The sequence below is a fragment of the Pseudomonas sp. MF6755 genome, from assembly GCF_016405635.1.
Taxonomy (GTDB): Bacteria; Pseudomonadota; Gammaproteobacteria; order Pseudomonadales; family Pseudomonadaceae; genus Aquipseudomonas; species Aquipseudomonas haemolytica.
This window is the reverse complement of record NZ_JAEKDA010000002.1, coordinates 282,746-337,386: the sequence shown is the minus strand read 5'-3', so window position 1 is coordinate 337,386 and position 54,641 is coordinate 282,746. Positions and strand designations below refer to the sequence as shown.

The 54,641-nt window shown below is 59.6% G+C and carries 62 protein-coding genes and 1 tRNA gene (2 of these 63 running past the window's edge); 50 read left to right on the top strand and 13 right to left on the bottom strand.

Features of this window, described 5'->3' with window-relative positions; all coding sequences use genetic code 11:
* The 20 genes from JFT66_RS04015 to JFT66_RS03920 all read left to right on the top strand — a co-directional run.
* A protein-coding gene (locus JFT66_RS04015) for a YceD family protein (protein ID WP_034120803.1) crosses the window boundary here: on the top strand, positions 1–299 show its 3' portion. 232 nt of this gene lie to the left of the window's left edge; only the last 299 of its 531 coding nucleotides appear in the window; the start codon falls outside the window, past its left edge; its stop codon occupies positions 297–299.
* Positions 300–312: 13 nt separating this feature from the next.
* Positions 313–495: a 50S ribosomal protein L32 gene (rpmF, locus tag JFT66_RS04010; protein ID WP_003179396.1), complete on the top strand. Its 183-nt coding sequence runs from the start codon at positions 313–315 to the stop codon at positions 493–495.
* A gap of 4 nt (positions 496–499) precedes the next feature.
* Positions 500–1,510 carry a phosphate acyltransferase PlsX gene (plsX, locus tag JFT66_RS04005; protein ID WP_198858800.1) on the top strand — a complete coding sequence of 337 codons (1,011 nt, stop codon included), beginning with the start codon at positions 500–502 and terminating at the stop codon, positions 1,508–1,510.
* 139 nt (positions 1,511–1,649) lie between these two features.
* Positions 1,650–2,588: an ACP S-malonyltransferase gene (gene fabD, locus JFT66_RS04000; protein ID WP_034120801.1), complete on the top strand. Its 939-nt coding sequence runs from the start codon at positions 1,650–1,652 to the stop codon at positions 2,586–2,588.
* A gap of 24 nt (positions 2,589–2,612) precedes the next feature.
* A complete protein-coding gene (fabG, locus tag JFT66_RS03995) occupies positions 2,613–3,356 on the top strand; it encodes a 3-oxoacyl-ACP reductase FabG (protein WP_034120800.1) in 744 nt (247 codons plus the stop codon).
* 191 nt (positions 3,357–3,547) lie between these two features.
* Positions 3,548–3,784, top strand: coding sequence for an acyl carrier protein (gene acpP, locus JFT66_RS03990; RefSeq protein ID WP_003175607.1), 237 nt, complete (start codon positions 3,548–3,550; stop codon positions 3,782–3,784).
* Positions 3,785–3,912: 128 nt separating this feature from the next.
* Entirely contained in the window at positions 3,913–5,157 is a 1,245-nt protein-coding gene (gene fabF, locus JFT66_RS03985; RefSeq protein ID WP_034120798.1) for a beta-ketoacyl-ACP synthase II, read from the top strand.
* Complete coding sequence (gene pabC / locus JFT66_RS03980; protein WP_198858799.1) at positions 5,157–5,972, top strand: aminodeoxychorismate lyase; 816 nt, start codon at positions 5,157–5,159, stop codon at positions 5,970–5,972. Before fabF ends, pabC begins: the two co-directional genes overlap by 1 nt.
* Before the next feature lies 1 nt (position 5,973).
* The gene (gene mltG, locus JFT66_RS03975; RefSeq protein ID WP_153839951.1) at positions 5,974–7,095 is read left to right on the top strand and encodes an endolytic transglycosylase MltG; all 1,122 of its coding nucleotides are present in this window, start codon (positions 5,974–5,976) and stop codon (positions 7,093–7,095) included.
* A gap of 19 nt (positions 7,096–7,114) precedes the next feature.
* Entirely contained in the window at positions 7,115–7,747 is a 633-nt protein-coding gene (gene tmk / locus JFT66_RS03970; RefSeq protein ID WP_034120793.1) for a dTMP kinase, read from the top strand.
* The gene (locus JFT66_RS03965) at positions 7,740–8,729 is read left to right on the top strand and encodes a DNA polymerase III subunit delta' (protein WP_162525001.1); all 990 of its coding nucleotides are present in this window, start codon (positions 7,740–7,742) and stop codon (positions 8,727–8,729) included. The genes tmk and JFT66_RS03965 overlap by 8 nt, the downstream gene beginning before the upstream one ends.
* 63 nt (positions 8,730–8,792) lie before the next feature.
* Positions 8,793–9,578 carry a TatD family hydrolase gene (locus JFT66_RS03960; RefSeq protein ID WP_198858798.1) on the top strand — a complete coding sequence of 262 codons (786 nt, stop codon included), beginning with the start codon at positions 8,793–8,795 and terminating at the stop codon, positions 9,576–9,578.
* Positions 9,579–10,023: 445 nt separating this feature from the next.
* Positions 10,024–10,692 carry a TetR/AcrR family transcriptional regulator gene (locus JFT66_RS03955; RefSeq protein WP_034120789.1) on the top strand — a complete coding sequence of 223 codons (669 nt, stop codon included), beginning with the start codon at positions 10,024–10,026 and terminating at the stop codon, positions 10,690–10,692.
* Positions 10,693–10,806: 114 nt separating this feature from the next.
* Positions 10,807–11,775: a GTP 3',8-cyclase MoaA gene (locus JFT66_RS03950; RefSeq protein WP_034120788.1), complete on the top strand. Its 969-nt coding sequence runs from the start codon at positions 10,807–10,809 to the stop codon at positions 11,773–11,775.
* An 81-nt stretch (positions 11,776–11,856) separates the two neighbouring features.
* Positions 11,857–12,462, top strand: a complete 606-nt coding sequence (locus tag JFT66_RS03945) for a DUF4823 domain-containing protein (RefSeq protein ID WP_153839948.1) — start codon at positions 11,857–11,859, stop codon at positions 12,460–12,462.
* Positions 12,463–12,478: 16 nt separating this feature from the next.
* Positions 12,479–13,039 (top strand): DUF1285 domain-containing protein, encoded by a 561-nt coding sequence (locus JFT66_RS03940; protein ID WP_034120786.1) that lies wholly within the window; start codon positions 12,479–12,481, stop codon positions 13,037–13,039.
* 70 nt (positions 13,040–13,109) lie between these two features.
* Positions 13,110–13,823, top strand: coding sequence for a GntR family transcriptional regulator (locus JFT66_RS03935; RefSeq protein WP_198858797.1), 714 nt, complete (start codon positions 13,110–13,112; stop codon positions 13,821–13,823).
* Positions 13,820–14,821 carry an ADP-ribosylglycohydrolase family protein gene (locus JFT66_RS03930; RefSeq protein WP_034120784.1) on the top strand — a complete coding sequence of 334 codons (1,002 nt, stop codon included), beginning with the start codon at positions 13,820–13,822 and terminating at the stop codon, positions 14,819–14,821. The genes JFT66_RS03935 and JFT66_RS03930 overlap by 4 nt, the downstream gene beginning before the upstream one ends.
* 109 nt (positions 14,822–14,930) lie before the next feature.
* On the top strand, positions 14,931–16,397 hold the full coding sequence (locus tag JFT66_RS03925) for a purine-cytosine permease family protein (RefSeq protein WP_198858796.1): 1,467 nt from the start codon (positions 14,931–14,933) through the stop codon (positions 16,395–16,397).
* Entirely contained in the window at positions 16,390–17,307 is a 918-nt protein-coding gene (locus tag JFT66_RS03920; protein WP_034120782.1) for a PfkB family carbohydrate kinase, read from the top strand. Before JFT66_RS03925 ends, JFT66_RS03920 begins: the two co-directional genes overlap by 8 nt.
* A gap of 70 nt (positions 17,308–17,377) precedes the next feature.
* Here the strand turns inward: JFT66_RS03920 and JFT66_RS03915 are convergent, their stop codons facing one another.
* The gene (locus JFT66_RS03915) at positions 17,378–17,644 is read right to left on the bottom strand and encodes a hypothetical protein (RefSeq protein WP_034120781.1); all 267 of its coding nucleotides are present in this window, start codon (positions 17,642–17,644) and stop codon (positions 17,378–17,380) included.
* A 51-nt stretch (positions 17,645–17,695) separates the two neighbouring features.
* On the bottom strand, positions 17,696–18,040 hold the full coding sequence (locus JFT66_RS03910) for a hypothetical protein (RefSeq protein WP_034120780.1): 345 nt from the start codon (positions 18,038–18,040) through the stop codon (positions 17,696–17,698).
* Positions 18,041–18,229: 189 nt separating this feature from the next.
* Between JFT66_RS03910 and JFT66_RS03905 the strand changes: the two genes are divergently transcribed.
* The 6 genes from JFT66_RS03905 to JFT66_RS03880 all read left to right on the top strand — a co-directional run bounded on the left by JFT66_RS03905 (position 18,230) and on the right by JFT66_RS03880 (position 24,257).
* Entirely contained in the window at positions 18,230–18,709 is a 480-nt protein-coding gene (locus JFT66_RS03905) for a GNAT family N-acetyltransferase (RefSeq protein WP_034120778.1), read from the top strand.
* 236 nt (positions 18,710–18,945) lie between these two features.
* Positions 18,946–19,767 carry an SDR family oxidoreductase gene (locus tag JFT66_RS03900; RefSeq protein WP_034120776.1) on the top strand — a complete coding sequence of 274 codons (822 nt, stop codon included), beginning with the start codon at positions 18,946–18,948 and terminating at the stop codon, positions 19,765–19,767.
* Positions 19,768–19,799: 32 nt separating this feature from the next.
* Positions 19,800–20,780: a substrate-binding domain-containing protein gene (locus tag JFT66_RS03895; protein WP_034120775.1), complete on the top strand. Its 981-nt coding sequence runs from the start codon at positions 19,800–19,802 to the stop codon at positions 20,778–20,780.
* Complete coding sequence (gene araG, locus JFT66_RS03890) at positions 20,777–22,276, top strand: L-arabinose ABC transporter ATP-binding protein AraG (RefSeq protein ID WP_153839942.1); 1,500 nt, start codon at positions 20,777–20,779, stop codon at positions 22,274–22,276. Before JFT66_RS03895 ends, araG begins: the two co-directional genes overlap by 4 nt.
* A 19-nt stretch (positions 22,277–22,295) precedes the next feature.
* A complete protein-coding gene (gene araH / locus JFT66_RS03885) occupies positions 22,296–23,261 on the top strand; it encodes an L-arabinose ABC transporter permease AraH (protein WP_034120773.1) in 966 nt (321 codons plus the stop codon).
* A 192-nt stretch (positions 23,262–23,453) separates the two neighbouring features.
* Positions 23,454–24,257 carry an IclR family transcriptional regulator gene (locus JFT66_RS03880; protein ID WP_198858795.1) on the top strand — a complete coding sequence of 268 codons (804 nt, stop codon included), beginning with the start codon at positions 23,454–23,456 and terminating at the stop codon, positions 24,255–24,257.
* On the opposite strand, the gene JFT66_RS03875 is transcribed toward JFT66_RS03880, so the two are convergent.
* The gene (locus JFT66_RS03875) at positions 24,258–25,310 is read right to left on the bottom strand and encodes an NAD(P)-dependent alcohol dehydrogenase (protein WP_198858794.1); all 1,053 of its coding nucleotides are present in this window, start codon (positions 25,308–25,310) and stop codon (positions 24,258–24,260) included.
* 182 nt (positions 25,311–25,492) lie between these two features.
* Here JFT66_RS03875 and JFT66_RS03870 point away from each other — a divergent pair, with 182 nt between their 5' ends.
* Entirely contained in the window at positions 25,493–26,386 is an 894-nt protein-coding gene (locus JFT66_RS03870) for an AraC family transcriptional regulator (protein WP_198858793.1), read from the top strand.
* Between the two features lie 168 nt (positions 26,387–26,554).
* On the opposite strand, the gene JFT66_RS03865 is transcribed toward JFT66_RS03870, so the two are convergent.
* Positions 26,555–28,219, bottom strand: a complete 1,665-nt coding sequence (locus JFT66_RS03865; RefSeq protein WP_162525000.1) for an electron transfer flavoprotein-ubiquinone oxidoreductase — start codon at positions 28,217–28,219, stop codon at positions 26,555–26,557.
* Between the two features lie 515 nt (positions 28,220–28,734).
* On the opposite strand from JFT66_RS03865, the gene JFT66_RS03860 reads away from it, so the two are divergent.
* The 14 genes from JFT66_RS03860 (at position 28,735) to JFT66_RS03795 (ending at position 40,330) form a co-directional block, all read left to right on the top strand.
* Complete coding sequence (locus tag JFT66_RS03860; protein ID WP_015885405.1) at positions 28,735–29,484, top strand: electron transfer flavoprotein subunit beta/FixA family protein; 750 nt, start codon at positions 28,735–28,737, stop codon at positions 29,482–29,484.
* Positions 29,485–29,486: 2 nt separating this feature from the next.
* Positions 29,487–30,416 carry an electron transfer flavoprotein subunit alpha/FixB family protein gene (locus JFT66_RS03855; RefSeq protein WP_034120769.1) on the top strand — a complete coding sequence of 310 codons (930 nt, stop codon included), beginning with the start codon at positions 29,487–29,489 and terminating at the stop codon, positions 30,414–30,416.
* 72 nt (positions 30,417–30,488) lie between these two features.
* Positions 30,489–31,304 (top strand): substrate-binding periplasmic protein, encoded by an 816-nt coding sequence (locus JFT66_RS03850; RefSeq protein WP_198858792.1) that lies wholly within the window; start codon positions 30,489–30,491, stop codon positions 31,302–31,304.
* 9 nt (positions 31,305–31,313) lie between these two features.
* Entirely contained in the window at positions 31,314–31,676 is a 363-nt protein-coding gene (locus JFT66_RS03845; RefSeq protein ID WP_034120768.1) for a DUF4398 domain-containing protein, read from the top strand.
* Positions 31,673–32,485: an OmpA family protein gene (locus tag JFT66_RS03840; RefSeq protein ID WP_198858791.1), complete on the top strand. Its 813-nt coding sequence runs from the start codon at positions 31,673–31,675 to the stop codon at positions 32,483–32,485. The genes JFT66_RS03845 and JFT66_RS03840 overlap by 4 nt, the downstream gene beginning before the upstream one ends.
* A gap of 252 nt (positions 32,486–32,737) precedes the next feature.
* Positions 32,738–34,177 carry an aminotransferase-like domain-containing protein gene (locus JFT66_RS03835; protein WP_034120766.1) on the top strand — a complete coding sequence of 480 codons (1,440 nt, stop codon included), beginning with the start codon at positions 32,738–32,740 and terminating at the stop codon, positions 34,175–34,177.
* Between the two features lie 93 nt (positions 34,178–34,270).
* A complete protein-coding gene (locus JFT66_RS03830) occupies positions 34,271–34,759 on the top strand; it encodes a hypothetical protein (protein ID WP_034120765.1) in 489 nt (162 codons plus the stop codon).
* A gap of 163 nt (positions 34,760–34,922) precedes the next feature.
* Positions 34,923–35,177, top strand: a complete 255-nt coding sequence (locus JFT66_RS03825; protein WP_034120764.1) for a YkgJ family cysteine cluster protein — start codon at positions 34,923–34,925, stop codon at positions 35,175–35,177.
* Positions 35,178–35,218: 41 nt separating this feature from the next.
* Positions 35,219–35,824 carry an START domain-containing protein gene (locus JFT66_RS03820; RefSeq protein ID WP_198858790.1) on the top strand — a complete coding sequence of 202 codons (606 nt, stop codon included), beginning with the start codon at positions 35,219–35,221 and terminating at the stop codon, positions 35,822–35,824.
* A gap of 103 nt (positions 35,825–35,927) precedes the next feature.
* Complete coding sequence (locus JFT66_RS03815) at positions 35,928–36,164, top strand: hypothetical protein (RefSeq protein ID WP_124379114.1); 237 nt, start codon at positions 35,928–35,930, stop codon at positions 36,162–36,164.
* A 213-nt stretch (positions 36,165–36,377) separates the two neighbouring features.
* Positions 36,378–36,719 carry a ribonuclease E inhibitor RraB gene (locus tag JFT66_RS03810; RefSeq protein ID WP_003193463.1) on the top strand — a complete coding sequence of 114 codons (342 nt, stop codon included), beginning with the start codon at positions 36,378–36,380 and terminating at the stop codon, positions 36,717–36,719.
* 449 nt (positions 36,720–37,168) lie between these two features.
* Positions 37,169–38,578 carry a circularly permuted type 2 ATP-grasp protein gene (locus JFT66_RS03805; protein ID WP_198858789.1) on the top strand — a complete coding sequence of 470 codons (1,410 nt, stop codon included), beginning with the start codon at positions 37,169–37,171 and terminating at the stop codon, positions 38,576–38,578.
* 4 nt (positions 38,579–38,582) lie between these two features.
* On the top strand, positions 38,583–39,533 hold the full coding sequence (locus JFT66_RS03800) for an alpha-E domain-containing protein (RefSeq protein ID WP_034120758.1): 951 nt from the start codon (positions 38,583–38,585) through the stop codon (positions 39,531–39,533).
* A complete protein-coding gene (locus JFT66_RS03795; protein WP_034120756.1) occupies positions 39,530–40,330 on the top strand; it encodes a transglutaminase family protein in 801 nt (266 codons plus the stop codon). Before JFT66_RS03800 ends, JFT66_RS03795 begins: the two co-directional genes overlap by 4 nt.
* A 42-nt stretch (positions 40,331–40,372) precedes the next feature.
* On the opposite strand, the gene JFT66_RS03790 is transcribed toward JFT66_RS03795, so the two are convergent.
* A complete protein-coding gene (locus JFT66_RS03790; protein WP_198858788.1) occupies positions 40,373–41,179 on the bottom strand; it encodes a c-type cytochrome in 807 nt (268 codons plus the stop codon).
* 22 nt (positions 41,180–41,201) lie between these two features.
* On the opposite strand from JFT66_RS03790, the gene JFT66_RS03785 reads away from it, so the two are divergent.
* The 4 genes from JFT66_RS03785 (at position 41,202) to JFT66_RS03770 (ending at position 46,019) form a co-directional block, all read left to right on the top strand.
* On the top strand, positions 41,202–41,444 hold the full coding sequence (locus tag JFT66_RS03785) for a hypothetical protein (protein ID WP_167524311.1): 243 nt from the start codon (positions 41,202–41,204) through the stop codon (positions 41,442–41,444).
* Positions 41,445–41,831: 387 nt separating this feature from the next.
* The gene (locus JFT66_RS03780; protein ID WP_034120755.1) at positions 41,832–43,037 is read left to right on the top strand and encodes an acetyl-CoA C-acetyltransferase; all 1,206 of its coding nucleotides are present in this window, start codon (positions 41,832–41,834) and stop codon (positions 43,035–43,037) included.
* A 16-nt stretch (positions 43,038–43,053) separates the two neighbouring features.
* Positions 43,054–45,201, top strand: coding sequence for a 3-hydroxyacyl-CoA dehydrogenase NAD-binding domain-containing protein (locus tag JFT66_RS03775; RefSeq protein WP_198858787.1), 2,148 nt, complete (start codon positions 43,054–43,056; stop codon positions 45,199–45,201).
* Between the two features lie 92 nt (positions 45,202–45,293).
* Positions 45,294–46,019, top strand: coding sequence for an amidotransferase (locus JFT66_RS03770; RefSeq protein WP_034120753.1), 726 nt, complete (start codon positions 45,294–45,296; stop codon positions 46,017–46,019).
* Here the strand turns inward: JFT66_RS03770 and JFT66_RS03765 are convergent.
* The 3 genes from JFT66_RS03765 to JFT66_RS03755 form a co-directional block, all read right to left on the bottom strand.
* Entirely contained in the window at positions 46,016–46,987 is a 972-nt protein-coding gene (locus JFT66_RS03765) for a magnesium and cobalt transport protein CorA (RefSeq protein ID WP_034120751.1), read from the bottom strand. The two genes, JFT66_RS03770 and JFT66_RS03765, sit on opposite strands and share 4 nt — an antisense overlap.
* 158 nt (positions 46,988–47,145) lie before the next feature.
* A complete protein-coding gene (locus JFT66_RS03760) occupies positions 47,146–47,889 on the bottom strand; it encodes a 1-acylglycerol-3-phosphate O-acyltransferase (protein WP_153872700.1) in 744 nt (247 codons plus the stop codon).
* Between the two features lie 212 nt (positions 47,890–48,101).
* On the bottom strand, positions 48,102–48,794 hold the full coding sequence (locus tag JFT66_RS03755) for a crotonase/enoyl-CoA hydratase family protein (RefSeq protein WP_034120749.1): 693 nt from the start codon (positions 48,792–48,794) through the stop codon (positions 48,102–48,104).
* 338 nt (positions 48,795–49,132) lie between these two features.
* Between JFT66_RS03755 and JFT66_RS03750 the strand changes: the two genes are divergently transcribed.
* The 5 genes from JFT66_RS03750 to JFT66_RS03730 all read left to right on the top strand — a co-directional run bounded on the left by JFT66_RS03750 (position 49,133) and on the right by JFT66_RS03730 (position 52,250).
* A tRNA-Ser gene (locus JFT66_RS03750) sits at positions 49,133–49,222 on the top strand.
* A gap of 366 nt (positions 49,223–49,588) precedes the next feature.
* Positions 49,589–51,124: a sensor domain-containing diguanylate cyclase gene (locus tag JFT66_RS03745; protein ID WP_198858786.1), complete on the top strand. Its 1,536-nt coding sequence runs from the start codon at positions 49,589–49,591 to the stop codon at positions 51,122–51,124.
* 360 nt (positions 51,125–51,484) lie between these two features.
* Positions 51,485–51,760, top strand: coding sequence for a hypothetical protein (locus tag JFT66_RS03740; protein ID WP_198858785.1), 276 nt, complete (start codon positions 51,485–51,487; stop codon positions 51,758–51,760).
* The gene (locus tag JFT66_RS03735) at positions 51,757–52,002 is read left to right on the top strand and encodes a hypothetical protein (RefSeq protein WP_198858784.1); all 246 of its coding nucleotides are present in this window, start codon (positions 51,757–51,759) and stop codon (positions 52,000–52,002) included. Before JFT66_RS03740 ends, JFT66_RS03735 begins: the two co-directional genes overlap by 4 nt.
* On the top strand, positions 51,999–52,250 hold the full coding sequence (locus tag JFT66_RS03730; RefSeq protein ID WP_153838216.1) for a hypothetical protein: 252 nt from the start codon (positions 51,999–52,001) through the stop codon (positions 52,248–52,250). The genes JFT66_RS03735 and JFT66_RS03730 overlap by 4 nt, the downstream gene beginning before the upstream one ends.
* Here the strand turns inward: JFT66_RS03730 and JFT66_RS03725 are convergent.
* The 5 genes from JFT66_RS03725 to JFT66_RS03705 all read right to left on the bottom strand — a co-directional run.
* Positions 52,234–53,418 (bottom strand): Arm DNA-binding domain-containing protein, encoded by a 1,185-nt coding sequence (locus JFT66_RS03725; RefSeq protein WP_198858783.1) that lies wholly within the window; start codon positions 53,416–53,418, stop codon positions 52,234–52,236. The two genes, JFT66_RS03730 and JFT66_RS03725, sit on opposite strands and share 17 nt — an antisense overlap.
* Before the next feature lie 106 nt (positions 53,419–53,524).
* On the bottom strand, positions 53,525–53,695 hold the full coding sequence (locus JFT66_RS03720) for a hypothetical protein (RefSeq protein WP_198858782.1): 171 nt from the start codon (positions 53,693–53,695) through the stop codon (positions 53,525–53,527).
* Positions 53,688–53,936, bottom strand: coding sequence for a hypothetical protein (locus JFT66_RS03715; protein WP_153838214.1), 249 nt, complete (start codon positions 53,934–53,936; stop codon positions 53,688–53,690). The genes JFT66_RS03720 and JFT66_RS03715 overlap by 8 nt, the downstream gene beginning before the upstream one ends.
* Before the next feature lie 65 nt (positions 53,937–54,001).
* Positions 54,002–54,295: a hypothetical protein gene (locus JFT66_RS03710; RefSeq protein ID WP_198858781.1), complete on the bottom strand. Its 294-nt coding sequence runs from the start codon at positions 54,293–54,295 to the stop codon at positions 54,002–54,004.
* A 15-nt stretch (positions 54,296–54,310) separates the two neighbouring features.
* Positions 54,311–54,641, bottom strand: partial view of a toprim domain-containing protein gene (locus JFT66_RS03705; protein WP_198858780.1) — the 3' end only. It continues 2,468 nt past the right edge of the window; the window shows 331 of its 2,799 coding nt (coding positions 2,469–2,799); its start codon lies off the right edge, out of view; its stop codon occupies positions 54,311–54,313.

The following is a 54,641-nucleotide window of genomic DNA, read 5'->3' as shown; positions in this document are numbered from 1 at the left end:
AGCTGGTCACCCTGCCGATCCATAGCGAATGCAGTTATGCTGTGGTGAAAGAGGGTGCGAATACCCAGTCGTTGCCGAAAGGTTATGACGTGCTGGAACTGGGCGAAGATCCATTGGATCTGCATGCACTGATCGAGGAGGAGCTTCTGCTCGCCTTGCCCATTGTGCCTGCTCATCATCCGGAAGAATGCCAGCAGCCGGAGGGTCTCGATGACGAGGCCGAGCCGAGCGAGGACGAGGTAACGCGGTCCAACCCGTTCAGTGTATTGGCGCAGTTAAAGCGTGACCCAAACGTTTAGGAGTTAATCAATTATGGCTGTTCAGCAGAACAAAAAATCCCGCTCCGCCCGTGACATGCGCCGTTCGCACGACGCTCTCGAGGCTAGCACCCTGTCTGTGGAAAAGACCACTGGTGAAGTTCACCTGCGTCACCACGTATCGCCAGAAGGCGTATACCGTGGCCGTAAAGTGATCGACAAGGGCGCTGACGAGTAATCACTTGTCTGCTCAAGTCATCGCGATTGACGCAATGGGCGGGGACTTCGGTCCCTGCAGCATTGTTCAGGCCTGCATTGCCAGCCTGACTGCAACACCCTCGCTGCACCTGACCCTTGTCGGTCAACCCTCCCTTCTTGAAGAACTGATTGCCAGCCATCCGGCGGTGGATCGCGTGCGCCTGACAATTACGCCGGCGAGCGAAACCATTGGCATGGATGAAAAGCCGGCGGCCGCCCTGCGCGGCAAGCCCGATTCTTCAATGCGGGTGGCCCTCGAGCTGTTGCGTGATGGCAAGGTGCAAGCCTGTGTCAGTGCCGGTAATACGGGGGCGTTGATGGCCTTGTCGCGGCATGTGCTCAAGACCTTGCCGGGTATAGACCGGCCGGCAATGGTTGCGGCGATCCCGACACAGAACGGCTACTGCCAGTTGCTGGACCTGGGCGCCAATGTCGATTGCAGTGCCGAGCACCTGTTGCAATTTGCCGTGATGGGCTCGGTGGCTGCCGAAGCGCTGGGAGTGGCCCGTCCGCGGGTGGCGTTGCTCAATATCGGTACCGAGGACATCAAGGGCAACCAGCAGGTCAAGCTTGCCGCCACCTTGCTGCAAGGTGCACGGGGCTTGAACTACATCGGCTTTGTCGAGGGTGATGGTCTGTACCGCGGCGAGGCCGACGTGGTGGTGTGTGATGGGTTTGTCGGCAACATCCTGCTCAAGTCCAGCGAGGGCTTGGCGACCATGATTGCCACGCGTATCGAGGCCTTGTTCAAGCGCAACCTTGCGTCGCGCGTGGTGGGTGCCTTGGCGCTGCCGTTGATGCGTCGCCTGCAGGCTGATCTGGCTCCGGCGCGGCATAATGGCGCGAGTTTCCTCGGGTTGCAGGGCATTGTGGTGAAAAGCCATGGCTCGGCAGGTGTCGAGGGCTTCCAGAGCGCGATTGCGCGGGCCTTGATCGAGATCCAGGAGAACCTGCCGCAACGCTTGCACGGCCGTCTTGAGGATCTGTTGCCTTAGGCGAATTGGCCCGGGAGTGCTTAAATGTGACCGGCCAGTTCAATTGACCATCCAATCTGTCAGTTTCGTGCGCTCCCACCCTTCATTTTAAGATCGGGGGCGACTATTTCCGACGACCGATCATTTAGGGGCTTGTTACATGTCTACATCCCTCGCATTCGTCTTTCCTGGGCAGGGTTCGCAGTCCCTCGGCATGTTGGCCGAGCTGGGCGCGCAATATCCGCTGATCCTGGAAACCTTCAAGGAAGCTTCCGACGCCCTGGGTTACGACCTGTGGGCCCTGACCCAGCAAGGGCCGGAAGAGCAGCTCAATCAAACCGATAAAACCCAGCCGGCCATCCTGACCGCGTCGATCGCCCTGTGGCGCTTGTGGCTGGCGGAAGGCGGCGCACGCCCGGCATTCGTTGCTGGTCATAGCCTGGGCGAATACAGCGCCCTGGTTGCAGCGGGCAGCCTGACGCTGGGTGAAGCGGTCAAGCTGGTCGAGCGTCGTGGCCAACTGATGCAAGAGGCCGTTCCGGCCGGGCAGGGCGGCATGGCCGCTATCCTGGGCCTGGACGATGCGGTGGTGATCGAGGCCTGCGCCGAAGCGGCACAAGGCGAAGTCGTCAGTGCGGTGAACTTCAACTCACCTGGCCAGGTGGTGATCGCCGGTGCCAAGGCTGCCGTAGAACGTGCCATTGAGGGTTGCAAGGCTCGTGGCGCCAAGCGCGCATTGCCGTTGCCGGTGAGCGTGCCGTCGCACTGTGAGCTGATGCGTCCGGCTGCTGAGCGTTTTGCCGAGTCCATCGCTGCCATCAACTGGCAGGCGCCGCAGATCCCGCTGGTGCAGAACGTCAGTGCGGCAGTTGCACCCGACCTCGAAACACTCAAGCGCGATCTGCTGGAGCAACTCTACAAGCCGGTGCGCTGGGTTGAGTCGGTCCAGACCCTGGCCGCCAATGGCGCCACCGAGCTGCTCGAGTGTGGCCCGGGTAAAGTCCTGGCCGGCCTGAACAAGCGTTGCGCCGACGGTGTGTCGACCGCCAACCTCAATACCCCTGAAGCCTTCGCTGCCGCCCGCGCGGCACTGGCCTGAATCCCGAAATTAGGAGAAGCCTGCATGAGTCTGCAAGGTAAAGTTGCACTGGTTACCGGCGCAAGCCGTGGCATTGGCCAGGCTATCGCTCTGGAGCTGGGCCGTCAGGGCGCCGTTGTGATCGGTACCGCCACGTCCGCCTCGGGCGCCGAGCGTATCGCAGCGACCCTGAAGGAAAACGGCGTGCAAGGCACCGGCCTTGAACTGAACGTGACCAGCGATGAGTCGGTGGCCGCGGTGCTGGCCCAGATCACTGCAGAGTTCGGTGCGCCGGCTATTCTGGTGAACAACGCCGGCATCACCCGTGACAACCTGATGATGCGCATGAAAGACGACGAGTGGTACGACGTGGTCGATACCAACCTGAACAGTCTGTTTCGCCTGTCCAAGGGCGTTTTGCGCGGCATGACCAAGGCGCGTTGGGGCCGAATTATCAATATTGGCTCCGTAGTGGGTGCCATGGGCAACGCAGGCCAAGTAAACTATGCAGCTGCCAAGGCCGGCCTGGAAGGTTTCAGCCGTGCTCTGGCGCGTGAAGTCGGCTCGCGGTCGATTACGGTCAACTCGGTGGCCCCAGGGTTCATCGACACCGATATGACCCGCGAACTGCCGGAAGCGCAGCGTGAAGCCTTGCTGACGCAGATTCCGCTGGGCCGTCTGGGCCAGGCTCAAGAGATCGCGAATGTGGTCACTTTCCTGGCATCCGACGGTGCGGCATACGTGACTGGGGCTACAATCCCGGTGAACGGCGGGATGTACATGAGTTAAATTGTGACGGATCGCTTCAAAAAAATGTCATACGAGCTGTCTAAAATCCGTTATAAAGCTGCAACTTAATTTATAGGCAGGTGGCGGACCGGGTACAGGGTGAAGCTTTCAGTTGAAAAGCTGAAAAGGCTTTCTATACACTTACCCACTGGCCAGCTGCCTGAATTTGTCCATTAGGAGTTAAACAAGGTATGAGCACCATCGAAGAGCGCGTCAAGAAAATCGTCGCCGAGCAACTGGGCGTTAAAGAAGAAGAAGTGGTCAACACTGCTTCCTTCGTAGAAGACCTGGGTGCCGATTCCCTTGACACCGTTGAGCTGGTGATGGCTCTGGAAGAGGAATTCGAGACCGAAATCCCGGACGAAGAAGCTGAAAAAATCACTACTGTTCAAGCTGCTATCGACTACGTTACTAGCCACCAGGCGTAATAGTTTGTAGTCGTCGCTTGCTGTCAGGGAAAAACCGCACTGCTGTAACGGCGTGCGGTTTTTTCTTTAGCCCTGATCAAAAGTGAGCGGTGAAGCAAAGTGTCGTCATCAAGAAAAAGGAGAGTGCTGTGTCGCGTAGACGCGTCGTAGTCACCGGTATGGGTATGTTGTCGCCACTGGGCACGGACGTGCCGAGCAGTTGGCAGGGCATTCTGGCTGGCCACAGTGGTATTGGTCTGATCGAACACACGGACCTTTCTGCCTATTCCACCCGTTTTGGCGGCTCGGTAAAGGGCTTCAATGTCGAGGAATATCTCTCGGTCAAGGAATCCCGCAAGCTCGACCTGTTCATTCAATACGGCCTGGCAGCCGGTTTTCAGGCAGTGCGTAACGCCGGCCTGGAAGTCACCGACGCCAACCGTGAACGCATCGGCGTGGCCATGGGTTCGGGTATTGGCGGTTTGACCAATATCGAAGAAACCAGCCGCACGCTGCACGATTCCGGCCCCCGTCGAATTTCACCGTTCTTCGTGCCGGGCTCGATCATCAATATGATTTCCGGTTTCCTGTCCATCCACTTGGGCGCACAGGGGCCTAACTACGCCATTGCAACGGCATGCACCACGGGCACTCACTGCATCGGCATGGCGGCGCGCAATATCGCCTACGACGAAGCGGACGTGATGATCGCCGGTGGCGCCGAAATGGCCGCCTGCGGCCTGGGCATGGGCGGCTTCGGCGCATCCCGCGCGCTGTCGACGCGCAATGACGAACCGACCCGTGCCAGCCGTCCGTGGGACAAGGGCCGTGACGGCTTCGTACTGGCCGACGGTGCCGGTGCGCTGGTGCTGGAAGAGTTGGAGCACGCGAAGGCGCGTGGCGCCACCATCTACGCCGAATTGATTGGCTTTGGCATGAGCGGCGACGCGTACCACATGACTTCGCCACCGTCCGACGGTGCCGGTGCTGCGCGCTGCATCACCAATGCCCTGCGCGATGCGAAGGTCAATCCCGACCAGGTGCAGTACATCAACGCCCATGGTACTTCGACCCCGACCGGCGACCTGGCGGAAGCCGAGGCCATCAAGTCGGTGTTCGGCGAGCACGCCTACAAGCTGGCGGTCAGTTCCACCAAGTCCATGACCGGCCACCTGTTGGGCGCGGCGGGCGCAGTGGAGGCGATCTTCAGTGTGATGGCCATCAAGGACCAGGTCGCTCCGCCGACCATCAACCTGGATGAACCGGACGAAGGTTGTGACCTGAACTTCGTGCCTCACGAAGCGCAACCGATGCCGATCGATGTGGTGATTTCCAACTCGTTCGGTTTCGGTGGCACCAACGGTTCCCTGGTGTTCCGCCGGTTCGCCGAGTGATGCACAGCTGGGTCGACGGTCAGCCAGCGGACAGCGTGCCCCTGAAAGATCGCGGCCTGGCGTATGGCGATGGTGTGTTCGAGACCATTGCCGTCAAGGCCGGGCAGCCGCTGCTGCTCGAGCGTCACCTGCAACGCCTGGATGAGGGTTGCAGGCGTTTGGCATTGATGACGGATCACGGATTGATTCGCAGCGAAGTGCTAGCCTATGCCGCCGCCCTTGGCGACGGTGTCCTCAAATTGATCCTTACCCGTGGCGACAGCTTGCGCGGTTATGGCCTTAACCCTGGCGCCCCGGTGCGCCGTATCTTGCAGGGCAGTGCGCCCGCTACTTATCCCCCTGCCCATGGAACCGATGGTATCCGCCTGTTTCCGTGTGCCACCCGCTTGGCCGAACAGCCGCTGTTGGCCGGCCTCAAGCACCTCAACCGTCTTGAGCAGGTGATCGCGCGCGCCGAGTGGCAAGATGCCGAGCATGCCGAAGGCTTGATGCTGGATATGTCTGGCCGGGTTGTCGAAGGCGTATTCAGCAACCTGTTCCTGGTGCGCAATGGCTTGTTACTAACTGCTGATCTGAGCCGGTGCGGCGTTGCCGGCGTGATGCGCGCCGAGCTACTGGCCCAGGCGCAAGCGCTGGGCGTCCCGCTGGCCGTGGCTGACATCAGTGTCGAGCAGTTGCGACAGGCCGATGAAGTCTTCGTCTGCAACAGCGTATATGGCATTTGGCCGGTGCGTGGATGCGCTGCGATGAGCTGGTCGGTTGGGCCACTCACCCGTAAACTGCAGGGCATTGTTCGCGCGCTATTGGATATTTGAGTTGATACGAAAACTGGTGTTACTGCTGCAGATCAGCCTGGTCTCGGCGGCTTTGCTCGTGGGCTTTTCGGCCTGGAAACTCGACTCTGCCCTCAAGCAGCCCTTGAAGCTGTCCCAGGAGCAGTTGCTCGACGTCCCGGCTGGCGCTACGCCGACGGGTACCTTCAATCGTCTGGAAGCTGACGGTGTGCTCGACGATGCATTTTGGCTGCGCCTGTACTGGCGCTTCAACCTCGAAGGCCAGCCACTGCACAGCGGTGAATACCGCATGACCCAAGGCCTTACCGCCGAAGGCTTGATCGGCCTGTGGCAGCGTGGCGAAGTGGTGCAGTACAGCCTGACCCTGGTGGAAGGCTGGAACTTCCGTCAGGTGCGTACGGCTCTGGCCAAGCATGAAAAAATCGTACAGACGCTCCCTGGGCTGACTGACAGCGAAGTGATGGACAAGCTCGACCATCCGGGTGTGTTCCCTGAAGGCCGTTTCTTCCCTGACACCTATCGCTTTGTACGCGGCATGACCGACGTCGAATTCCTGAAGAAAGCCTATAACCGCCTGGACGATGTGCTCGCCCAAGAGTGGAGCAAGCGTGCCGCCGATGCGCCGTATACCGACCCTTATCAAGCGCTGATCATGGCGTCCCTGGTAGAAAAGGAGACGGGTGTGCCGCAGGAGCGTGGGCAGATTGCCGGTGTGTTTGTACGTCGCATGAAAATCGGCATGTTGCTGCAGACCGATCCAACCGTGATCTACGGGCTGGGTGAGCGCTACAACGGCAAGTTGACCCGCGCCCACCTCAAGGAAGCCAACCCTTACAACACCTACATGATCGCCGGCCTACCGCCGACACCCATCGCGATGGTTGGCCGCGAGGCCATCCACGCGGCGCTGAACCCGGTGCCGGGCAGCAGCCTGTATTTCGTCGCCCGTGGTGATGGCAGCCACATTTTCTCGGATAACCTGGATGCGCATAATGCCGCCGTGCGTGAGTTTCAGCTCAAGCGGCGTGCCGACTACCGTTCCAGCCCGGCGCCGGTGGTGAAACCGCTGGAAGATGTTGCCCCTCCTGCCGATGCTCCGACCCAGCCCGCGCCGGACACCACCGCGCCGCAAAGCCCGCAATGACTCTGACTAAGGACTGCCTGTGACTGGCTTGTTTATTACCCTGGAAGGCCCGGAAGGCGCCGGCAAAAGCACCAACCGCGACTACCTGGCCGAGCGCCTGCGCGCCGAGGGCATAGAAGTGGTGCTGACCCGGGAACCGGGCGGTACGCCGCTGGCCGAGCGTATTCGCGAAGTCCTGTTGGCCCCGGGTGATGAGCAGATGAACCCGGACACTGAGTTGCTGCTGGTGTTTGCCGCCCGTGCCCAGCACCTGGCCGAAGTGATTCGCCCGGCGCTGGCACGTGGTGCGGTGGTGATTTGCGATCGCTTCACCGATTCCACCTACGCCTACCAGGGCGGTGGCCGGGGTTTGTCCCTGGAGCGTATCGCCACCCTGGAAACCTTCGTGCAGGGTGATGTGCGCCCCGACCTGACCCTGCTGTTCGACCTGCCGGTGGAAGTGGGCATGGCTCGCGCCAGTGCTCGTGGTCGCCTGGATCGCTTCGAACTCGAAGGCCAGGCGTTTTTCGATGCTGTGCGCAGCGCTTTCCTGCAGCGTGCCAAGGCTGAGCCTGCACGTTATTACCTGCTGGACGCCGCCCAGCCGCTGGCCCAGGTGCAACGGGCCATCGATGCGCTGTTGCCGACACTCCTGGAGCGCACCCGTGGCTGAGTCCTACCCGTGGCAGGACAGTCTGTGGCAGCAATTGGCCGGCCGTGCCCAGCACGCCCATGCCTATTTGCTGCACGGGCCGGTGGGCATTGGTAAGCGCCACCTCGCCGAGCGCCTGATGGCCAGCCTGTTGTGTCAGCGTCCGGTCAACCTGGAGGCCTGCGGCGAATGTAAGTCCTGCCTGCTGCTCAGGGCCGGCAGTCACCCGGATAATTATGTGCTGGAGCCCGAGGAGGCGGACAAGGCGATCAAGGTCGACCAGGTGCGTGATCTCGTCAGCTTCGTGGTACAGACCGCGCAGATGGGCGGGCGCAAAGTGGTGCTGATCGAGCCGGTGGAGGCGATGAACATCAACGCCGCGAACGCCTTGCTCAAAAGCCTCGAAGAACCGTCCGGCGATACCGTGCTGTTGCTGGTGAGCCATCAGTCCAGCCGCTTGTTGCCAACTATTCGCAGCCGGTGCGTGCAGCAGGCTTGCCCGTTGCCGAGCGAAGCCATGAGCCTGCAATGGCTGGCACAGGCGTTGCCGGAGTGCACCGCAGAAGAACGGGTCGAGTTGCTGACCCTGGCGGCCGGTTCGCCCTTGGCGGCGGTGAAGCTGCAAGCCCAGGGCGTGCGTGAGCAGCGGGCATTGGTCGTGGATGGCGTGAAGAAGCTGCTCAAGCAGGAGTTGTCCGCCACGCAATTGGCCGAAAGCGCCTGGAAGGATATTCCCCTGTTGCTGTTGTTCGACTGGTTCTGCGACTGGTCCAGCCTGATCCTGCGCTACCAATTAACCCAGGATGAACAGGGCCTGGGCCTGGCGGATATGCGCAAGGTCGTGCAGTACCTCGCGCAGAAAAGTGCTCAGGACAAAGTACTTAACATCCAGGACTGGATTCTTGCCCAGCGCCAGAAGGTACTCGGCAAAGCCAACCTCAACCGCGTGCTGTTGCTCGAGGCGCTGCTGGTGCAGTGGGTCGGCCTGCTCGGGCGGCGTTAATTTCCGTGGCCAACGGGTGTATCGTTGGCCAGACTCTTTTCGTGACTTAAGTCCTGAATTCCTATGCTCGTAGATTCCCATTGCCACCTTGATCGCCTCGACCTTGCCCAGCACGGCGGTTCCCTCGACGCCGCCCTTGAGGCGGCCCGCCAACGCGGGGTCGGTCACTTCCTGTGCATTGGTGTCAGCGCAGAGAACGCCGCCGACGTCAAAGCCTTGGCTGATCGCTACCCCGACGTGGATTGCTCGGTCGGTATCCATCCGCTGGACCTCAAGCCTGGCGAAGCCCCGGCCCTCGACTGGCTATTGGGTGAACTCAACCATCCACGGGTGGTAGCCATTGGTGAAACCGGACTGGACTACCACTACGAGCCCGAAGCGGCCGAGTTGCAGCAGGCTTCGTTCCGTCTGCACCTGCAGGCCGCCCAGCAGACTGGCAAGCCGGTGATCGTCCACACCCGGGGTGCCCGCGCCGATACCTTGACGCTGCTGCGTGAAGCCGCGCTGCCGCAGGCCGGTGTGTTGCATTGCTTTACCGAAGATTGGGACATGGCCAAGGCGGCCCTGGACCTGGGGTTCTATATATCCCTGTCGGGTATCGTCACCTTCCGTAATGCCGATGCGCTGCGCGACGTGGCCCGCCAGGTGCCGGCCGACCGTCTGCTGGTAGAAACCGACTCGCCGTACCTGGCGCCCATCCCCCATCGCGGCAAGCCCAACCTGCCGGAATATGTGCGTGACGTGGCCGACTACCTGGCAATTCTGCGCGGCGAGTCGTACGAGCGCTTCGCCGAGCAGACCACCGAGAACTTCAAGCGCCTGTTTCCGTTGGCCCACGTAGCTGGGTAACACAGCTAAATTTCAGGCAAAAAAAACCCGGGTTCTGGGGGGGGAATCCGGGCTAAGACCATTAGGAGTAAAACAAGGGTACGCAGTCCGTCGGTACCCAGGTCGACGCTTCACTTGGGGGAGATGTCGCGCCAACAGTTGAAGTATTGATCAGTATCCCATTCAGTCCAGTCGTGATTGATCGTTTTTTAAACAGATTTGGAATACGTGCGCTTCGCTTGAGTTCTCATTGCGCTGATGGGCAGGGTCAGGTGTTGCGTATTATTTCTGACTGATATCGCTGAAATCGTTGGCGCACTGAAAGTTAAGTGCCTGGCGGGTTCACATAGACGTTGCCCAACGACCGTTCAGTCGGGATAATCCCTCGCATCGGGTAAATCGTATCGCCACGTATCGGTGGCCCTGCGCAACCCTCCCTATTCCGACCTTTGCAGACCTCTTCCTCATGCACAAAGAACCCCGTAAGGTCCGTGAGTTTCGCCGCCGTGAGCAGGAAATTCTCGACACTGCACTCAAGTTATTCCTCGATCAGGGCGAAGACAGCGTCACCGTCGAGATGATTGCGGATGCCGTGGGTATCGGCAAAGGCACGATCTACAAGCACTTCAAATCCAAGGCCGAGATCTACCTGCGCCTGATGCTCGACTACGAGCGCGACTTGAACGAGCTGCTGCACTCGGCCGATGTCGACAAAGACAAGGAAGCCCTGTCCCGCGCTTACTTCGAGTTCCGCATGCGGGACCCGCAGCGCTACCGCCTGTTCGACCGCCTGGAAGAGAAGGTGGTCAAAGGCCACCAAGTGCCGGAAATGGTCGAGGAACTGCACAAGATCCGTGCCTCGAACTTCGAACGCCTGACCCTGCTGATCAAGGGCCGCATCAGTGAAGGCAAGCTTGAAGACGTGCCGCCATACTTCCACTACTGCGCCGCCTGGGCCTTGGTGCATGGCGCCGTGGCGCTGTACCACTCGCCGTTCTGGAGCAATGTGCTGGAAGACCAGGAAGGCTTCTTCCAGTTCCTGATGGACATCGGCGTACGCATGGGCAACAAGCGCAAGCACAGTGCTGAGCCCGCCGCCGTTGAAACCGCGCCTGTGCAAACGCCTACTCCGTAATGATTTGCTGCCAGGCGTAGTACCCCAGGAATATACTCAGGCAAGGATCTTGCTAAAAGCTGATTTATAAGTCAGCTTTTAGTGCGCCCGAATTATCCTCTGCCGGAGTGATCCATGATCGTTGATCGTCAAGGCAGGCGTTTTCGCAATTTGCGGATCAGCCTGACCTCAGCCTGTAATTACGCGTGTACTTACTGCGTGCCCAATGGCAAGCGGCTGGTGGCTGCCCAGGACGAACTCTCGGCCGAGGCCATGGCCCGGGGCGTGGCTTACCTGATCGAAGCAGCCGGTATCGAGCGTTTGCGCATCACCGGCGGTGAACCGCTGGTCAGTCCCAAGTTGGAAGCCTTCATGGGCGCGGTCGGGCAGATGGGCCTCAGCGACATCAGCCTGACCACCAATGGTCAACTGCTGGCGCGCAAACTGCCGTTGCTGGTGGCGGCCGGCATTCGGCGCATCAATGTCTCCCTCGATACCCTGGATGCCGATGCCTTTCGCAGCATCGCCCGTGGCGGCGACCTGGCCACCGTGCTCGATGGCATGGACCAGGCCAGCGCCGCCGGGATCAAGATCAAGGTCAACATGGTGCCGTTGCGCGGCCAGAACCTGGACCAGGTGATGCCGCTGCTCGACTACTGCCTGGAGCGTGGCTACGAGCTGCGCTTTATCGAGCTGATGCGCATGGGCCACCTGGCGAAAGACTCCAACGCGTTCCTGCAACAGTTCGTCAGCCTGCAACAACTGCTCAGCCTGATCGGCGAACAGCATGAATACCTGCAAGCCAATGCGCCGGTCGATGCCACGGCAGTGCGCTACGAAGTGCCGGGCAAGGGTTTCTTCGGCGTGATCGCCAACGAAAGCGTGCCGTTCTGCCGCACCTGTTCGCGGCTGCGGTTGTCCTCCACGGGTTGGCTGCATGGGTGCTTGTCCTCAAGCAATCGCCACTACGTCGGCGATTTGCTGGACCAGCCGCGTCATCAGGCATTGCCGGCCCTGCAGGGCTTGCTGATGAAGGCCCTGGGTGACAAGCAGGAAGTGGCATTTTCCGGCGGCGCGACGGTCATGAAGATCATCGGCGGCTAAGTGTTGCCCTTCAAGATGGCGCAGAACCTGCATCTCACGCCCATTCGCCGGTTTTCCGTCACCGGCTTCTGGAGGATTAGGATGCGTAGTCTGGTTTTGCTGCTGGCGTCGTTGGCCCTGGGTGGGTGCATGACCGTCAGCGATATGGCCGAAGGCACTCGCTATCAGATGAGCGACGCCGGGTTGCTCGACCACAGCGATACTCGGCGTACCGCCTCGGTGCGCATACAACCGGACTCCTTTGTGTTTATCGCCCAGGGCGCCTTTGTGCCGCCGGGCAGCGCGTACCCACGGCCTAACGTAGTGGCCGAGGAAGCGTTCAACGGCTTCGTCGAGTATTTCCCCATGGTCCGTCGCGCGCGCCAACCGGAAGGTCTCGAGCAGGCCATGGCCGAAGCTCGCGAGGCGGGTGCTCACTACCTGCTGTATTGCCGCTTTGCGGCAGCCGATGACCGTATCGGCAACGCCGACGAGTGGACCGATCAGCAAGCCCTGGACCGCCTGGGTCTGGACAGCGGCGTGATACAGGTCATGTTGATCGAGACCAGCACCCAGTATTTGATTGATACTGCGCGTATTCGCAGTCGTGGCGGTTTACTGACGTTCCACGACACATCGCCACAAGATCTGATTGCCCGCCCTCTGGCGCAATACGCCCGGGGCTTGCTGGGCATGAGCAATCAGTAGACCCGAGGAGAACCCCATGACCGATTCCGCCAAGGCCAATGATCTATTGGCCCAACTGCCCAAGGGCAAGGGGCCGGCGCCGGTGCATCTATGGAACCCGGATTTCTGCGGCAATATCGACATGCGCATTGCCCGCGACGGCACCTGGTTCTACCAGGGCACGCCTATCGGGCGAAAGCCGATGGTCAAGTTGTTCTCCAACATCATTCGCCGCGATGGTGATGAATATTTTCTGGTTACACCGGTGGAAAAAGTCGGGATAACCGTCGATGACGCGCCTTTTGTCGCCGTTACGCTAGACGTGCAAGGGCAGGGCGAAAGCCAGGTATTGCGTTTCACCACCAACGTCGACGAGCAGGTCGAGGCCGGTCTTGAGCATCCGCTGCGGGTGGTGATCGACCCCGTCACTCACGAGCCTGCGCCTTATCTGCGGGTACGCACCAACCTTGAAGCCCTCGTGCATCGCAACGCGTTCTACCAATTGGTGGAGCTGGCCGTGAGCCGTCCGATCAACGGTCAGAGCTGGCTTGGCGTATGGAGTTGCGGGGAGTTTTTCCCCATCGGCCTGGAGCCCTGAGGCCGATTCTGTCTTCACCCTGAAATAATTCCCTTGCTGTAAACCACGACTTTCGGGTATCAATTTGTACATGATTAGACATGTTCGATTTGATAAGAAAAAACGCGTCGTCGACGAGCTCATCCGCCGTATCGAAGGTGGGGTGATGGTCGATGGTTTCCTGTTGCCGGGCGAGCACCAATTAGCCGAGGAATTTGCGGTCAGCCGTGGCACGCTGCGCGAAGCGCTGGCTGAGCTTAAACGCCGCAACTACATCGCCACCCAGAGCGGCGTCGGCTCCATCGTCACCTTTGACGGCATGGTGCTCGACCAACGCAGCGGTTGGGCCCAGGCCCTGGCAGATACGGGCGCCCAGGTGAGCACCGACATCCTGCGTTTCGAAGCTGTGGCCCGCCCGGACCTGTCCAGCCGCTTCGGCACTGACCAATTCATTGCCCTCGACCGCCGCCGGCTCACGGCTGACGGTACCGCCGTCTCCCTGGAGCGCTCGTTGATGCCTGCTTCTGGCGGCCTGGAAAGCCTGCCCCGCACTGGCCTGATCGACAATTCCCTGACCATCACCCTGGCTGCCTACGGCTATGTGGGCGCCGAGGGTGACCAATGGATGGGTGCCGAGCCCCTGAGCGATAAAGACGCCGAATTACTCGGACGCCCCTCCGGCGCTGTCTTTCTCAAGGCGTCGCGCACCACCTATGACCGCCGCGAGCGTTTCATGGAGCATGTCGAAAGCGTGCTCGACCCGCTGCATTTTCGTCTGCACCTGCAGTTTGGAGCTTCAAAATGACCCGGGAAAATCGCGCACTCGGTGCCTTCTACGGCCTTGCCCTGGGCGACGCCTTGGGTATGCCTACTCAGTCCTTGAGCCGAGAGCAGGTGCAAAAACGCTTCGGCGCTATCACCACCCTGGAAGACGCTGGCGCCGACCAACCGATTGCCCCGAACATGCCAGCCGGTTCCATCACCGATGACACCGAGCAGGCCATCCTGGTCGGGCAGTTGCTGGTGGAAGGCCAAGGCGGCATCGAACCCACTGTGCTTGCCCAGCGCCTGATCGAGTGGGAAGCGGTGATGCGCGCCAAGGGCTCCCAGGACTTGCTCGGGCCTTCCACTAAACGGGCCATCGACATGATCCTCGCCGGTCACACGCCCGAAGAATCCGGGCGCTACGGCACCACCAATGGCGCCGCCATGCGCATCACCCCGGTGGGCATCGCCGCCGATGTCAGCGACACGGCGCGGTTTATCCAGGCAGTGATCCAGGCCTGCCAGGTCACCCATAACACCAGCCTGGGCATCTCCAGTGCCGCGGCCGTGGCAGCGGTGGTCTCGGCGGGCATCAACGGCGTGGACCTGGGCGAAGCCCTGAACATCGGCACGCAGGTCGCCCAGCAGGCCGAAAGCCATGGGCACTGGATTGCCGGTGGGCGCATTTCTACCCGCATCAGTTGGGCTCGCACCCTGAGCGTCGGCAGCGGCGACAAAACGCTGTTTGCTGACCTGCTCTACGAATTGATCGGCACTTCGGTCGCCTCCCAGGAATCGGTGGTGGTGTCGTTTGCCCTGGCGCAGCAAGTCGCGTCGGGCGACCTGGATGCCTTCGAGGCCTTATGCCTGGCCGCCAGCCTGGGAGGCGACACCGACACCATCGCTGCGATCCTCGGTGCCATGCTGGGGGCGTGCCTGGGGATGCAGTGCTGGCCTGAGGCGTTGATCAAGCAGGTCAAGCAGGTCAATGGCCTGGACTTGCAGCCGCTGGTCCACGGGTTGCTTACGTTGCGCTAAGCACTGCAGAGCCAGCTCCGACAATAAAAAATGCCGAGTCAGGAAGACGGGCAAAAGAGCTGACTCGCTGCCACAACCACAACAATACAGGCACCAGGAGCACCTTTTCATGAGCAGCACCTCTTCCGGCCAAAGCGCCGGGCAACTGGAAACACGCGGCATCGAACCGGTCCCGGAAGGCGAGTGCAACGGCCATCCGCTGCAACTGTTCTGGGTGTGGTTCGCCGCTAATATCAGCATCCTTGGTTTGCCGCTCGGCGCGACGTTGGTAGCGTTTCGGGGCTTGGCCATCTGGCAGGCGATCATCGTCGCAATCCTCGGCGCCGCCGGTTCCTTTGCGGTGGTGGGCATCATCTCCATTGCCGGCCGCCGTGGTCGCGCACCCAGCCTGACCTTGTCCCGCGCCATCTTCGGCGTGCGCGGCAATATCGGCCCCACGCTGGTGTCGCTGATGTCGCGCCTGGGCTGGGAAACCGTCAACACCACCACCGCGGCCTTTGTGTTGCTGTCGTTGTGTTCGATCCTGTTCGGCTCTGCGGTGGAGGCAAAAAGCGCGCCGCTGCTCACCCTGATTTTCATCGCCATCTTCGTGTTGCTGACCCTGGCCGTATCCGGCCTCGGCCATGCCACCTTGCTGGTGATCCAGAAGTGGGCCACCTACGTGTTCGGTGGCCTGAACATTCTGGTGGGCGGCTTCCTTTGCGCCACCATCGACTGGAACGCGGTGTTCAACGCCACACCCGCGCCGTTAAGCGCGATGATCATTGGCGTGGGCACCATGGCCGCGGGCACCGGTATCGGTTGGGCCAACGCCGGTGCCGACATGTCGCGCTACCAGCACCGCAGCGTCAAGGCCGCGCGCCTGGTGGCCTCCGCTGCGTTTGGCGCGGGCATTCCGCTGGTGCTGCTGATCACCCTCGGCGGCCTGCTGTCGGTGGGTAACAATGACCTGGCGTCGGCCACTGACCCGATCATCGCGATCCGCGACATGCTACCGACCTGGATGGCCGTGCCTTACCTGATCACCGCGTTCGGCGGGCTGCTGCTGTCGAACAACCTGTCGGTGTATTCGGCCGGTCTCACCACCCTGACCCTGGGCTTGAAGGTAAAGCGCGTACATGCGGTGATCGTCGATATCGTAGCGATCTTTGCCGGCTCGATTTACTTCATGCTGATCGCCGACAGCTTTTATGGCCCGTTCATCACCTTCATTTCGCTGCTGGCGGTGCCGATCACGGCGTGGGTCGGAATCTTCGTGGTCGACCTGATTCACCGTCATTACTACAGCCCCAAGGACCTGCTGGACGTCAGCCCGAGCAGCGCCTATTGGTATCGCGGCGGTGTGGAATGGCGGGCGTCTGGCGCCTGGGCGCTGGCTATTGTGCTGGGTTTGAGCTTCACCACCATCGGCACCACCGCTGAAAACATCTGGTTCGCCGGGCCGTTGTCCGATTCCTGGCTGGGCCATAACGGCCTGGGTTGGATTGTCACTTTCCTGGTGGCCGGCGGAATGTATGCAGTACTGGGCGGCGCATCTGACCGTCGTCCGGCCTTGGTAGAGAGTCCCAATGTCTAGATTGCTGCACACCGGCCAGGTCATCGTCGACCTGGTCATGGCCCTCGACACCCTGCCGGCAACCGGCGGCGACGTGCTGGCCAAATCCGCCAGTTTCGAAGCCGGTGGCGGCTTTAACGTGATGGCCGCCGCACGGCGCAATGGCTTGCCGGTGATTTACCTGGGCCGCCACGGCCACGGGCGCTTCGGCGACCTGGCGCGCGCGGCGATGCAGGCCGAGGGCATTGAGATGGCCTTGGCGGCCAGCGGCGACAAAGACACCGGCTTGTGCGTGTCTCTGACCGAGGCCAGTACTGAGCGCACCTTCATTTCCCATATCGGCGCCGAGGGTGAACTGAGTGCTGAAGACTTGGCCCGGGTCGTACCGCATGCCGACGACTACGTATACGTCAGTGGTTACAGCTTGCTGCTTGAAGGCAAGGCCCGGCCGCTGATCGACTGGTTGCTGGCGTTGCCGCGGGAGATCGTGGTGGTGTTCGATCCGGGACCGCTGGTCAAGGCCCCGGATTCGGCCTTGATGCGTGCGTTATTGCCGCGTATCGACATCTGGACCAGTAATGGTCCTGAAGCCCTGGCGTTCACGGGGGCCAGAGATATCGCTGGCGCGTTGCCGCAATTGACGCGCCATTTGCCTGTAAAGACGCTGTTAGTGGTGCGCGATGGGCCGAATGGCTGCTGGGTAGGGCATGCGGACGAGATCGAACAGGTGAGGGGGTTCAAGGTGCAGGCGGTGGATAGCAATGGCGCAGGGGATGCACATGCAGGGGTGTTTATTGCTGGGTTGGCGAAGGGCTTGAAGCCGGTTGACGCAGCACGTCGAGCGAATGCGGCAGCGGCACTGGCGGTAACGCGTTGGGGGCCGGCAACTGCCCCAGGTACGGCTGAGGTCGACGCTTTAGTCTCTGAATAAAACGAGGTTCAAAAATGTGGGAGAGTTAGCGCGAATCATCGCGCCGCCCCTCCCACATTTTGCGTCAACTTTATTGACGGGTTTCTTCTTCCTGCTTGCGCGCCTCATCCACACCGGACGCGGTCAGCTTGATCGGCAGGTTCAACGAGTATTCACCGGCGTCGTCGGTGGTCACATGCCCATCCTTGATCAGCCCGCGGTCTTGCAGGAACGCCAAGACACTGGCGACTTCTTTTTCACCGCGGTAATTGTCCAGCACCTCCTTGCCCAGGCCTTGCGGGTGAGCGTGCAGCAGGCGGGTGAGGACTTCTTTTTCAAGGTTTCTATCGACGTTCATGCGTACCTCTTCACTGGGAAATGATCGGGTGTTGGTCGTGCTATGGGTGTATCAAGGCGCGGGTTGTTTCGGTGCGCCTGGGACGTTCGAGTCGTCACCTTTATTGATGTTGGGTTGGTTGATAGCTGGGCCCATTTTGCCGTTGCCGACGGCAGCAGGTGCCTGGCGTTGTGTGTCATTGCCCTGGGTGCGAGGGTCAGCGCCCGGTTGAATAATTGCACCGCCATTGGTGTCTTGGCCGGTACCCATCGAGTCCAGGGATTCCTGGGTGGCCGGATTTGGCGAGCTATCGACTGGATCAGTCTTGCCGGTCGACGAGGTGGCAGCAAATGCACTCAGCGACGCGGCAGACAACAGGCCGGTGAGGGCGAGGGCAGCAAATTTGGAATTTTTCATGAGGGTGTCTCCATATGATTAATGTCCTTACCCTGTATTGGTCCGCGCGCATTTGCCGATCGTGCCTTGATGGCGACGAACGGTGCTGCGCTGGCTGTAAGTTTTTGTGTGCCAGTTGCGGGAATTGCGCTGCAATCGGTCATCAAACCGCCTTAGTATGTGGGCTTTGAATTTGCCCAAGGCTCGCCCATGACCATCGAGATTCGCCCCGCCGTGCCCAGCGATGCTGCGCAGATCCTGACCTTTATCACCGAGCTGGCCGAGTACGAGAAAGCCCGGCATGAGGTGATTGCCAGCGTGGTGGATATCGAACGCAGCCTGTTCAGCGAAGGCGCCACGGCCCATGGCCTGATGTGTCTGCGTGACGGGCTGCCGATTGGTTTTGCGGTGTTCTTTTTCAGCTATTCCACCTGGCTGGGCAGCAATTGCCTGTACCTGGAAGACCTCTACATCAACCCGGAACAACGCGGCGGCGGGGCAGGCAAAAAGCTGTTGCGCCACTTGGCCAAGATCGCCTGTGACAACGGTTGCGGGCGGTTTGAATGGAGCGTGCTGGATTGGAATGAGCCGGCGATTGCCTTCTATAAATCCATCGGCGCCCAGCCGCAGGAAGAGTGGGTGCGTTATCGCATGGAAGGCGAAGCGTTGCGCGACTTCGCCGTAGGCTGACGCTCCCTTCTTTAAATACCGAAGATCGAATGTGGGAGCGGGCTTGCTCGCGAATGCGGTGTATCAGTCAACCGATGTGTGGCTGACACACCGCATTCGCGAGCAAGCCCGCTCCCACATTTTTTTGAATTTATTCCAATATATGGGATGTAAATTTATATATTGAGATATTTCAAATGATGGGTTTATAGTCGCCTGCATCAGCACTCACTACCAAAAATAAAACAGGTGAAGCGATGCAGTCACAACCGTTGGCCTTACCCGCCGTGCCCGAGCCGACTTACGGCGAGCGACTGAAGAACAAGGTGGTGATCATTACCGGCGCCGCCCAAGGTATTGGCGAGGCGATCGTCGCCTGTTTCCAGGCCCAGCAGGCCCGGTTGATCATTGCCGATATCCAGGGCGAAAAAGTCGAGAAGGTCGCCGCCCATTGGCGCGAACGCGGCGCCCAGATCTATGCGCAACCCGTCGATATCACCTCCAAGGATCAATGGCAGGCGCTGGTCAACCTGGCCATCGAGCGCTTTGGCCGCGTGGATGTGTTAGTCAACTGCGCGGGCGTCAATGTGTTCCGTGACCCCCTGGAGATGACCGACGACGACTGGCGTCGCTGCTTCGCCATCGACCTCGACGGCGCCTGGTACGGCTGCCGCTCGGTGTTGCCGCACATGATCGAGCAGGGCATCGGCAACATCATTAATATTGCCTCCACCCATTCCAGCCACATCATTCCCGGCTGCTTTCCATACCCCGTCGCCAAGCATGGCCTGCTCGGCCTCACCCGTGCCCTGGGCATCGAATACGCGCCCAAGGGCATTCGCGTGAACGCCATCGCTCCCGGCTACATCGAAACCCAACTCAACGTCGATTACTGGAACGGCTTCCCTGACCCCCACGCCGAACGCCAGCGCGCGTTCGACCTGCACCCGCCCAAACGCATCGGCCAGCCCATTGAGGTGGCGATGACGGCGCTGTTCCTGGCGACCGACGAGGCGCCCTTTATCAATGCCACCTGCCTGATGATCGATGGCGGACGTTCTGTGATGTACCACGACTAAATCGTTTTCCAATAACAAGAAGGAGGTGGTTCATGCTTAAGAAGACACTCGGCACCCTGGCGTTTGCGATGGCGTTCAGCGGCTTCGTATCGGCGCAAGAGGTGAAGATCGGCTTTTTGGTCAAGCAGGCCGAAGAGCCCTGGTTCCAGACCGAATGGGCGTTTGCTGAAAAAGCCGGCAAGGACCAGGGCTTCACGGTGATCAAGATCGCCGTGCCCGACGGTGAGAAAACCCTGTCGGCCATCGACACGCTGGCGGCCAACGGCGCCAAGGGTTTTGTGATCTGCCCGCCGGACGTGTCCCTGGGGCCGGCGATCATGGCCAAGGCCAAGCTCAATGATTTGAAAGTGCTGGCAGTGGACGACCGCTTCGTCGACGCCAAGGGCAAGCCCATGGAAGACGTGCCCTACGTCGGCCTGGATGCCTACAAGATCGGCCAGAAACAGGGCGAAGCCATGGCCGCCGAAGCGAAAAAACGCAACTGGGACTGGAAAGAAACCTACGCCGTCATCAACACCTTCGATGAGTTGGAAACCGGCAAGAAACGCACCGACGGTTCGGTCGAAGGGCTCAAGGCCGCAGGCCTGCCGGCTGACCATATCCTGTTCAGCGCGCAGAAAACCCTCGACGTACCCGGCAGCATGGACTCCACCAACTCGGCATTGGTGAAACTGCCCGGCAGTGCGAAAAACCTGATCATCGGTGGCATGAACGACAGCACGGTGCTCGGCGGTGTGCGCGCGACTGAAAGCGCCGGCTTCAAGGCGGCCAATGTGATCGGCGTTGGCATCAACGGTACTGACGCCATCGAAGAACTCAAGAAGTCCGATACCGGTTTCTACGGCTCGATGCTGCTGAGCCCTGACGCCTCGGGCTACAAAACTGCCACTGCGATGTTCGAGTGGGTGACTAAAGGCACCGAGCCGGCCAAGTTCACCGCGTTGGATAACGTCACCCTGATCACCCGCGCCAACTTCAAGGAAGAGTTGAGCAAAATCGGTCTGTGGAAATGACCGCCGCGGCCCTGCGTTTCAACGGCATTGGCAAGGAGTTTCCCGGGGTCAAGGCGCTGGCGCAGATCAGCTTCGAAGCGCGGCCGCACTCGGTGCACGCGCTGATGGGCGAGAACGGCGCGGGCAAGTCGACCTTGCTGAAAATCCTCGGCGGCGCCTACTTGCCGAGCAGCGGTACGGTGCAGATCGGCGATCAGACCATGGCCTTCAAAAACGCTGCCGACAGCATCGCCAGCGGGGTCGCGGTGATCCATCAGGAACTGCATCTGGTGCCGGAAATGAGCGTGGCGGAAAACCTCTTCCTTGGGCATCTGCCGACGCGCTTTGGGGTGGTCAATCGTGGTCTGCTACGCCAGCAGGCGCTGGCCTGTCTCAAGGGCCTGGCCGATGAGATCGATCCCGACGAGAAGCTCGGACGCTTGTCCCTGGGCCAGCGCCAACTGGTGGAAATCGCCAAGGCGCTGTCCCGTGGCGCCAACGTGATCGCCTTCGATGAACCCACCAGCAGTCTGTCGGCACGGGAAATCGATCGCCTGATGGCGATCATCACGCGCCTGCGCGATGAAGGCAAAGTGGTGCTCTACGTCTCCCACCGCATGGAAGAGGTATTTCGTATCTGCGATGCGGTGACGGTGTTCAAGGACGGCCGCTACGTGCGCACTTTCGATGACATGAGCGCGCTGACCCACGACCAGTTGGTGACTTGCATGGTCGGTCGCGATATTCAGGACATCTACGACTACCGCCCACGCGAACACGGCGAGGTGGCGCTCAAGGTCGATGGCCTGCTCGGCCCGGGCCTGCGTGAACCGGTCAGCCTGCACGTGCACAAGGGCGAGATTCTTGGCCTGTTTGGCTTGGTCGGCGCCGGGCGTACGGAGTTGTTTCGCCTGCTCAGCGGATTGGAGCGGGCCACGGCGGGCCAGTTGCAATTGTGCGGGCAAGCGCTGCACTTGCGTTCGCCCCGCGACGCCATTGGCGCCGGTGTGCTGCTGTGCCCGGAGGACCGTAAGAAGGAAGGCATTATCCCGCTGTCCAGCGTGGCCGAAAACATCAACATCAGCGCCCGCGGCGCCCATGCCACCTTCGGCTGGCTACTGCGCGATGACTGGGAGAAGGGCAACGCCGACCGGCAAATCAAGGCCATGAAAGTCAAGACGCCGAATGCCGAGCAGAAAATCATGTACCTCTCCGGCGGCAATCAGCAGAAGGCCATTCTTGGCCGCTGGCTGTCGATGCCGATGAAGGTCTTGCTGCTGGACGAGCCCACGCGTGGTATCGACATCGGCGCCAAATCGGAGATCTACCAGATCATCCATAACCTGGCAGCCGGCGGTATTGCGGTAATCGTGGTGTCCAGCGACCTGATGGAAGTGATGGGCATTTCCGACCGCATCCTGGTGATGAGCGAAGGCGCCTTGACCGGTGAATTGCCCCGCGCGCAAGCGGATGAAGCGCGGCTACTGCAACTGGCGCTCCCGCGTTCGCGGGCTTGAAGAATAAGAGGGGTTGGGTATGTCTGAGGTAAAAACTGCAAAGGGCTTCTGGCCGGGTTTCAACCAGCGCAAATTTCTTGATGACTGGGTGATGCTATTGGCGGCGTTGGGCATTTTTGTGCTCAGCGCGGTGTTTATCGACAACTTCCTTTCGCCGCTGAACATGCGTGGACTGGGCCTGGCGATTTCCACCGTGGGCATCGCCGCGTGCACCATGTTGTTCTGTCTGGCGTCGGGGCATTTCGATTTGTCGGTGGGCTCGGTGATCGCCTGCGCCGGCGTGGTGGCGGGGATTGTGATCCGTGATACCGACAGCGTGGTACTCGGCGTATCGGCGGCCTTGGCGATGGGCCTGGTGGTGGGGCTGATCAACGGCATCGTGATTGCCAAGCTGCGCATCAATGCGTTGATTGCCACGTTGGCGACCATGCAGATCGTGCGCGGCCTGGCGTACATCTTCTCCAACGGCAAGGCGGTAGGGGTGATGGACGAAGGTTTCTTCGTGTTCGGCAACGGCCAACTGATGGGCGTGCCGGTGCCGATCATCATCACCGTGCTGTGTTTTGTGTTCTTTGGCTGGCTGCTCAATTACACCACCTATGGGCGCAACACCATGGCCATCGGCGGTAACCAGGAGGCCGCGTTACTCGCTGGGGTCAACGTTGACCGCACCAAGATCATCATCTTTGCCGTGCACGGTTTGATCGGCGCGCTGGCCGGGGTGATCCTTGCCTCGCGCATGACCTCGGGCCAGCCGATGATCGGCCAGGGTTTCGAGCTGACGGTGATCTCCGCCTGTGTGCTGGGCGGTGTGTCGTTGAGCGGCGGCATTGGCATGATCCGCCATGTGATTGCCGGGGTGCTGATCCTGGCGATCATCGAGAATGCGATGAACCTGAAGAACATCGACACGTTTTACCAGTATGTGATTCGTGGTTCGATCCTGTTGCTGGCTGTCATCATCGACCGCATGAAGCAACGCTGAGTTATGCAAAGTTATGCCATGTGAAGGCTAAATGTGGGAGGGGGCTTGCTCCCGATAGCTGAGTGTCAGTCACTGCATCTGTAACTGACCCACCGCTATCGGGAGCAAGCCCCCTCCCACATTGGATCTCCTGTGTCCAGGAGAGCGGCATTTGCCATAATGGCCCCGCTTTTTTTACTTATAGGCCGAGATATGCAGGAAAACGCCCACACCCCCGTCAAAGACGCCGCCCCCACTGGCACCCAGACCCTGTTACGCGGCCTGGGCGTGGTGCAAGCGGTGGCGGCTGGTGCGCGGGATTTGAAAGAGATCGCCCGGCGCATCGGCACCACCCGCAGCACGACGCACCGCCTGGCCAGTTGCCTGGTGGAAGAGCGTTACCTGCGTGTGGTGCCGCAAGTCGGTTACCTGCTGGGGCCGAAGCTGATCGAGTTGGGGTTTCAGGCCCGCGAAGAGCTGCCGTTGGTGAACCTGGCGGTGCCGTACCTGGACGAGCTGTCCGCCCTCACTGGCGACACTATCCACCTGGCGATCCGTGAGTACGACGACGTGCTTTACCTGCACAAGAACCCCGGCCGCAATGGCCCGGAAATGCGCTCGCGGGTCGGCCATCGCATGCCGTTGGCGCGCACCGGCATCGGCAAGGCGTTGTTGTTGGATGATTCGCCGCAGGAGTGGCAGCGTTTGTACCAAGTCAGCTTGCCGGCGGCCGGCAAAAGCCTGCAATGGCCGCAGCACCCGGAGCAATCCTGGCCGCAGTTCGAGCAGCGCATGCGTGAATACGTAGAGGGCGGTTACGCGTTCGACCTGGAAGACAACGAACCGTCGATCCGCTGCGTGGCGGCCCCGGTGCGCGATGCCAGCGGGCGCATTGTCGCCGGCATCAGCGTCGCCAGTACCGTGCCCTACATGCCGCTGGAGAAAATGGCCGAGCTGATCCCTGTGATCAAACAGGTCGCAGCCCGGCTGTCAGCGGAGTTGGGCGCGAAAGCCTGATCAGGCTTTCAGGCTCGCCATGTCGATGACAAAGCGGTACTTCACGTCACCGGCAATCATGCGGGCGTAAGCCTCGTTGATCTGGCGAATGTCGAGCATTTCGATGTCGCAGGTGATGTTGTGCTCGGCGCAGAAATCCAGGACTTCCTGGGTTTCGGCAATGCCGCCGATCAGCGAACCGGCCAACACTTTACGGCCCAGCACCAGCTTGGCGGCATTCACCGGCGGGTCCACCGGCTCGATCAAACCGACCAGGATATGCACGCCGTCAAAGCGCAGCACGTCGAGGTAGGGGTTCAGGTCGTGTTGCACCGGGATGGTGTCCAGCAGGAAGTCGAAGTGCCCGGCAGCGGCTTTCATCTGCTCGGCATCAGTGGACACAATCACATGGTCGGCACCCTGGCGGCGGCCTTCTTCAGCCTTGCTCGCGGAGCGAGTGAACAGCGTGACTTCGGCGCCCATGGCCTTGGCGAACTTGATGCCCATGTGGCCGAGGCCGCCCATGCCGAGAATCCCGACTTTATCGCCGGCTTTTACGCCGTAGTGCTTGAGCGGCGAGTAGGTGGTGATGCCTGCGCACAGGATCGGCGCGGCGCTGGCCAGGTCGAGCCTGGCCGGAATTTTCACCACGAAGTGCTCGCTGACCACGATGCTGTCGGAGTAGCCGCCCATGGTGTTGCTGCCATCCACGCGGTCCGGGGTAGCGTAGGTCATGGTCGGGCCTTCGAGGCAGTATTGCTCGAGGTCTGACGTGCAGGCTTCGCAGTGGCGGCACGAATCAACCATACAGCCGACGCCGACCAGGTCGCCGACTTGATGCGCGGTGACGTTGGCGCCTACGGCGGTGACCTTGCCGACAATCTCATGGCCTGGCATCAGCGGGTAAACGGCGATGCCCCACTCGTTGCGCGCCTGGTGGATGTCGGAGTGGCACACGCCGCAGTAGAGGATCTCGATGGCTACGTCATCGGCGCGCGGGCTGCGGCGTTCAAACGACATAGGGGCGAGGGGAGTGGTGGCCGACTGGGCGGCATAACCGATGGCGGTGTACATGGTGAAAACCTCGCAAAAGCAGTGACAGATGAGGCGGGCCATTCTCCGCGCCACCCCCTGATGCGGCCATGGCGATTGCTCCGAGTCTCATGCCTATTCGTCCGGGAGTGCCATGGGTTTGGATGCATCGGCGGCCAGACCTGCGATGATGCTCTCATCCCTTATTCGCGAAGTTTTTTGCCATGCTGTTGACCCGCCATGTTGATGCCAACGCCACGCTGGTTTCCCTGATCGAGGGGCTGACGTCCCGCGATGGTTTCTCCCCGACCCACCTGCCGGGCGTACAAGTGCTGCGCGCCAGTTGTGACGTAGCGCGTGGCCCGCAGATCTACGAGCCGAGCCTGATGTTCGTGGCTCAAGGCAGCAAGGTCGCCTACCTGGGCCCGCGTACGCTGGAGTATGGCGCCGGCCATTACCTGATCCAGGCGATGCCGGTGCCGTTCGAGTGCGAGACGTTCGCCATGGCGCCCAGTGCACCGCTGCTGGGCGTGACCGTGGGCATTGATCGTGTGGTGCTGGGTGAATTGGTGATGGCCATGGGCATGCAGGCCGGGCCGCCGCCGACCGCGCAAACCCTGGAGTCGATGAGTTCGGTGGTCTTGGATGACGCCATGCGCGGCTGCGTCGAACGGCTGCTGCAGTGCCTGCACGATCCATTGGAAAGCCGGATTATGGGCCCGGCGCGGGTGCGCGAATTATTGTTCACCGCCTTGCGCGGCCCGCAGGCCGATGTGCTGCGTGCGTTGGTGGAACAGCAAGGGCAGTTCTCGCGAATCGCCACGTCGTTGAATCACCTGCATGCCCATTACGCCGAGCCGCTGAATATCGAGACGTTGGCCGGTTATGCGCATATGAGTGCCTCGACCTTTCATGAACACTTCAAGCGTTGCACGCTGTTGTCGCCGGTGCAGTACTTGAAGCGTTTACGCTTGCTCAAGGCTCAGCAGTTGCTGCTGGTGGAGGGCATGGGCGTGGCGCAGGCGGCGCATAGCGTGGGGTATCAGAGTACGTCGCAGTTCAGTCGGGAATACAAACGCTATTTCCTGCGTAACCCGGGCGAAGAGCGGGTTGCCTAGTCATTTCAAGCAAAAGCACAATCCAAATGTGGGAGGGGGCTTGCTCCCGATTGCGGTGTATCAGCTACAGATTTGCTGACTGATCCACTGCAATCGGGAGCAAGCCCCCTCCCACATTTGATTTGTGTCGCCCATAAAAAAGGCTCCCAATTGGGAGCCTCCGTTGGTTTACATATTCGGGTAAGTCGGCCCGCCCGCACCTTCCGGTGTCACCCAGGTAATGTTCTGCGAAGGGTCCTTGATGTCACAGGTCTTGCAGTGCACACAGTTCTGGGCGTTGATCTGGAAGCGCTTCTCGCCGTCTTCCTTGGTGATCACTTCATAGACGCCAGCCGGGCAGTAGCGCTGCGCCGGTTCATCGTAGAGTGGCAGATTGGTGCCGATCGGGATGCTCGGGTCCTTGAGCTTCAAGTGGCACGGTTGTTCTTCTTCGTGGTTGGTACCGGAGATGAACACCGAACTTAGCTTGTCGAAGCTCAGCTTGCCGTCGGGTTTGGGGTAGTCGATCTTCTTGCAGTCTTTGGCCAGCTTGAGGCAGGCGTAGTCCGGCTTGGTGTCGTGCAGGGTGAACGGCATCTTGCCGCCCAGGATGTTCTGGTCGAACCAGTTGAAGCCTGCACCGATGATCGGGCCGAACTTATGCATCGCCGGGCCGAAGTTGCGGCTGGCGAACAGCTCTTCGTAGAGCCAGCTGGCTTTGAAGCTGTCGACGTAGTTGGTCAGCTCATCGCCGCCTTCGGAGTCGGCCAGCAGGCGCTCGGCCACCGCATCGGCGGCCAGCATGCCGGACTTCATTGCCGTGTGGCTGCCTTTGATCTTGGCCACGTTCATGGTGCCCAGGTCGCAGCCGATCAATGCGCCGCCCTTGAACACCATCTTTGGCAGCGAGTTGATACCGCCTTTGGCCAGGGCACGGGCGCCGTAGCTGACGCGCTTGCCGCCTTCCAGGTACTGGGCCAGCACCGGGTGGTGCTTGAGGCGCTGGAACTCATCGAACGGCGACAGGAAGGTGTTGCTGTAGGACAGGTCGACGATCAGGCCGACCACCACCTGGTTGTTTTCCAGGTGATAGAGGAACGAACCACCGGTGTTCTCGTTGCTCATGATGTCCAGCGGCCAGCCGGCGGTGTGTACCACCAGGCCTGGTTGATGCTTGGCCGGGTCGATCTCCCAGATTTCCTTCAGGCCGATGCCGTAGTGCTGGGCGTCGGCGTCGCTGTCCAGGTTGAAGCGCTGGATCAGTTGCTTGCCGATGTGGCCCCTGCAACCTTCGGCGAACAGCGTGTACTTGCCACGCAGTTCCATGCCCGGGGTGTACACGCCTTCTTTGGGCTTGCCTTCGCGGTCGACGCCGAGGTCACCGGTGATGATCCCGCGTACCACGCCGTTCTCGTCGAACAGGGCTTCCTGGGCGGCAAAGCCTGGGTAGACTTCCACGCCCAGGTTCTCGGCCTGCTGGGCCAGCCAGCGGCACAGGTTGCCCAGGGAAATGATGTAGTTGCCTTCGTTGTGCATGGTCTTGGGCACAAAGAAGTCGGGAACCTTGGTGGAGGTATCGCTGCTGCGCAGTACATAGATGTCATCGCGCACCACCGGAGTGTTGAGCGGGGCGCCGAGTTCTTTCCAGTCCGGGAACAGTTCGTTCAGGGCACGGGGTTCAAACACGGCACCGGAGAGGATATGCGCGCCAACTTCGGAGCCTTTCTCGACCACGCAGACGCTGATTTCCTTACCGGCTTCGGCGGCCTTCTGCTTCAGTCGGCAGGCGGCAGACAGGCCAGCCGGGCCAGCGCCGACGATGACCACGTCGAATTCCATGTATTCGCGTTCCACAGGCTATCTCCTACTCAAGGCTCAACAGGCTTTTTTTTCTAATGGGTGGAGGTTCGGTGTGGTTCTGCTCAACGGCAGCACCCACCTGTCTCTCTAGGTGGCGCATTATATATAGACCACTGGCAGCGTCCAATACAAACGTTTGTTTGAATTGCCCGCAGCCTAGGTAAATCAAAGCAACGGGGCTTATGACTGACCATTTTGCCGTATTGACCAGAATAGGCGTTCCGGTCAAGATACGGTCGGTTTTGCGCTTCCCGTAGGCAGACTGCAGGTTTCAAGAGCACGTCCAAAGACAGGCCCAAGCTAAAAAGGTGACGCGCACCCAGACGAAGGGGCGCAGTTTACACGCCGCGATAAAGAATGACCTCTCAGTCACCACTGACGAACGGTCGTCACTTCCCGTGTGCAAGGCCACTGCCGAGGTCTTTGGAGGTGCCCTTGTGTGCCGATGAGCATCAACCGCCAGGTTCGCCTAGGCGACTTTCTTTTCACCGGAGAGTAACGAGGAATCCATGAAGGTTCTTGTAGCTGTCAAACGCGTTGTCGATTACAACGTGAAAGTTCGCGTCAAGGCGGACAATTCCGGCGTCGACCTTGCTAACGTCAAGATGTCGATGAACCCTTTCTGCGAAATCGCTGTGGAAGAAGCCGTACGCCTGAAAGAGAAAGGCGTCGCGACTGAAATCGTCGTGGTCTCCATCGGTCCGACTACTGCCCAAGAGCAGTTGCGTACCGCCCTGGCATTGGGCGCCGACCGCGCCATCCTGGTCGAGTCCGCTGAGGAGCTGACTTCCCTGGCCGTTGCCAAGTTGCTCAAAGCCGTTGTTGACAAGGAACAGCCTCAGCTGGTGATCCTTGGCAAACAAGCCATCGACAGCGACAACAACCAGACTGGCCAGATGCTGGCTGCACTGACCGGTTATGGCCAGGGCACCTTCGCTTCGAAAGTCGAAGTGAACGGCGACAGCGTAGCGGTGACCCGTGAAATCGACGGCGGCGCACAGACGGTTTCCCTGAAACTGCCTGCCATCGTCACCACCGACCTGCGTTTGAACGAGCCGCGCTATGCGTCCCTGCCAAACATCATGAAAGCCAAGAAGAAGCCTCTTGAAGTGCTGACTCCGGACGCTTTGGGCGTTTCCACCGCCTCCACCAACAAGACCGTCAAAGTCGAAGCGCCGGCTGCACGCAGCGCGGGCATCAAGGTCAAGTCGGTGGCTGAACTGGTCGAGAAACTGAAAAACGAAGCGAAGGTAATCTAAAAATGACTATCTTGGTAATCGCTGAACACGACAACAAGGTACTGGCCCCGGCCACCCTGAACACCGTAGCCGCAGCCGCTAAAATCGGTGGCGACATTCACGTATTGGTCGCTGGCCAAGGCGCTGGCGCCGTGGCTGAAGCCGCTGCGAAAATCGCGGGCGTGAGCAAAGTCCTGAACGCCGACAATGCCGCCTACGCGCATCAGTTGCCAGAAAACGTTGCCCCGCTGGTTGCAGAGCTGGGCGCTGGCTACAGCCACATCCTGGCTGCCGCGACGTCCAACGGCAAAAACATCCTGCCACGTGTTGCCGCGCAGCTGGACGTTGACCAGATCTCCGAGATCATCTCGGTTGAAAGCGCAGACACCTTCAAGCGCCCGATCTATGCCGGTAACGCCATCGCCACCGTGCAATCCAACGCATCGGTCAAGGTCATCACTGTACGCGCCACCGGTTTCGACCCGGTTGCCGCCGAAGGTGGTTCGGCTGCCGTTGAAGCCGTCTCCGCTGCCCACGACGCTGGCACTTCCAGCTTTGTCGGTGAAGAGCTGGCCAAGTCGGATCGCCCTGAGCTGACCGCTGCCAAGATCGTCGTTTCCGGCGGCCGCGGCATGCAGAACGGTGACAACTTCAAGCACCTGTATGCCCTGGCCGACAAGCTGGGCGCTGCGGTCGGCGCTTCCCGCGCAGCCGTCGACGCAGGCTTCGTACCCAACGATATGCAGGTCGGCCAGACCGGCAAGATCGTTGCGCCACAGCTGTACATCGCGGTCGGTATTTCCGGCGCGATCCAGCACTTGGCCGGTATGAAAGACTCCAAGGTGATCGTCGCGATCAACAAGGACGAAGAAGCGCCGATCTTCCAGGTCGCCGATTACGGCCTGGTGGCGGACTTGTTCGAAGCCGTACCAGAGCTGGAGAAGCTGGTCTAATCCAGCTGCTTCACTTATAAAGAGCCCGGTCTTATGACCGGGTTTTTTTTTACTTATCAGGAGAACCTTGCCATGGCGTTGCGCCCCTGGACTTTACTGCTGGGCCTCACGCTGCTGCCGAGCCTGGCGTCCGCCGCCGGCAAGTGCGAGCGCCTGGTGATCACCGGCAGCCCGGACGCACCGCCCTTGCTGTGGCGCGACCCTCAGGACCCCACACACTTGATCGGTGCAACTGCCGACGTGCTGCAACAAGTGGGCAAGGACCTCGGGCTGAAAATCGACCTGCTCTACGGCGGCAAACGCTCCCTGGCCCTGGATGAGGCACGCAGCGGGCGTATGGACATCCTCGCCGACGCGCCGCTGAACCTCGGTGAGCTGGACAACTTCGACTACATCCATCCGGCGTTGATGCAGACCGATTACCTGGTCTGGACGCGCAAGGATTCGCCGCTGGCCTACACCACGGCGGCTGACCTGCACGGCCACAAGGGCGCGGTATCGGAGCGTGCCCGCCTGAGCGCTGAATTCGAAACCTTCGCCGGCCAGCAGCTCAACCTGCAACGCCTGCCGAACCTGACGCCAGCGTTCCAGAAGCTGTTGCTGGGGGAAGTGGACTATGTGCTGGCCGGGCGCTATTCCGGCATGGCCATGGCCCAGACCTTGGGCATGAGTAACGACTTGGTCGCCCATGAAGTGCCTGTCGATCAGCCTGGCCTGTACCTGGCGATTTCCCATAATTCGGCGTGCAATGATCCGTGGCTGCGCGGACAGCTGACCAAAAAGATGACAGAATTGCCCGCGTCCGGTGTCGCGCAAGCCGCGCTGCAGCGCAATCTGGAGCGCTGGAAAGCGCAATTGCAGCAACCCGTCGGCACCCCAACAAAGTAGGGATTTTCAGTGATTTTTCGACCTCTTTTCGCGGCCCTCGCCGTTGTCGCTCTGGCGGGATGTGCAGCCGATCCTGCGCCGAACGAACAAATGCGCCTGACCCAGCAAGCCTTGGAGCAAGCCACCGCGGTTGGCGTCAACACCGACGAATCGCCCGAACTGAAACTGGCCGAAGACAAATTCGCCAGGGCCCAGTCCAACATGGCCGACCAATCCTACAAGCACGCACGTATGCGGGCCGAACAGGCCGAGCTGGATGCGCGTCTCGCTGAAGCCAAAGTGCTGACCGCCAAAAGCCAGGAGCAATTGAACGTGCTCAATACCCGCATCACCCGCCTGCGCAAGCAACTGCAGCTGGGAGACGCGCAATGAGCCCGATGATCCGTGGTTTGGGCTGTGTGTTGCTGCTGGGCACTGCGGTACTGGGCGGGTGCGCCAGCCAACCCACCAGCGAGCAGGCGTTGCAACAGGCCGGCGATGACTTCCAGAAGGTTAAGGAAGACGCCAACGTGCTGCGCTTCGCGCCCAAGGATGTGATCCGCGCCGGAGAATCCCTGGCCCGTGCCGATCGCCTGTCCAGCTACTGGGGCAGCGGCGCCGACGTGGTGCATTACGCCTACCTGAGCCAACGCTACAGCGCCATCGCCCGCGAACACACCGAGCAGGGCCTCAATGCCGAACGCGGCACCCAGCTCGAGTTGGAGCGCCAGCGCCTGCAACTGGCCTTGCGCGAAAACAAGCTGGCCAGCGTGCAGCAACAGGGCAAATGGGTTGAAGCACAAATCGCGAGCCTCACCACCCAGACCGACCGTGGCCTGGTGATGACCCTGGGAGATGTGCTGTTCGACACCGGCGAAGCCGAACTGCAAAACTCGGCCAACCGTACCGTGCTGAAGATCGTGCAGTTCCTGCAACTGAACCCCAAGCGTCGAGTGCGCATCGAGGGCTACACCGACAACACCGGGGGCGAGCCGGAGAACCTGAAACTGTCCCGCGACCGTGCCCAATCGGTGGCAGACCTGCTGATGGACCTCGGTATCGACGACAAGCGTATCGAGGTCGAGGGTTATGGCGACCAATACCCGGTAGAAGCCAACGCCTCCGAGCGCGGCCGCGCGCAGAACCGCCGGGTGGAAATTGTGTTCTCTGACGAGAAGGGCCAACTGGGCGCTGCTCGCTGAGCGCCAGGCTCCGATTTAATGTGGGAGGGGGCATGCTCCCGATAGCGGTAGTTCAGTTGCAACATCTTTGACTGATACACCGTCATCGGGAGCAAGCCCTCTCCCACATTTTGTTAGGCGTACTCCCTTTACAGTTTTCGCTGTCACTCCCGCCCGCGCTCGACTATTGTGGCAACTGTCCCCGTACACTTCTAAACTGTGCCGGTATGTTTCACACAAAAATAAAATGCCCGTGTAATCGAGTGCTGCGTCATGACCAATCTGTTGCTTTACCAACGTATTGCCCAGCAACTGGCTGAGGACATCCGGCGCGGTGTCTACCAACCGGGGGAACGCGTGCCGTCGGTGCGCAAGATGAGTTCCCAGCTCAATGTGAGCCATGCCACGGTGCTGCAGGCCTACGCCAACCTGGAAGACCAGGGGCTGATCCGGGCGCGGCCGCAGTCGGGCTACTACGTACACCAGACCCCAGCACTCACGGCGCCGACGCCAGACATCGCACGGGTCGAGCGCCCAGGGTTGGTCACCCGCAGCAGTATCATCCAGCAGGTATTGGTCGAGTCGCGCCGAGAGGGGGTGTTCCCCTTGGGCGCTGCGGTGCCGAGTGTCGACTACCTTCCGGTGCGGGCGCTGCACCAGCAGTTGGCCAAGGTCACACGGTTCCAGAGCCCGCGGGCATTCAGCTACATGTTCAGCCCCGGTTTCGAACCGCTGCGCCGCCAGGTGGCGATCCGCATGCGCGATGCCGGTGTGGTGGTGGATCCTTCCGAGGTGGTGATCACCCACGGCTGCGTCGATGCGTTGCAGATGTCCTTACGCGTGCTGACACGGCCTGGCGACCTGATCGCCGCCGAATCCCCGACGTACTACGGTTTGCTGCAACTGGCGGATTTGCTCGGCCTCAAGGTCATCGAGATCCCCAGCGACCCGGCCACGGGCATGAGCCTGGAAGCCTTGCAACTGGCCGCCAACCAATGGTCGATCAAGGCGCTGGTGCTGACCACGCGCCTGAGCAACCCCTTGGGCGGTACCATGCCCGAGGAGCGGCAGAAGCAGTTGCTGCGCCTGGCGTCGGATTTCGATATCCAGATCGTCGAGGACGATATCTATGGCGAGTTGATGTTCGAACTGGGCCGCACCAAGGCCCTGAAAGCCTATGACCGTCTTGATCGGGTCATCTATTGCTCGAGTTTTTCCAAGACCTTGTCCCCGGGCGTGCGCATCGGCTGGATGATTGCCGGCAAGTACCAGCAGGAAATCCAGCGCCTGCAAATGTTCAGCACCCACTCCGCCTGCAGTGTCACGCAGATGGGTGTCGCGGCCTACCTGGAGAACGGTGGCTACGACCGCCACCTGCGCTACATCCGTCAGGAATACCGCAAGAACCTCAGCGCTTTCCAACTGGCGGTGCAGCAATATTTTCCTGAAGGCACCCAGATGACCCGCCCGACCGGCGGCTTTATCCTGTGGGTCAGTTTGCCGGGGCGGGTCAATACCCAGGAACTGCACGTGCGCGCCTTGCAGCAGGGCATCAGCATTGCACCGGGGCTGATCTTCAGTAATACAGAACAGTTCAACCACTGTATTCGCCTCAATTGCGGTACCCCGTGGAACCGCGAGGCAGAGCGTGCGTTGATGACCCTGGGCATGCTTGCCAACCAGTTGTGCCAGGAGACCGCGGCGGGCTTTTGAGGCGTGCAAAGGGGACAACACTGATCTGTACCCTTGTCATGCCGCCCACAACAAGCGAGCATATGGCCTTCTGCCGTTAATGCTGTTGGCGATATGACTTCTATTTTCCGCGTTACTTTGGTGATTGGCCTGTTAAGCCTGTGCAATGTTGGCACTGTGCTGGCAGCACCGCCGGTGGCTGACAGCAAGCCCACTGTCAGTGCCGAGCAAAAGCCCTCTGCGAAGAAACCAACTCCTGCGAAAAAGGCCCCCACCCAGAAAAAAGCCGCATCGACCAAAAAGCGTGCACCCGTGGCGAGCAAGTCCAAGTCGGCCCATGAAATCGCCCAGACCAAACTGCCACCGGCACAGTTGGACCTGTCCCTACCCTCGGACATGGTCAGGTTGCTGCAGCCGATCGGCACCATGCCCAAACCCAAGAGCGTGCCCTTGCTGCCGCCGATGTTTGGCGAAAAGCCCACCGACGACAGTGCGTTCCAGATCAACGGCCGCTTGCTCAGCAATGAGATGAAGCTGCAACTGCGTAACGATGAGCGCCGTGATGTAGAAGGTGCCGCGCTGGATTTCGAATTCAAGCAATAAAACTGTGCAGCCACAGGTGACCCAATACGCCGACCATCTGTCGCAGACTGGTCAGTCACGTTTGTTTTGTGCGAAAAACCCCTGTTGGACCATTTTAAAACGGCTGTTTAAGGGCGTACTCTAGCCCGGCCATCCCTATTGAGTCGTCGAGGACCTGCTGTGCATGAAATGCCGTGAAGGCTGTGGCGCATGCTGCATCGCCCCCTCCATCAGTTCACCGTTGCCAGGAATGCCCCAGGGCAAACCGGCAGGCGTTCGCTGCCTGCACCTGTCGGTCGAACAACTGTGCCAGTTGTTCGGTCAACCGGAACGGCCAGCGGTGTGCAGTGATTTCAAGGCGGATCTGGAGGTCTGTGGCAACGACCAGGCCGACGCGATCCGGCTGATCGGCTGGTGGGAACAGATGACGGCGGCTTGATGGGCTTTACTATTGGAACTTCAACAATAAGGAATACAACAATGGGTTCGCTGAAACGAATGGCTGTGCTGTGCGGTTTTACTGTGTTGTTTGCTGCCACTGCCCAGGCTGAGAATTGGCAAGTCGCCAAGGATGAAGACGGTATCAAGGTGTCCCTGAGCGAAATTGCCGGCTCCAAGTACAAGGCGTATCGCGGTGTGACTGTAATCAAGGCGCCGGTCGCCAAGGTCCAGGCGCTGCAGGAAGACGTGGCTGGCGCTTGCGCGTGGATCCACGAATGCAAATCCCAGAAACTCGTCGACAAGAAAGGCGACGAGGCCTGGACCTATACCCAGTTCAAGGCGCCGTTCCCTGTGACGGATCGTGACTCGTATATCCATGTCACGACCACCAAGGATGCCGATGGCACCGTCACCCGCAAGTTGCAGGGTGTACCGACCTACAAGCCGGAAGAAAAAGGCTACGTGCGAGTCGCCCAGGTTGATGGCTTCTGGAAACTGGTGCCCAAAGGCGCCAACGAGACTGAAGTCACCTACCAGGTGCACACCGAGCCAGGTGGCAGCGTGCCGTCGTGGCTGGCCAACAAGTTCGTGGTGGACGCGCCGTTCAACACCTTGAAAGCCTTGAAAGAACACGCTGAAAAATAACTGCAACTGATCAGGTGTCTCTGGCCTTGAGTGGAACGTTTGGCGAGCCCTCAAGGTCCAGATAGAGGTAAGCCCACCTACGGGTTTTATCGAGGAGGCACCGATGCCGAAGTGGAATGTTTCTTTCATCAACGACCGTGGCGAGCCGGTAGTCGAGCAATTCGACTGCGAGCATGAGCCGACGCTGGAAGAAGCCGCACAGATGGTGCGCGTGCGTGTGTCGCCGGTGTTGGAAAAGCTGGACCTTAACGATCTCGCCGACCGTGTTCCCGATCCCACGGTCAAGAGCCTGCATGATCAAAATGGTATCAAGGACCTCAAGGTCGAACCCGCGGCCTGAACATTTTCTATAGACCCTTCAAGCGCCTCTGGTGGAGGTGATAGCTTCGCGCTACTCTGCAACGGAGATCAGCGAATGAATCGCTAAGGTCTGGTCTTGTCAGCTACATGCTTGTTTTCCAGCGGTGTTGTTACTGCCGTAGTCCCCGCGCCAGTAGGGCGCGGGCTTCGGGAAGCACGGAAAGTCTATCCATCGGTTTGAGGAGGACGTTTCATGAGCACAGCCTATCAAGAAGACATCAGCACCAACGTTCTGCGCCGCATGAAAGAAGGCGGCTTCGACTTCTCACGTTTTCACCCCATCGAGTTCTACGCCATTTTCCCGGATGAGGAACGGGCGCGCAGGGCTGCGGGTCGATTTCGTGGGGAATCCCTGAATGCCCAGGTCAGCGCGCGCGACGATGGCGCCTGGTACTTGGAACTGAGCAAAATCATGTTCGCAACCTACGACGGCATAGGAGACTTCGAGCAGGACTTTGAGGCGGTGGTCGAGCCCCTGGGCGGGATCATTGAAGGATGGGGCGTCAAGCAGGAGGTGCGTGGGTTACCCATGTAGTTGGTTTTTTATGAGCAGCGCAGCGTATCGGCTGACCTTTGGGTCGGCCGATTTTGTTTGGGGGCTGTCGGAACATGCACTGGTTTTGTTACGCGCAAAAAAAAGCCACCCGAATAGGGTGGCGTAAAGGGAAGCTCGAGGGAGCAGATCAGTACACGAAGTAACACAGTACCGCTTGCACAAAGGGTTTTGCTGTAGGACATGTCCTGTTCAGCTGATGGAAGCGATTATCTACAGTGCCGACCGGGCAGTGAAATCAACTCTGGCTATGCTGTTGATAGTCAAATACCGCCTTGTAATGACGCGTGCGGCGTGACACCGGGCGTTCCTGCGCACCAGGACGGTGCGACAGGAATTTTCCTGTTATCCAACCCATTGATTACTAAGTGTTTATGCCGCTGGCACGGGCCTTGCGAAGGTTCTGGCGTCCGGGTGACAAGGAGTACGGCATGATCCGCACTTATTACGATGAAATGTACGATGGGGCAGGGCAGGTCCGCCCCCATTACCGCGAGTTTGCCCGCTGGTTGGCCGACACTCCCACCGAACTGCTGGCTCAGCGCCGGCGCGAAGCCGACTTGCTGTTTCACCGGGCGGGGATCACTTTCACCCTCTACGGGGACGAGTTAGGCACTGAGCGCCTGATTCCCTTTGACACCATCCCCCGCAGCATTCCGGCCAGTGAATGGCGAATTGTCGAGCGTGGCTGCATCCAGAGGGTCAAGGCGCTGAACATGTTTCTCACCGACCTGTACCACGAACAACGCATCATCAAGGCCGGCATCATCCCCGCCGAACAGGTATTGGCCAACGAGCAGTACCAGTTGGCAATGCAGGGGCTGAACCTGCACCGCGATCTGTATTCCCACATCTCCGGGGTCGACCTCGTACGCGATGGCGACGGCACCTACTACGTGCTGGAAGACAACCTGCGCACGCCCAGCGGCGTCAGCTACATGCTTGAAGACCGCAAGATGATGATGCGCCTGTTCCCTGAGCTGTTCGCCGCGCAGCGCATTGCGCCCATCGATCATTACCCCAACCTGCTGCTCGATACCCTGAAAAGCTCCAGCCCCCTGGATAACCCCAGTGTGGTGGTGCTGACACCGGGGCGTTTCAACAGCGCGTTCTTCGAACATGCCTTCCTTGCCCGGGAAATGGGCGTGGAGTTGGTGGAAGGCGCGGATTTGTTCGTGCGCGATGACCGCGTATTCATGCGCACCACTGATGGCCCCAAGGCAGTGGACGTGATTTACCGCCGCCTTGATGACGCGTTCCTCGACCCGCTGGCTTTCAACCCGGACTCCATGCTCGGTGTGCCCGGCCTGCTTGCTGCCTATCGCTGCGGCAATGTGGTGCTGGCCAATGCCATTGGCACCGGAGTCGCCGATGACAAATCGGTCTACCCGTTCGTTCCTGAGATGATTCGCTTCTATCTGGACGAGGAACCGATCCTGCAGAACGTTCCGACCTTTCAATGCCGCAAGCCTGACGAGTTGTCCCACGTACTGGCGAACCTGCCCGACTTGGTGGTCAAGGAAACCCAAGGCTCCGGCGGCTACGGCATGCTGGTAGGCCCTGCGTCCACCACCGCTGAAATCGAAGCCTTCCGTGCGCGCATCAAGGCCAAGCCCCACGCCTATATCGCGCAGCCGACCCTGTGTTTATCCACTTGCCCCACCTTTGTCGAAAACGGCATTGCCCCGCGGCATATCGACCTGCGTCCGTTCGTGCTTTCTGGCAAGGAAACCCGTGTGGTGCCTGGCGGCCTGACCCGCGTGGCCCTGCGCGAGGGTTCGCTGGTGGTCAACTCGTCCCAGGGCGGCGGCACCAAAGACACCTGGGTGGTCGAGGAATGATGCCATGTTGAGTAGAACTGCCTCGGATTTGTACTGGATGTCGCGCTACCTGGAACGTGCCGAAAACCTCGCACGCATGCTCGATGTCAGCTATTCGCTGTCGCTGATGCCCCAGGATGGGCGCGGCGATGGCCTGCACGAATTGGCTATGCCGTTGCTGATCACCGGTACCCTGGAGGATTACCACGAGCGCCACGGCCAGTTGGATGCCGAACGCCTGCTGCACTTTTTTGCGCTGGATGCGGCCAACCCAGCCAGCATCTACAGCTGCCTGGGCGCTGCGCGGGCCAGCGCCCATGCGGTGCGTGGTCGAATTACCGCCGACATGTGGGAAAACATCAACGCCACTTGGCTGGATATTCGCGATATCGCCCAGCAGGGGTTGAGCCGCTACGGTATGAGCCGGTTTTGTGAATGGGTCAAGGAGCGTTCCCACCTGTTTCGAGGCGCCACCTACGGCACCATCATGCGTAATGATGCCTTCCGTTTTATCCGCCTGGGCATCTTTATCGAGCGCGCCGATAACACCCTGCGCTTGCTGGATGCGCGCTACGAAATGGCTGGTGACCAGGCAGCGGCGGTCAGCGATGGCACGGCTCACGCGTACTACCAATGGAGTGCGTTGCTGCGCGCGTTGTCGTCGTTCGAGGCGTACACCGAGATCTATCGTGATGCCCCGGGTGCTCGGCAAGTGGCTGAACTGCTGCTGTTACGCGCCGATGTCCCGCGCTCGCTGCGGGCTTGCACTGAAGAGATCGACCAGATCCTCGCCAGCCTGCCCGGTCTTAATGGCCGCCCGGCCCAGCGCCTGGCCGCCGAGATGGACGCGCGCTTGCGCTTTACCGCGATCGACGAAATCCTCGAGGAAGGCCTGCACGCCTGGCTGACCGACTTTATTCCTTTGGTTCGCCAGTTGGGCGATGCCATCTACAGTTCCTACCTGGAGGCGGCATGAGACTCTCCATCAGCCACGAAACCACCTACCACTATGAGGACCAGGTGCGCGCCAGCATCCAGTACCTGCGCCTTACACCCCATGACAGCGAGCGCCAGCATGTGCTGAGCTGGCAACTCGACCTGCCGCGTCCGGTGCGAGCGCAGGTGGACCCATTCGGCAACATCCTGCATGTGTTGACCCTGGACGAACCCCACGATGCCATCATCATCGGCGCCCGGGGTCAGGTGGAGATCGACGAATTACGCGAGGCCGAGCACGAAAGCCAGTCTGCCTTTCCGTTCCTTCGCTGTACGCGCCTGACCGAGCCCGACGATGCCCTGCGCCAGTTTGCCGGGCAGCACTGCCACCAGCGCCGTGACCGTACGGCGCTGATCGACCTGATGCAGGCGTTGCACCATAAGATGGTCTACACGCCGGGGGCGACCGAAGTCGACACCTGCGCCGCCCAGGCCTTCGCTGGTGCTGCGGGCGTGTGCCAGGACCACACGCATGCGTTCCTGGCTTGCGCGCGCAGCCTGGGCATTCCTGCGCGGTATGTATCGGGGTATCTGTACACCGAAGACAGCACGCACCTGGCCAGCCATGCCTGGGCCGAAGCCTGGCTGGATGATGCCTGGTACAGTTTTGACGTGACCAACCAACTGGCCCGGCCGGAGCGGCACTTGAAACTGGCCGTGGGCCTGGACTACCTCGACGCCTGCCCGGTGCGCGGCATGCGCCGTGGGGGCGGGCATGAGCAGATGCATGCCAAGGTGTTCGTCGCACCGACGGTGGTTTCAGTGCAGCAGCAATAACCTCCAGGTCCACACAGATCAAATGTGGGAACTGCGCCAGGGTTAAGGTTGTTGTTTGCGCCCCGCCATATGCTGCAAATACCCCAGCAGCAAATCCAACTCGTTGTCCGGCAACACATTGGCCGCAAACGCCGGCATCTTCGCTTGCGGCCAGTGCCGCAGGCTTTGCGGGTCGCGGATGTAGCGCTTGAGGAAATCGCCGCCGAAATATTCGGTGGGGTTGTAGGGAATGTTCAGGTCCGGCCCCATCTGGGCATCGCCGGCGCCATTGAGGCGGTGGCAAGCCAGGCAGTTCTTCTGGAACAACGCAAAGCCCAGGTTGACCGGATCATCCGCCGCCAACTTCGGGTCCGGCAACAACGCGGGGAAACGTTCGGCGACTGTCTGCAATTGCTTGATTCTGGAGACTTGGAACGGCCACTGCTCCGGGCTGATATGCCCGGCTTGCGGGTGGGTCCACACCAGGTAGAACGGCCCGGCACTGGGTTTGCCTTGCGCCAGCGCCGGCCAGGGATGGGCCGGGTCTTCCACCGCCAGCCAGGCGCGGGCGCCGGTTTTTGCCAACAATGGCGCGGCGGTAAGTTCGGCGGCGAAGCCGTCAAGGGCGACGGCTTGCAGGTGATTCGCAGGCTTCAGACCCGGCAGGAGCGCCGCCAGGGGCACCGCGCGATAGGTCATGCTGCGTTTGTAGGACACGTCATCGACGATCTGCACGGTCTGCGCCTGCGGGTGCTTGAGCAGGTCGGCGGTCTGCCAGGTCTTGCTGGCGTGGTCCAATTCGATGGTCAGTTGTGCAGCGGCTGCAGGAAGGCTCAACAGCAGGGCAAATAAGGCGAGGATCGATTTCAAGGCAGTGGCCCGGTACGAAGTAATGATGGCGCCCAAGATAGCGGAAATCGGCGCGCAAAAAGACAGCCCCTGCAACAGGAGCGCTAAGCGCAATGTCCCGGCAGGTGCTGCCAAAAGCTGCAAACCCGATGCTGTGAATGCACAGAATGTGGTTGTGGAGTGGCTACCCAATAACTTTGGTCAAGTTGGGCAAGATCAGAATCAGTGTGGTGGCGAACAGAATAAGTCCCGCCTGACGTACTTTCGAATGTTTGAACATGGCTGACTGCCTAATTTGTTGTTATTCCTGAGCGTCAAATGCGTGCCGGTTTTATTTCAGTATCGCGAGGTGACGTTGCACTTTTCTTACAGCTGCTCCAGCAAAACCCGGCAGCAGCGTCTTACAGATTTAACCTTAGAGCGCCCGCTCTTCTTGGCTTAGATCCATTTCATATCAGCTAATCACGATTTGCGCTAAAAAAGGCATGAGGCTCATTGCCATCTTGGCGCGAGCCCTAAGGCTAGACAGCTAAAACGATTAATCAGGCATTTCTCATCGTTACCTACCGTTCGTCCGAGCGAGGGGGTCAAAAGCAATGAGCGCATCCGTCATTGAAACCGTGTCAATCGGGCCTAAGGTAGGGGCACACACCCACAGCGGTTCGAGGATGTCATGACCCAAGCTTTGATCTTTGATGCGATACGCACGCCCCGAGGCAAAGGCAAGGCCGACGGTGCCCTGCACAGCGTCAAGCCGGTAAACCTGGTAGCCGGCTTGCTCACGGCGCTGGCGCAACGCAGCGACCTCGATACCCGCCAAGTCGATGACATTGTTCTGGGCTGCGTCACCCCGGTGGGCGACCAAGGCGCCGATATCGCCAAGACGGCCGCGCTGGTAGCGGACTGGGATATCAGCGTCGCCGGCGTGCAGGTCAATCGCTTCTGCGCCTCGGGCCTGGAAGCGGTCAACCTGGGGGCGATGAAAGTGCGTTCCGGCTTCGAAGACCTGGTGGTGGTCGGCGGTGTCGAATCCATGTCCCGCGTGCCCATGGGCAGCGATGGCGGTGCCTGGGTGCTCGACCCGCACACCAATATGCACAGCCACTTCACGCCCCAAGGTATTGGCGCCGACCTCATCGCCACCCTGGAAGGCTTCACTCGCCAGGATGTGGACACCTTTGCCCTACAGTCCCAAAAGAAAGCCGCCAGGGCACGGGCAGACGGCTCCTTCAACAAGTCGCTGATCGCGGTGCAGGACCAGAACGGCATCGTGCTGCTGGACCATGACGAGTTTATCCGTGGCGACTCCACGCTCGACGGCTTGGGCAAGCTCAAGCCCAGCTTCGAAATGATGGGTCAGATGGGTTTCGACGCCACCGCACTGCGGGTCTACAGCCATGTGGAACGCATCCAGCATGTGCACACGCCAGGCAATAGCTCCGGCATTGTCGACGGCGCCGCGTTGATGTTGATCGGCTCTGAGGCCAAAGGCCGCGAACTGGGCCTGCAACCGCGAGCGCGCATTGTCGCCACGGCAGTCACCAGCACCGACCCGACCATCATGCTCACCGGCCCCGCGCCCGCCACCCGCAAGGCACTGGCCAAGGCCGGCCTGCGGGTTGAAGACATCGACCTGTTCGAAGTCAACGAAGCGTTTGCCTCGGTGGTGCTCAAGTTCATCAAGGACATGGGCATCGACGCCGCTCGGGTCAACGTCAATGGCGGTTCCATCGCCATGGGCCACCCGTTGGGCGCCACCGGTTGCGCGATCCTCGGCACCTTGCTCGACGAGCTGGAGGTGCGCCAGCAACGCTACGGCCTGGCCACCCTCTGTGTGGGCGGCGGCATGGGCATCGCCACCATTATCGAACGCCTCTGAGCCTAAGGAATTTGTCATGACCGATGCCATCCGTTACGAAAAAGGCCAGGACCAGATCGTGGTGCTGACCCTCGACATGCCCGGCCAGAGCGCCAACACCATGAACGCCGCCTACCGCGAGGCCATGGCGGCCACCGTCACGCGCCTGGAAGCGGAAAAGGACGAGATTGCCGGGGTAATTCTCACCTCGGCAAAGAAGACCTTTTTTGCCGGTGGCGACCTCAATGAATTGATCAAGGTCGACAAGGCCCACGCCAAGGATTTCTACCACAGCGTGCTGGAGTTGAAGGCGCAGCTGCGGCGCCTGGAAACCCTCGGCAAACCGGTGGTGGCCGCGATCAACGGTGCCGCCTTGGGCGGCGGCTGGGAGATTTGCCTGGCCTGCCATCATCGGGTTGCGCTGGACGACAAAGCCGTTCAGCTCGGCCTGCCGGAAGTCACCCTAGGCCTGTTGCCGGGCGGCGGCGGAGTGGTGCGCATGGTGCGCATGCTGGGCCTGGAAAAAGCCCTGCCGTATTTGCTCGAAGGCAAAAAAGTTCGGCCCGCCCAGGCACTGCAAGCAGGCTTGATTGATGAGTTGGCGACTGATCGCGATGAGCTGCTGGCCAAGTCCCGCGCCTGGATTCTCGCTAATCCTGAGGCCAGGCAACGGTGGGACAGCAAGGCATACCAGATCCCAGGTGGTACGCCGTCGAACCCGAAAGTCGCGCAGATGCTCGCCATTGCCCCGTCGATGTTGCGCAGCAAAACCAATGGCTGTTTCCCGGCGCCGGAGAAAATTCTCTGTGCCGCCGTGGAAGGTGCCCAAGTGGACTTCGACACCGCGCACCTGATCGAAACCCGCTACTTCACCGAACTGGTGACCGGGCAAGTGGCGAAAAACATGATCAGCACCTTCTGGTTCCAGCTCAACGAAATCAACGCCGGCAGTTCGCGGCCGCAGGGGCTGGCGCCCTACGTCACGCGCAAGGTCGGTGTACTGGGCGCCGGGATGATGGGCGCTGGCATCGCATATGTCAGTGCCTGTGCGGGTATCGACGTGGTACTCAAGGACATCAATCTCGCCGCAGCCGAAAAAGGCAAGGTACACTCGGCCGCGTTGCTGGACAAGAAAGTCAGCCGTGGGCAATTGACCGCAGAGCAGCGGGAAACCACCCTGGCGCGCATTCATCCGACGCAGGATGACGCCGACTTGGCTGGCTGCGACCTGATCATCGAGGCTGTATTCGAAGACCGCGAACTCAAGGCCAAGGTCTCGGCTGCCGCGCAAAGCGTGGTCGGTGCCGACGCAGTGATCGCCTCCAACACCTCCACCTTGCCTATCAGCGGGCTGGCCACGGCGGTGCCCGATGAAACCAAGTTTATCGGCCTGCACTTCTTCAGCCCCGTGGACAAGATGCCTCTGGTGGAAATCATCAAGGGCGCCCACACCAGCGACGAAACCCTGGCCCGAGGTTTCGACTTCGTACTGCAAATCAAGAAAACCCCGATTGTGGTCAATGACAGTCGCGGCTTCTTTACCTCACGGGTGTTCGGCACTTTCACCAACGAAGGCATCGCCATGCTCGGCGAAGGTGTGGCTGCGCCAATGATCGAGACCGAAGCGCGCAAGGCCGGCATGCCGGTGGGGCCGCTGGCGGTGTCTGATGAAGTGTCCCTCAGCCTGATGAGCCATATCCGACAGCAAACCGCCAAGGATCTGCAGGCCGAAGGCAAAGCCATGCCGAGCCACCCAGCGACGGCGGTGATCGATCTGCTGGTGAACGAATACAAACGCACAGGCAAGGCGGCAGGCGGCGGTTTTTACGATTACCCCGCCGGTGGCCAGAAGCACCTGTGGCCCGAGCTGAAAACCCGCTTCGAACAGCCTGGCAAGCAGATTTCACCCCAGGATGTGCGCGACCGTTTACTGTTTATCCAGGCCATCGAAACCGTGCGCTGTGTGGAGGAGGGCGTGTTGATGTCCACGGCTGACGCCAACGTCGGTTCGATCTTCGGCATCGGCTTTGCCGCGTGGAGTGGCGGCGCGTTGCAGTTTATCAACCAGTACGGGTTGAACGACTTTATCGCCCGTGCCCGCTACCTGGCTGAACAGTACGGTGCGCGTTTCTCGCCGCCTGAGTTGTTGCTGGAGAAAGCGGCACAGGGCGAAGTATTCAGCTGATCAAAATGTGGGAAGGAAGCTTGCCTTGAGGGTGTATTTCAAGGCAGGCTCTGGGGTGTGCATTATTCCCATCGCCGTGTCAGGTATTTTTTATGTCGCTACGCGTCTGCATCCTGGAAACCGATATTCTGCGTCCCGCTTTGATCGATGAGTACCAAGGCTACGGGCAGATGTTCAAGCGCCTGTTCTCCAAGCAACCGATTGCCGCAGAGTTTGTCGTCTACAACGTGGTGCAGGGCGAATACCCGCCGGATGACGAAGTATTTGACGCGTACCTGATCACCGGCAGCAAGGCCGACTCCTTCGGTACTGACCCTTGGATCCAGACCCTCAAGACCTACCTGCTCAAGCGTTATGAGCGCGGCGACAAACTGCTGGGCGTGTGCTTCGGTCACCAGTTGCTTGCTCTGTTGCTTGGCGGCAAGGCTGAGCGCGCCAACCAGGGCTGGGGCATGGGCACCCACGATTACAAGCTGGATGCCAAGGCACCGTGGATGAGCCCCGAGGTGCCGGAACTGAGGCTATTGATCAGCCACCAGGACCAGGTCACCACGTTGCCGCAGAACGCAACGGTCATCGCCTCCAGCGAATTTTGCCCGTTTGCCGCGTACCACATTGGCGACCAGGTGCTGTGCTTCCAGGGCCATCCGGAATTTATCCACGACTATTCCCGCGAGTTGCTGGAGATTCTTCAGACAACCTTGGGTGAGAAGGTCTATACCAACGGCGTTGCCAGCCTGGAGCGCGACCACCACGGCGTGACCGTGGCGGAATGGATGATGCGCTTTGTCGCGCACAAGCCTGAGGCTAAAGCTTAAAGCCAGCCCGAACGCTTGAAGCTGGCCCACAAACCGGTACAACCAAACGCAATAAACCCGAGCACCGCAAAATAGCCGTAGTGCCATTGCAGCTCGGGCATGTTCTGGAAGTTCATCCCATAAATCCCCGCCACCGCCGTGGGGAATGCCAGGATCGCCGCCCACGCGGCGAACTTGCGCTGCACCACGCTCTGGCGCGAGGCCTCCAGTAACACACCGATCTCGATGGTCTGGCTGGCGATATCGCGCAGGGTGGTGAGGTCTTCCATCTGCCGGGTGACGTGGATCTGCACGTCACGGAAATACGGGCGCATGTTCTTGTCGATAAACGGGAAGCTCAGCTTCTGCAACTCCTGGCTGATCTCCACCATTGGCGCCACATAGCGCTTGAGCCGCAGTACGTCGCGGCGAAGGCCGTGGAGGTTCTGGATATCGCCCTCGCTCAGCGAACTGCACAGCACGTTACGCTCCAACTCATCGATCTCGGCGTGAATCGCCTCGCTGACCGGCTGGTAGTTCTCCGTGACAAAATCCAGCAGCGCATAGAGGACGAAATCTTCCCCATGCTCCAACAACAGCGGGCGCGCCTCACAACGCTGGCGCACGAAGCCGTAGGACGCCGAGTGACCGTTGCGTGCAGTGATGATGTAGCCGTTACCGGCGAAGATATGGGTTTCGATAAACTCCAGCTTGCCGTGCTCGCGCACCGGTGAGTAGGTGACGATAAACAGCGCATCGCCGAAGGTTTCCAGCTTCGGGCGGCTGTGTTTTTCCATGGCGTCTTCGATCGCCAGTTCATGCAGGTTGAACTGGCGTTGCAGGTTGTTCAACTCTTGGGCGCTGGGCTCTTCCAGGCCGATCCACACAAAGTGATCGGGTTTGGCAGCCCAGGCTGCGCCTTCATCGAGGGTGATATCCGTGACTTTCTTTCCGGCGCTGTAAACGGCGGCCGCAACAACTCTACCCATGGTGCAGATCACTTCTTATTAAGAGGACAGATATTGGGCAGCTTAGCCTGAACGGCGTTCCGTTGTTGCTGGCAGACATTGCCCATTCCCCTGTAGGAGCGAGCTGGCTCGCGAAGATCGACAACGATTACGCAGCGCTATCAGGTGACCCGTGTTGCTTATACGGTTTTCGCGAGCAAGCTCGCTCCTGCAAGTTCGCGGTCCATCTGTGCGATGCACTCATCCATCTGCGTCTGACAAGTCAGCATCAACTCAGGGATGTCATCCACTGTCAGGCCAGTGGTAGGAATCGGCGGCAACGAACGTATCAGCACATCCCCACTGTCCCAGCGATTGAGCTTCATCTGCGTCACGTAATTGCTGACACACACCTGCACGATAGGCACACCGGCCGCGATCGCCATGTGGAACGCGCCTTTCTTGAACGGCAACAGACCTTTGCCCAGGTTACGCGTGCCTTCCGGGAACACCCAGATCGAAGTGTCTTCATGCTGCAACGTATGGGTGGTGGTGAGCATGGCACGCCGCGCCTTGTGCGCATTGCCACGGTCAATCAGTACATTGCCCGCCAGCCAGAACAACTGGCCGAACAGGGGCACCCATTTAAGGCTTTTCTTGGCGATACATACCGTGCGGTGCGGCACCACATTGCCAAACACAAACAGGTCGTAGTTGGACTGATGGTTGGCGATCACCACGCAGGTACCGGGCTTGTTGCGCAGCGAGTCGACATCCGTCTTCACGTTCAGGCGCAAAATCCACATGGCCGGCAACGCATAGAGGCGGGCGCAGAGGCGACTGTTGTCCGGGTTGAACGGACGGCACACACCGATAAGCACGCCCAATACCCCGGCGACCATAAAGTGCAGGCTCATCAACAACATACGTAACAGAAACAGCATCGACACGGCCTATTGGGACAAAAGGTGGCGCAGTGTACGGATGTGCACTGTATTCGGCAATTGCCCCTACATACGTAGGAGATAGGCGATGTTTAAGCGCATGTTTCCACATATGCCGATAAAGGCTGTCTAGAGCGGCTACAGATGTTTCGGGTTTGTTTGTAAGAAAAAGCCCGACTCTAGGTCGGGCTTTAGTCAAGCAGGTGTGGGGATTAACCCAGGTTATGGCCCTGATCCTGGATGATTGCATCGTCCAGGGCTTCCAGCAGTGCGCGGCGCACTTTCAACTTGGTGTGCTTGTGGGCGTTCATGTTGATCTTCTTCAACTGACGCGCCGCTTCCAATGCTGCAGCGTGCAATTCTTCCGGTGCCACCACCTTATCCAGGAAGCCGGCGTGCAAGGCGCCTTGGGGATCAAACATCTCGGCATTGATCACCGACCGATGAAACGCCGACTTACGCAGACGATCCCGCGCCAGCTCGATACCGGCGTGGTGCATGGTCATGCCAATCGCCACTTCATTCAGGCCAATGCTGAACGGGCCTTCCACGCCAATGCGGTAATCGGCCGACAACAACAGGAACGCACCCTTGGCCACCGCATGCCCAGGGCATGCGACGATCACCGGGAACGGGTGTGCCAACAAGCGCCGCGCCAGGGTCGAGCCCGACGTCACCAGGCTGATGGCCTCCTTAGGGCCGGCGGTCATCACCTTCAAATCATAACCACCCGACAAAATCCCCGGCGTGCCCGTGATGATCACCACCGCCCGATCCTTCTCGGCCTGATCCAGCGCAGCATTAAACTCACTGACCACTGCCGGAGAAATGGCATTCACCTTGCCGTTGCTCAAGGTCAGGGTCGCGATACCGTCTTCGAAGTGGTAGGCAATCAACTCACTCATGACGCGGTTCCTTGTAGGGCTTGTTATAGAGATGGACTGTTTATAGCAGTGCGTGCGCAGACGTTACCCACCACGCCCGCCCCGGTAAAGCGCCGTGACTGACTACCCAGTCAGACTTTCCCCGCCTGCCCAAGGCTAGACGGCCCGCAGCAAGGCGCAACAGCCCGGCCAGACCTGTGCTGGTGATGCCCGAGAATGGCAGAAACATCGCCCCTTGCCGGACGCGTCCCGGCATAACCGTCTAACCGCATGAAAATTCTGAAAAAAACCTTTGCCATCAGAAAGGCTTTCGACTACATTAGCGCGCCTCGACAGACTGAACTGGTTTGCCGAGATACGGTGAAGTGTCCGAGTGGCTTAAGGAGCACGCCTGGAAAGTGTGTATACAAGAAATTGTATCGAGAGTTCGAATCTCTCCTTCACCGCCAAATTACGAAAACGCAAACCCCTGATTTTCCTAGAGAAAGTCGGGGGTTTGTGGTTTTTGGCGTCCAAAAAATGGCCCCATGGGACCACCATGGGACTGGCGCTCTATTTTGGTGCGAAAATTTGAGCATATCACTGAGTGTGCGGTGGACACTTCATCTGGCCGTCGATCCTGATTCGCTGCCCTGGCTGCGCCCATTTAGCGGTTTCGTAAAGTTGACCTTGTTTAGATTCGTAGCGTGCATGTTGGGGTTATTAGGCCCATATTGACTCGGTATCCTGATCGCTGTGGATACGCTCAATCTGGGTCTTGAAGAATTTAGAAAATTCACAGGAAGGTTCAGCATTTCAACGCTATGATGAAGTCAATGAAAAACATTACCCTAGTGTCTGGCCGCTTAACACCTAAAGCTCTCTCTGTGGGCCTAGTAGCTTTCACCTTCCTTGTCTGTGTCATGTTAATTGCCGCAATTGCCTGGCAGTTGAAACAATCGGCGGACGAGAAATTAAGTAATGCGAGAATTGCTGTCCATAACATTGTTAGGGCTTCCGATCAGCAGGCCCAAGATACCTTGCGTCAGGCTGAAAGCATTTTGAGCAACCTCGCAGAGCGCATAGAAAATGACAAACTTGATGCCGAACAGAGAGTACGATTATTTAAAGTAATGGCCAGCAATGTTGAGGCAGCCGACGGCATTCAAGGGTTGTTCTTTTACGATAAGAATGGCGACTGGGTAGTAAATTCGTTCTCCTCAGAGACGGTCATAAAGAACAATAGCGATCGATCTTATTTTATCTACCACAAGAATCATCCCGGCTCTGAAATTCATATAGGTCAGGTCATTCTGAGCCGCACTACTGGCGACATGATCATTCCTGTCAGCCGCCGCACCGATTACCCAGATGGCAGTTTCAGCGGTGTGGTTTTGGCGACGTTGTCCGTCGCATATTTTCAAAGTTTCTTTGAGCGTTTAGACGTCGACAAAAAAGGAGTAATACTGCTCGCACTGAATAACGGCGATTTGCTGGCCCGCCGACCAATGATTGACGCGTTAATGACCACTAACATCGCTAAGGGAGAGCTGTTTAGTCGATACTTGAAGAGCAGCGACGAGGGAACGGCAATCTGGACGTCGGTCGTGGACGGAGTAGAGCGAATCTATGCTTACAGCCGCATAAAGGGCCTCCCGATAGTCGCAGCAGCAGGATTGTCGTTAGAGTCAGTATTTTCAACATGGTGGACCTACGTCTATCAAGCATCCATTATGGTTGTGCTTATTATTTTTGTGCTGACCAGCCTGGGGTTTCTCTTTTACCGACAAATTCAACGTTTGTTGGTGGCAGAAGAGGAACTGCGTCTTGCGCAATGTGATTTAGAGCATATTGCTAAAACAGATAGCCTGACGGGGTTGCCTAACCGTAGGTGTTTCGATGCTGCACTGGCACAAGAGTGGTCGAGAGCATGCCGCACTGGGAATAGCGTAGCACTCATATTGATCGATATAGATTGGTTCAAGCAGTATAACGACCATTATGGCCATGTTCTTGGTGACGAATGTTTAAGGCAAATCGCACAGTTAATAGGAAATCATATAAGACGCCCTGCCGACTTGGCTGCCCGGTATGGCGGGGAAGAGTTTGTAATCCTACTTCCAGAGACGGAGTTGGCAGGTGCAATAGAGGTCTCTGAGGAACTGCGATCATTAATAGAAGCTGCAAAAATTGAACACAGGGGCAATGCAGCAGGTATTGTCACCATCAGCGCAGGTGTAGCTTCTAACCACCAAGATGGCGTAATTCTAGCGACTGACTTGCTGGAAAAGGCCGACAGTCTTCTGTATCGCGCAAAAAAACTGGGGCGCAATCGAGTTGAGTATCAGTCGCGGGAAGTCCTCGAAACCTAAAGCGTAGCGGCTACGGGTCGGCTCTCCCGCAGGTCCTTTTAAATCAACAGCACAGGTTTCCTCAGATCATCGGAGTGCTACTCACTGAATAGCCGCGGATTTTCTAGACGCTACCGACCCCTTAGTTTTGGCCGTTAGCTGCCATTGTGGAAAGACAGAAATGTGTCGATACGGGCGTTGACGACGGATAGATTGAACACTGAATGCGAATAACGCCGCTTATGTAAAAAAGGCCCCCACACTTTGACCAGGTGTGGGGGCCTTTTTTTGTGGCTGTGGCAACCGCTACCCCCTAAACAGGCCTACCAGAACCCGCTATGCTGGTAAGGCCTCTACGGCGCCTATAAGTAAGGACAGGACATGCCTATCACCGTACTAGCAATGAATGATCAGCCCGGTTTACCCAACGAAAAGGTTCAAACCGCCTGGCATTTACGCTTGAATTCAGTACATGCGGCTACCGACAGGGATGTGGCTCTCCGTGCCTACCATAACGCCATCGGCTACACGCAGGCCCTGCGTGACGCTGAACTGATCACGAATGAAATAGAACTGGCCATGACAGCCACGCTGGCGCAAGTCTGGAGGACGGCTCAGGATCGTTTAGAGGTAAGTACGGCGGCTAAGAACGCATGAGCGACGTGTTCTCGCTTAATGGGATCAACTTGCCGGATTTAATCCGCACTAATATGGCCAATCACCTGGCATGCCTCGGTCGTGTTGCAGATTCGCGCGCCCTGGACTTGGCTCAGGAGCGCGCTGAAGGTTTTGTGGAGGGGGTGCAGGCGGCCCGCGCGCTGACTCCGGCGACCATCGAAGCACTATTTATAGCGGTAGACGTCGCCGCCACCATGCGCCGTGAGGAGCTGATGCCATGATCGGCGAAGCGATCCAGTCGGAGACGTTAAAAGCCCTGGTCAGCCAACACGCCGTGCGGGAGGCCGTCGTGGGCCGCGTTGCCGGCGACGACAGAAAGTGGTCACTATCCATCCGCCTGGGCGGTCCCACCGCGCGCCTGGTGCCAGTGCGCTCGCGGCGTGAACCGTTGCGCACCTGGTCGAGCCTGACGGCGGTGGGGCGTTTTGCCGAGGCCGTGGGTCTTGCGGGTTTCAGTGTAGAACTGTGACCGGCGACAGTTTTAATGCCAACTGCAGCATACCCACCACATCTGGTCCGTCCTCATTAATCCACGTCCCGTAGTGCTGACGAATCATGTTGCCGTTGGTATGCCCCATTTGTTCGGCGATCCAATCAATTGAGGCAATGCCCGTCGTCAGTAGCTGGCTGGCGTATGTGTGCCTGCACTGTCCAGGGCCGCGATAGCGTACCCCAGCCGCGAGCAAATGAGCCTTAAAAAAGCGGTCACGTACAACAAAATCGTTGGCGTGCGGCAGACCGGTTTTGGTGTTTAAGAACACAAAATGCAGCGTGTGCCGGCGCACGGTTTTATTGTCCCGCTCGACGATTTCAACGGTTTCGGCCTTTCTTTTGCGGGTAAGTGCCTCGACTTTGCGCAACGCATCCCAGGCCGGCGCCAATAAACGAACCTTGCGCATCGAGCGCCGAGTTTTGGTGACGCGATAAGCGCCGCGTACTTTCGATCGGCGAAAGGTCACCGTGCCTTGTTCCAGGTCGACGTCCTCCCACGCCAGGGCGATGGTTTCCGACACTCGAGGCCCCGCCCAAATCATGAACTGCACCATCAGCAACTCAAGCGTGCGGGAGGTCGGTGTTTCCAGGATCTGTTTGATTTCTGCCCGGGTGAACGGGTCCGGTGCTTCGGGATCGGGCAGGCGCACCATCAAGCCTTCAGTGGGGTCGTGCGCGACTTTCATCCGCGTGCGGTACAGCCGGAACACCTGACGCACGTTGCTTATGATGTCGCGGATGGTCTTGTTTTTGAGGGTTTTGGACAGCGTGCCCTGGATCCACTCTTGCAGGTCCAGGTGATCGATCGCGTTAATCTGCACTTTGCCCCAGCGCGGCCGCACATGCACTTCGGCCTTGTTGGCGTAACCCCTGTAACTCGATGCGGCCACGCTGTTGGCTTTGATTCGCAACCATATGTCCAGGTAATGCCCGAAGGTGTTTCCCACCAGCCTGGCTGAATTGGGGAAGTGGCGCGCGTAGTCAAAGGTGCCCGCTTGGATTTCGTATTCGATGATGGCGAGCAAGCGCTTGGCCTGGGCAACGTTCGCCGGTGTGTTCCCTCCAGGTAATGATTCGCGGCATTTGTCGCCGTCGTATTGAAAATAGATTCTCACGGAATTACCGCGAGCTTCGACCCCACTCATGTAAACCCCTAACGCTGTACTCGTATAGCGACAGTCTGACGATCGGAAACAAAAAGGCCCGTTTCCGGGCCAAGTATCTGGAAGCGCATCTTCTGGTGGACGCGGCTTATGGCTTGGGCTTGTGGTTGCGCAGATGGGCATTCAGCCGTTGGCGTTGCCGGCTGCATTGCTCGTGGTTGCCCTGGGCGCGCCACCGGCCGCATAGATCGCAAACGCTGGTGTAGTCGATGTTCCAGGGAAAGCGTCGTGCCTGAGTTGCATGGGATTGCTTAGGCATGGCGCGCCGTCCCCCGGGATGAGGTGTTGGCGAGCAGTTGTGCGACGACAGCCGCATCCTTTGCGCTCAGTTCGCCTAGGGTGCTGGCCATCTGACTGAGGCTTTCGAGGCGGGTGCGTGATTCAGGGGTTTTGTGTACCAGGTAGCCAATGACGGCCGCGCCGATAATCGCGGTGGCCACCAGGTGCCGCGCCGGTGTGGTAGCCTTCGCGGCGCTGCTGCTTAGGTTCTGTGCTTGCATGGTATAGCCCTCTGTTGCGGTCGGGTGTCGAGGAGCTGCAACTCCTCGGCACTGTTTTTTAAAGGTCAGTCCCTGCGTGCCAGGTGGATCACCAGGCCATCAAACTTCGGCTCATGTTCACTGCATGATTGCCATTCCAGCACCCTCAAAATCTGTTGCCGGCTGCATTCGTCCACCAGGATTTCGCGTTGGCCACCGACTGCGCGCACCTCCAAAATCTCCAGCAAGCCGTCCTCTCCATATGCCCCGGCCTGGATGATCGGCGCGCTTTCTCCCGTGAAGTCCAAACGGTCCTGAACTGACTGAAGCTTGCTGGTTTTGCCGTCGCCGGCACTGCCCATAAACACTTGGATTTGCATCGGTCTTACTCTCCTTTACGCCTTGAATGTCCAGCACTTAACTGTCGTCGGCCGGGGTTGTGAACACGGGTTGCGGTTGTTGAAAGCAGCACGCACAGCGCTATGTACCGCCTTGTTGCTGTCTAGAAACTTGCGGGAACGGGACTCTTTGAGCAGATCGCGCAATGTGGCCACGTCGGCCAACTTCTGTTTGTGTTCGGCGGCGCGCTCGCAGAATTCGTTAAGGTTGATAGCTATCACCGCGGGGTCGCTGCTGTGGTCGACCACCGGGTCTTCACTCAAGGATTCGAGGTAGTCGTAGACCTCCCAAAACTCGGCCACGGCGGAATGGTCGGAACTGATCGAG

What these genes read in the sequence shown, in the direction of transcription:
- JFT66_RS03830 (WP_034120765.1), top strand. Translation starts at nt 34,271, where the DNA reads ATGACTTCTATTTTCCGCGTTACTTTGGTGATTGGCCTGTTAAGCCTG.
- JFT66_RS03835 (WP_034120766.1), top strand. Translation starts at nt 32,738, where the DNA reads ATGACCAATCTGTTGCTTTACCAACGTATTGCCCAGCAACTGGCTGAG.
- JFT66_RS03780 (WP_034120755.1), top strand. Translation starts at nt 41,832, where the DNA reads ATGACCCAAGCTTTGATCTTTGATGCGATACGCACGCCCCGAGGCAAA.
- JFT66_RS03900 (WP_034120776.1), top strand. Translation starts at nt 18,946, where the DNA reads ATGCAGTCACAACCGTTGGCCTTACCCGCCGTGCCCGAGCCGACTTAC.
- JFT66_RS03795 (WP_034120756.1), top strand. Translation starts at nt 39,530, where the DNA reads ATGAGACTCTCCATCAGCCACGAAACCACCTACCACTATGAGGACCAG.
- JFT66_RS03730 (WP_153838216.1), top strand. Translation starts at nt 51,999, where the DNA reads ATGATCGGCGAAGCGATCCAGTCGGAGACGTTAAAAGCCCTGGTCAGC.
- araH (WP_034120773.1), top strand. Translation starts at nt 22,296, where the DNA reads ATGTCTGAGGTAAAAACTGCAAAGGGCTTCTGGCCGGGTTTCAACCAG.
- JFT66_RS03710 (WP_198858781.1), bottom strand. Translation starts at nt 54,295, where the DNA reads ATGCAAATCCAAGTGTTTATGGGCAGTGCCGGCGACGGCAAAACCAGC.
- JFT66_RS03860 (WP_015885405.1), top strand. Translation starts at nt 28,735, where the DNA reads ATGAAGGTTCTTGTAGCTGTCAAACGCGTTGTCGATTACAACGTGAAA.
- JFT66_RS03915 (WP_034120781.1), bottom strand. Translation starts at nt 17,644, where the DNA reads ATGAACGTCGATAGAAACCTTGAAAAAGAAGTCCTCACCCGCCTGCTG.
- JFT66_RS03745 (WP_198858786.1), top strand. Translation starts at nt 49,589, where the DNA reads ATGAAAAACATTACCCTAGTGTCTGGCCGCTTAACACCTAAAGCTCTC.
- JFT66_RS03770 (WP_034120753.1), top strand. Translation starts at nt 45,294, where the DNA reads ATGTCGCTACGCGTCTGCATCCTGGAAACCGATATTCTGCGTCCCGCT.
- JFT66_RS03815 (WP_124379114.1), top strand. Translation starts at nt 35,928, where the DNA reads ATGCCGAAGTGGAATGTTTCTTTCATCAACGACCGTGGCGAGCCGGTA.
- JFT66_RS03735 (WP_198858784.1), top strand. Translation starts at nt 51,757, where the DNA reads ATGAGCGACGTGTTCTCGCTTAATGGGATCAACTTGCCGGATTTAATC.
- JFT66_RS03855 (WP_034120769.1), top strand. Translation starts at nt 29,487, where the DNA reads ATGACTATCTTGGTAATCGCTGAACACGACAACAAGGTACTGGCCCCG.
- JFT66_RS03800 (WP_034120758.1), top strand. Translation starts at nt 38,583, where the DNA reads ATGTTGAGTAGAACTGCCTCGGATTTGTACTGGATGTCGCGCTACCTG.
- JFT66_RS03820 (WP_198858790.1), top strand. Translation starts at nt 35,219, where the DNA reads ATGGGTTCGCTGAAACGAATGGCTGTGCTGTGCGGTTTTACTGTGTTG.
- JFT66_RS03925 (WP_198858796.1), top strand. Translation starts at nt 14,931, where the DNA reads ATGAGCAGCACCTCTTCCGGCCAAAGCGCCGGGCAACTGGAAACACGC.
- acpP (WP_003175607.1), top strand. Translation starts at nt 3,548, where the DNA reads ATGAGCACCATCGAAGAGCGCGTCAAGAAAATCGTCGCCGAGCAACTG.
- JFT66_RS03715 (WP_153838214.1), bottom strand. Translation starts at nt 53,936, where the DNA reads ATGCAAGCACAGAACCTAAGCAGCAGCGCCGCGAAGGCTACCACACCG.
- JFT66_RS03950 (WP_034120788.1), top strand. Translation starts at nt 10,807, where the DNA reads ATGATCGTTGATCGTCAAGGCAGGCGTTTTCGCAATTTGCGGATCAGC.
- JFT66_RS03760 (WP_153872700.1), bottom strand. Translation starts at nt 47,889, where the DNA reads ATGCTGTTTCTGTTACGTATGTTGTTGATGAGCCTGCACTTTATGGTC.
- araG (WP_153839942.1), top strand. Translation starts at nt 20,777, where the DNA reads ATGACCGCCGCGGCCCTGCGTTTCAACGGCATTGGCAAGGAGTTTCCC.
- JFT66_RS03740 (WP_198858785.1), top strand. Translation starts at nt 51,485, where the DNA reads ATGCCTATCACCGTACTAGCAATGAATGATCAGCCCGGTTTACCCAAC.
- JFT66_RS03825 (WP_034120764.1), top strand. Translation starts at nt 34,923, where the DNA reads ATGAAATGCCGTGAAGGCTGTGGCGCATGCTGCATCGCCCCCTCCATC.
- JFT66_RS03955 (WP_034120789.1), top strand. Translation starts at nt 10,024, where the DNA reads ATGCACAAAGAACCCCGTAAGGTCCGTGAGTTTCGCCGCCGTGAGCAG.
- JFT66_RS03870 (WP_198858793.1), top strand. Translation starts at nt 25,493, where the DNA reads ATGCTGTTGACCCGCCATGTTGATGCCAACGCCACGCTGGTTTCCCTG.
- JFT66_RS03960 (WP_198858798.1), top strand. Translation starts at nt 8,793, where the DNA reads ATGCTCGTAGATTCCCATTGCCACCTTGATCGCCTCGACCTTGCCCAG.
- fabD (WP_034120801.1), top strand. Translation starts at nt 1,650, where the DNA reads ATGTCTACATCCCTCGCATTCGTCTTTCCTGGGCAGGGTTCGCAGTCC.
- fabG (WP_034120800.1), top strand. Translation starts at nt 2,613, where the DNA reads ATGAGTCTGCAAGGTAAAGTTGCACTGGTTACCGGCGCAAGCCGTGGC.
- JFT66_RS03850 (WP_198858792.1), top strand. Translation starts at nt 30,489, where the DNA reads ATGGCGTTGCGCCCCTGGACTTTACTGCTGGGCCTCACGCTGCTGCCG.
- JFT66_RS03765 (WP_034120751.1), bottom strand. Translation starts at nt 46,987, where the DNA reads ATGGGTAGAGTTGTTGCGGCCGCCGTTTACAGCGCCGGAAAGAAAGTC.
- JFT66_RS03930 (WP_034120784.1), top strand. Translation starts at nt 13,820, where the DNA reads ATGACCCGGGAAAATCGCGCACTCGGTGCCTTCTACGGCCTTGCCCTG.
- JFT66_RS03785 (WP_167524311.1), top strand. Translation starts at nt 41,202, where the DNA reads ATGATGGCGCCCAAGATAGCGGAAATCGGCGCGCAAAAAGACAGCCCC.
- JFT66_RS03720 (WP_198858782.1), bottom strand. Translation starts at nt 53,695, where the DNA reads ATGCCTAAGCAATCCCATGCAACTCAGGCACGACGCTTTCCCTGGAAC.
- JFT66_RS03775 (WP_198858787.1), top strand. Translation starts at nt 43,054, where the DNA reads ATGACCGATGCCATCCGTTACGAAAAAGGCCAGGACCAGATCGTGGTG.
- JFT66_RS03920 (WP_034120782.1), top strand. Translation starts at nt 16,390, where the DNA reads ATGTCTAGATTGCTGCACACCGGCCAGGTCATCGTCGACCTGGTCATG.
- JFT66_RS03895 (WP_034120775.1), top strand. Translation starts at nt 19,800, where the DNA reads ATGCTTAAGAAGACACTCGGCACCCTGGCGTTTGCGATGGCGTTCAGC.
- pabC (WP_198858799.1), top strand. Translation starts at nt 5,157, where the DNA reads ATGCACAGCTGGGTCGACGGTCAGCCAGCGGACAGCGTGCCCCTGAAA.
- JFT66_RS03875 (WP_198858794.1), bottom strand. Translation starts at nt 25,310, where the DNA reads ATGTACACCGCCATCGGTTATGCCGCCCAGTCGGCCACCACTCCCCTC.
- JFT66_RS03910 (WP_034120780.1), bottom strand. Translation starts at nt 18,040, where the DNA reads ATGAAAAATTCCAAATTTGCTGCCCTCGCCCTCACCGGCCTGTTGTCT.
- JFT66_RS03755 (WP_034120749.1), bottom strand. Translation starts at nt 48,794, where the DNA reads ATGAGTGAGTTGATTGCCTACCACTTCGAAGACGGTATCGCGACCCTG.
- JFT66_RS03945 (WP_153839948.1), top strand. Translation starts at nt 11,857, where the DNA reads ATGCGTAGTCTGGTTTTGCTGCTGGCGTCGTTGGCCCTGGGTGGGTGC.
- JFT66_RS03725 (WP_198858783.1), bottom strand. Translation starts at nt 53,418, where the DNA reads ATGAGTGGGGTCGAAGCTCGCGGTAATTCCGTGAGAATCTATTTTCAA.
- JFT66_RS03840 (WP_198858791.1), top strand. Translation starts at nt 31,673, where the DNA reads ATGAGCCCGATGATCCGTGGTTTGGGCTGTGTGTTGCTGCTGGGCACT.
- JFT66_RS03880 (WP_198858795.1), top strand. Translation starts at nt 23,454, where the DNA reads ATGCAGGAAAACGCCCACACCCCCGTCAAAGACGCCGCCCCCACTGGC.
- JFT66_RS03935 (WP_198858797.1), top strand. Translation starts at nt 13,110, where the DNA reads ATGATTAGACATGTTCGATTTGATAAGAAAAAACGCGTCGTCGACGAG.
- rpmF (WP_003179396.1), top strand. Translation starts at nt 313, where the DNA reads ATGGCTGTTCAGCAGAACAAAAAATCCCGCTCCGCCCGTGACATGCGC.
- JFT66_RS03905 (WP_034120778.1), top strand. Translation starts at nt 18,230, where the DNA reads ATGACCATCGAGATTCGCCCCGCCGTGCCCAGCGATGCTGCGCAGATC.
- JFT66_RS03810 (WP_003193463.1), top strand. Translation starts at nt 36,378, where the DNA reads ATGAGCACAGCCTATCAAGAAGACATCAGCACCAACGTTCTGCGCCGC.
- JFT66_RS03940 (WP_034120786.1), top strand. Translation starts at nt 12,479, where the DNA reads ATGACCGATTCCGCCAAGGCCAATGATCTATTGGCCCAACTGCCCAAG.
- JFT66_RS03805 (WP_198858789.1), top strand. Translation starts at nt 37,169, where the DNA reads ATGATCCGCACTTATTACGATGAAATGTACGATGGGGCAGGGCAGGTC.